General features: G+C 66.9%; 72 protein-coding genes and 1 tRNA gene (2 of these 73 running past the window's edge). 24 read left to right on the top strand and 49 right to left on the bottom strand.

The window, feature by feature from the left end; translation table 11 throughout:
* A protein-coding gene (locus ACNSN4_RS01165) for an MFS transporter (protein WP_418283935.1) crosses the window boundary here: on the bottom strand, positions 1-1,092 show its 5' portion. 102 nt of this gene lie to the left of the window's left edge; 1,092 of the gene's 1,194 nt are visible here — the first part of the coding sequence; the start codon lies at positions 1,090-1,092; its stop codon lies off the left edge, out of view.
* Between the two features lie 144 nt (positions 1,093-1,236).
* Between ACNSN4_RS01165 and ACNSN4_RS01160 the strand changes: the two genes are divergently transcribed.
* The gene (locus tag ACNSN4_RS01160; RefSeq protein ID WP_418283934.1) at positions 1,237-2,439 is read left to right on the top strand and encodes an acyl-CoA dehydrogenase family protein; all 1,203 of its coding nucleotides are present in this window, start codon (positions 1,237-1,239) and stop codon (positions 2,437-2,439) included.
* A gap of 386 nt (positions 2,440-2,825) precedes the next feature.
* Here the strand turns inward: ACNSN4_RS01160 and ACNSN4_RS01155 are convergent, their stop codons facing one another.
* The 5 genes from ACNSN4_RS01155 to ACNSN4_RS01135 all read right to left on the bottom strand — a co-directional run bounded on the left by ACNSN4_RS01155 (position 2,826) and on the right by ACNSN4_RS01135 (position 8,706).
* Positions 2,826-5,153 carry a TRAP transporter permease gene (locus ACNSN4_RS01155; protein ID WP_418283933.1) on the bottom strand — a complete coding sequence of 776 codons (2,328 nt, stop codon included), beginning with the start codon at positions 5,151-5,153 and terminating at the stop codon, positions 2,826-2,828.
* 41 nt (positions 5,154-5,194) lie between these two features.
* A complete protein-coding gene (locus ACNSN4_RS01150; RefSeq protein WP_418283932.1) occupies positions 5,195-6,241 on the bottom strand; it encodes a TAXI family TRAP transporter solute-binding subunit in 1,047 nt (348 codons plus the stop codon).
* 166 nt (positions 6,242-6,407) lie between these two features.
* The gene (locus tag ACNSN4_RS01145) at positions 6,408-7,910 is read right to left on the bottom strand and encodes an acetyl-CoA hydrolase/transferase C-terminal domain-containing protein (protein WP_418283931.1); all 1,503 of its coding nucleotides are present in this window, start codon (positions 7,908-7,910) and stop codon (positions 6,408-6,410) included.
* Entirely contained in the window at positions 7,907-8,512 is a 606-nt protein-coding gene (locus tag ACNSN4_RS01140; protein WP_418283930.1) for a MaoC family dehydratase, read from the bottom strand. The genes ACNSN4_RS01145 and ACNSN4_RS01140 overlap by 4 nt, the downstream gene beginning before the upstream one ends.
* A 59-nt stretch (positions 8,513-8,571) precedes the next feature.
* Positions 8,572-8,706, bottom strand: a complete 135-nt coding sequence (locus ACNSN4_RS01135; RefSeq protein WP_418283929.1) for a hypothetical protein — start codon at positions 8,704-8,706, stop codon at positions 8,572-8,574.
* A 299-nt stretch (positions 8,707-9,005) separates the two neighbouring features.
* On the opposite strand from ACNSN4_RS01135, the gene ACNSN4_RS01130 reads away from it, so the two are divergent.
* On the top strand, positions 9,006-9,488 hold the full coding sequence (locus ACNSN4_RS01130) for a type IV pilin domain-containing protein (protein WP_418283928.1): 483 nt from the start codon (positions 9,006-9,008) through the stop codon (positions 9,486-9,488).
* A 21-nt stretch (positions 9,489-9,509) separates the two neighbouring features.
* Here the strand turns inward: ACNSN4_RS01130 and ACNSN4_RS01125 are convergent, their stop codons facing one another.
* The 7 genes from ACNSN4_RS01125 to ACNSN4_RS01095 form a co-directional block, all read right to left on the bottom strand.
* Positions 9,510-10,646: a glutamate-cysteine ligase family protein gene (locus tag ACNSN4_RS01125; protein ID WP_418283927.1), complete on the bottom strand. Its 1,137-nt coding sequence runs from the start codon at positions 10,644-10,646 to the stop codon at positions 9,510-9,512.
* A gap of 292 nt (positions 10,647-10,938) precedes the next feature.
* On the bottom strand, positions 10,939-11,313 hold the full coding sequence (locus tag ACNSN4_RS01120; RefSeq protein ID WP_418283926.1) for a DUF7563 family protein: 375 nt from the start codon (positions 11,311-11,313) through the stop codon (positions 10,939-10,941).
* The gene (locus ACNSN4_RS01115) at positions 11,310-12,317 is read right to left on the bottom strand and encodes a tyrosine-type recombinase/integrase (protein ID WP_418283925.1); all 1,008 of its coding nucleotides are present in this window, start codon (positions 12,315-12,317) and stop codon (positions 11,310-11,312) included. Before ACNSN4_RS01115 ends, ACNSN4_RS01120 begins: the two co-directional genes overlap by 4 nt.
* A complete protein-coding gene (locus tag ACNSN4_RS01110; RefSeq protein ID WP_418283924.1) occupies positions 12,314-12,535 on the bottom strand; it encodes a DUF7389 domain-containing protein in 222 nt (73 codons plus the stop codon). Before ACNSN4_RS01110 ends, ACNSN4_RS01115 begins: the two co-directional genes overlap by 4 nt.
* Positions 12,532-12,672, bottom strand: coding sequence for a hypothetical protein (locus ACNSN4_RS01105; protein WP_418283923.1), 141 nt, complete (start codon positions 12,670-12,672; stop codon positions 12,532-12,534). Before ACNSN4_RS01105 ends, ACNSN4_RS01110 begins: the two co-directional genes overlap by 4 nt.
* Positions 12,669-12,830 carry a hypothetical protein gene (locus ACNSN4_RS01100; protein ID WP_418283922.1) on the bottom strand — a complete coding sequence of 54 codons (162 nt, stop codon included), beginning with the start codon at positions 12,828-12,830 and terminating at the stop codon, positions 12,669-12,671. Before ACNSN4_RS01100 ends, ACNSN4_RS01105 begins: the two co-directional genes overlap by 4 nt.
* Before the next feature lie 163 nt (positions 12,831-12,993).
* Entirely contained in the window at positions 12,994-13,248 is a 255-nt protein-coding gene (locus ACNSN4_RS01095; protein ID WP_418283921.1) for a hypothetical protein, read from the bottom strand.
* A 140-nt stretch (positions 13,249-13,388) separates the two neighbouring features.
* On the opposite strand from ACNSN4_RS01095, the gene ACNSN4_RS01090 reads away from it, so the two are divergent.
* Together ACNSN4_RS01090 and ACNSN4_RS01085 are read left to right on the top strand one after the other, a co-directional pair.
* On the top strand, positions 13,389-13,643 hold the full coding sequence (locus ACNSN4_RS01090) for a hypothetical protein (protein ID WP_418283920.1): 255 nt from the start codon (positions 13,389-13,391) through the stop codon (positions 13,641-13,643).
* On the top strand, positions 13,640-13,876 hold the full coding sequence (locus ACNSN4_RS01085; RefSeq protein ID WP_418283919.1) for a hypothetical protein: 237 nt from the start codon (positions 13,640-13,642) through the stop codon (positions 13,874-13,876). The genes ACNSN4_RS01090 and ACNSN4_RS01085 overlap by 4 nt, the downstream gene beginning before the upstream one ends.
* 32 nt (positions 13,877-13,908) lie before the next feature.
* On the opposite strand, the gene ACNSN4_RS01080 is transcribed toward ACNSN4_RS01085, so the two are convergent.
* From ACNSN4_RS01080 to ACNSN4_RS00975, 22 genes are all read right to left on the bottom strand, one after another.
* Positions 13,909-14,109, bottom strand: coding sequence for a hypothetical protein (locus tag ACNSN4_RS01080; protein WP_418283918.1), 201 nt, complete (start codon positions 14,107-14,109; stop codon positions 13,909-13,911).
* Positions 14,109-14,417: a hypothetical protein gene (locus tag ACNSN4_RS01075; protein ID WP_418283917.1), complete on the bottom strand. Its 309-nt coding sequence runs from the start codon at positions 14,415-14,417 to the stop codon at positions 14,109-14,111. The genes ACNSN4_RS01080 and ACNSN4_RS01075 overlap by 1 nt, the downstream gene beginning before the upstream one ends.
* Positions 14,414-14,599: a hypothetical protein gene (locus ACNSN4_RS01070; RefSeq protein ID WP_418283916.1), complete on the bottom strand. Its 186-nt coding sequence runs from the start codon at positions 14,597-14,599 to the stop codon at positions 14,414-14,416. Before ACNSN4_RS01070 ends, ACNSN4_RS01075 begins: the two co-directional genes overlap by 4 nt.
* A complete protein-coding gene (locus ACNSN4_RS01065; RefSeq protein ID WP_418283915.1) occupies positions 14,596-14,811 on the bottom strand; it encodes a hypothetical protein in 216 nt (71 codons plus the stop codon). The genes ACNSN4_RS01070 and ACNSN4_RS01065 overlap by 4 nt, the downstream gene beginning before the upstream one ends.
* Entirely contained in the window at positions 14,808-15,200 is a 393-nt protein-coding gene (locus ACNSN4_RS01060) for a hypothetical protein (RefSeq protein WP_418283914.1), read from the bottom strand. The genes ACNSN4_RS01065 and ACNSN4_RS01060 overlap by 4 nt, the downstream gene beginning before the upstream one ends.
* Positions 15,200-15,664 carry a hypothetical protein gene (locus tag ACNSN4_RS01055; protein ID WP_418283913.1) on the bottom strand — a complete coding sequence of 155 codons (465 nt, stop codon included), beginning with the start codon at positions 15,662-15,664 and terminating at the stop codon, positions 15,200-15,202. The genes ACNSN4_RS01060 and ACNSN4_RS01055 overlap by 1 nt, the downstream gene beginning before the upstream one ends.
* A gap of 329 nt (positions 15,665-15,993) precedes the next feature.
* Complete coding sequence (locus ACNSN4_RS01050; RefSeq protein WP_418283912.1) at positions 15,994-16,821, bottom strand: hypothetical protein; 828 nt, start codon at positions 16,819-16,821, stop codon at positions 15,994-15,996.
* Positions 16,818-17,210 (bottom strand): hypothetical protein, encoded by a 393-nt coding sequence (locus tag ACNSN4_RS01045; protein ID WP_418283911.1) that lies wholly within the window; start codon positions 17,208-17,210, stop codon positions 16,818-16,820. Before ACNSN4_RS01045 ends, ACNSN4_RS01050 begins: the two co-directional genes overlap by 4 nt.
* The gene (locus ACNSN4_RS01040) at positions 17,210-17,581 is read right to left on the bottom strand and encodes a hypothetical protein (RefSeq protein WP_418283910.1); all 372 of its coding nucleotides are present in this window, start codon (positions 17,579-17,581) and stop codon (positions 17,210-17,212) included. Before ACNSN4_RS01040 ends, ACNSN4_RS01045 begins: the two co-directional genes overlap by 1 nt.
* 87 nt (positions 17,582-17,668) lie before the next feature.
* Complete coding sequence (locus ACNSN4_RS01035; protein ID WP_418283909.1) at positions 17,669-17,935, bottom strand: hypothetical protein; 267 nt, start codon at positions 17,933-17,935, stop codon at positions 17,669-17,671.
* Between the two features lie 12 nt (positions 17,936-17,947).
* Positions 17,948-18,673 (bottom strand): hypothetical protein, encoded by a 726-nt coding sequence (locus ACNSN4_RS01030; RefSeq protein ID WP_418283908.1) that lies wholly within the window; start codon positions 18,671-18,673, stop codon positions 17,948-17,950.
* The gene (locus ACNSN4_RS01025; RefSeq protein ID WP_418283907.1) at positions 18,674-19,195 is read right to left on the bottom strand and encodes a hypothetical protein; all 522 of its coding nucleotides are present in this window, start codon (positions 19,193-19,195) and stop codon (positions 18,674-18,676) included.
* The gene (locus ACNSN4_RS01020; RefSeq protein WP_418283906.1) at positions 19,195-19,503 is read right to left on the bottom strand and encodes a hypothetical protein; all 309 of its coding nucleotides are present in this window, start codon (positions 19,501-19,503) and stop codon (positions 19,195-19,197) included. The genes ACNSN4_RS01025 and ACNSN4_RS01020 overlap by 1 nt, the downstream gene beginning before the upstream one ends.
* Positions 19,504-19,603: 100 nt before the next feature.
* Positions 19,604-19,783, bottom strand: coding sequence for a hypothetical protein (locus ACNSN4_RS01015; protein ID WP_418283905.1), 180 nt, complete (start codon positions 19,781-19,783; stop codon positions 19,604-19,606).
* Positions 19,780-20,604 carry an ATP-binding protein gene (locus tag ACNSN4_RS01010; protein WP_418283904.1) on the bottom strand — a complete coding sequence of 275 codons (825 nt, stop codon included), beginning with the start codon at positions 20,602-20,604 and terminating at the stop codon, positions 19,780-19,782. Before ACNSN4_RS01010 ends, ACNSN4_RS01015 begins: the two co-directional genes overlap by 4 nt.
* Positions 20,605-20,607: 3 nt before the next feature.
* On the bottom strand, positions 20,608-21,168 hold the full coding sequence (locus tag ACNSN4_RS01005) for a hypothetical protein (RefSeq protein ID WP_418283903.1): 561 nt from the start codon (positions 21,166-21,168) through the stop codon (positions 20,608-20,610).
* Positions 21,168-21,776 carry a hypothetical protein gene (locus ACNSN4_RS01000; protein WP_418283902.1) on the bottom strand — a complete coding sequence of 203 codons (609 nt, stop codon included), beginning with the start codon at positions 21,774-21,776 and terminating at the stop codon, positions 21,168-21,170. The genes ACNSN4_RS01005 and ACNSN4_RS01000 overlap by 1 nt, the downstream gene beginning before the upstream one ends.
* On the bottom strand, positions 21,773-22,474 hold the full coding sequence (locus ACNSN4_RS00995; protein ID WP_418283901.1) for a hypothetical protein: 702 nt from the start codon (positions 22,472-22,474) through the stop codon (positions 21,773-21,775). Before ACNSN4_RS00995 ends, ACNSN4_RS01000 begins: the two co-directional genes overlap by 4 nt.
* Entirely contained in the window at positions 22,467-23,687 is a 1,221-nt protein-coding gene (locus ACNSN4_RS00990) for a hypothetical protein (RefSeq protein ID WP_418283900.1), read from the bottom strand. The genes ACNSN4_RS00995 and ACNSN4_RS00990 overlap by 8 nt, the downstream gene beginning before the upstream one ends.
* Positions 23,684-24,004, bottom strand: a complete 321-nt coding sequence (locus ACNSN4_RS00985) for a hypothetical protein (protein WP_418283899.1) — start codon at positions 24,002-24,004, stop codon at positions 23,684-23,686. The genes ACNSN4_RS00990 and ACNSN4_RS00985 overlap by 4 nt, the downstream gene beginning before the upstream one ends.
* Positions 23,991-24,284, bottom strand: coding sequence for a hypothetical protein (locus tag ACNSN4_RS00980; protein WP_418283898.1), 294 nt, complete (start codon positions 24,282-24,284; stop codon positions 23,991-23,993). The genes ACNSN4_RS00985 and ACNSN4_RS00980 overlap by 14 nt, the downstream gene beginning before the upstream one ends.
* A gap of 75 nt (positions 24,285-24,359) precedes the next feature.
* Positions 24,360-24,971: a tyrosine-type recombinase/integrase gene (locus tag ACNSN4_RS00975; protein WP_418283897.1), complete on the bottom strand. Its 612-nt coding sequence runs from the start codon at positions 24,969-24,971 to the stop codon at positions 24,360-24,362.
* Positions 24,972-25,138: 167 nt separating this feature from the next.
* Between ACNSN4_RS00975 and ACNSN4_RS00970 the strand changes: the two genes are divergently transcribed.
* Complete coding sequence (locus ACNSN4_RS00970; RefSeq protein WP_418283896.1) at positions 25,139-25,345, top strand: hypothetical protein; 207 nt, start codon at positions 25,139-25,141, stop codon at positions 25,343-25,345.
* 21 nt (positions 25,346-25,366) lie between these two features.
* On the opposite strand, the gene ACNSN4_RS00965 is transcribed toward ACNSN4_RS00970, so the two are convergent.
* From ACNSN4_RS00965 to ACNSN4_RS00925, 9 genes are all read right to left on the bottom strand, one after another.
* A complete protein-coding gene (locus ACNSN4_RS00965) occupies positions 25,367-25,831 on the bottom strand; it encodes a hypothetical protein (protein WP_418283895.1) in 465 nt (154 codons plus the stop codon).
* On the bottom strand, positions 25,821-25,952 hold the full coding sequence (locus tag ACNSN4_RS00960; RefSeq protein WP_418283894.1) for a hypothetical protein: 132 nt from the start codon (positions 25,950-25,952) through the stop codon (positions 25,821-25,823). The genes ACNSN4_RS00965 and ACNSN4_RS00960 overlap by 11 nt, the downstream gene beginning before the upstream one ends.
* Positions 25,942-26,280 (bottom strand): hypothetical protein, encoded by a 339-nt coding sequence (locus ACNSN4_RS00955; RefSeq protein WP_418283893.1) that lies wholly within the window; start codon positions 26,278-26,280, stop codon positions 25,942-25,944. The genes ACNSN4_RS00960 and ACNSN4_RS00955 overlap by 11 nt, the downstream gene beginning before the upstream one ends.
* On the bottom strand, positions 26,277-26,504 hold the full coding sequence (locus tag ACNSN4_RS00950; protein WP_418283892.1) for a hypothetical protein: 228 nt from the start codon (positions 26,502-26,504) through the stop codon (positions 26,277-26,279). Before ACNSN4_RS00950 ends, ACNSN4_RS00955 begins: the two co-directional genes overlap by 4 nt.
* Positions 26,497-26,664, bottom strand: a complete 168-nt coding sequence (locus ACNSN4_RS00945; RefSeq protein WP_418283891.1) for a hypothetical protein — start codon at positions 26,662-26,664, stop codon at positions 26,497-26,499. Before ACNSN4_RS00945 ends, ACNSN4_RS00950 begins: the two co-directional genes overlap by 8 nt.
* Positions 26,657-27,262: a hypothetical protein gene (locus tag ACNSN4_RS00940; protein WP_418283890.1), complete on the bottom strand. Its 606-nt coding sequence runs from the start codon at positions 27,260-27,262 to the stop codon at positions 26,657-26,659. The genes ACNSN4_RS00945 and ACNSN4_RS00940 overlap by 8 nt, the downstream gene beginning before the upstream one ends.
* 232 nt (positions 27,263-27,494) lie before the next feature.
* Entirely contained in the window at positions 27,495-28,136 is a 642-nt protein-coding gene (locus ACNSN4_RS00935) for an SWIM zinc finger family protein (protein ID WP_418283889.1), read from the bottom strand.
* Positions 28,133-28,516 (bottom strand): hypothetical protein, encoded by a 384-nt coding sequence (locus tag ACNSN4_RS00930; RefSeq protein WP_418283888.1) that lies wholly within the window; start codon positions 28,514-28,516, stop codon positions 28,133-28,135. The genes ACNSN4_RS00935 and ACNSN4_RS00930 overlap by 4 nt, the downstream gene beginning before the upstream one ends.
* 166 nt (positions 28,517-28,682) lie before the next feature.
* Positions 28,683-28,754: transfer RNA gene (locus tag ACNSN4_RS00925), tRNA-Ala, on the bottom strand.
* Positions 28,755-29,067: 313 nt separating this feature from the next.
* Between ACNSN4_RS00925 and ACNSN4_RS00920 the strand changes: the two genes are divergently transcribed.
* The 3 genes from ACNSN4_RS00920 to ACNSN4_RS00910 all read left to right on the top strand — a co-directional run bounded on the left by ACNSN4_RS00920 (position 29,068) and on the right by ACNSN4_RS00910 (position 31,632).
* Positions 29,068-29,835 (top strand): DUF120 domain-containing protein, encoded by a 768-nt coding sequence (locus ACNSN4_RS00920; protein ID WP_418283887.1) that lies wholly within the window; start codon positions 29,068-29,070, stop codon positions 29,833-29,835.
* Positions 29,835-30,572 carry a 3,4-dihydroxy-2-butanone-4-phosphate synthase gene (ribB, locus tag ACNSN4_RS00915; protein ID WP_418283886.1) on the top strand — a complete coding sequence of 246 codons (738 nt, stop codon included), beginning with the start codon at positions 29,835-29,837 and terminating at the stop codon, positions 30,570-30,572. The genes ACNSN4_RS00920 and ribB overlap by 1 nt, the downstream gene beginning before the upstream one ends.
* Before the next feature lie 130 nt (positions 30,573-30,702).
* A complete protein-coding gene (locus tag ACNSN4_RS00910) occupies positions 30,703-31,632 on the top strand; it encodes a branched-chain amino acid transaminase (protein WP_418283885.1) in 930 nt (309 codons plus the stop codon).
* A gap of 73 nt (positions 31,633-31,705) precedes the next feature.
* On the opposite strand, the gene ACNSN4_RS00905 is transcribed toward ACNSN4_RS00910, so the two are convergent.
* Together ACNSN4_RS00905 and ACNSN4_RS00900 are read right to left on the bottom strand one after the other, a co-directional pair.
* Positions 31,706-32,518, bottom strand: a complete 813-nt coding sequence (locus tag ACNSN4_RS00905) for a DUF502 domain-containing protein (RefSeq protein ID WP_418283884.1) — start codon at positions 32,516-32,518, stop codon at positions 31,706-31,708.
* Positions 32,519-32,692: 174 nt separating this feature from the next.
* Complete coding sequence (locus ACNSN4_RS00900) at positions 32,693-33,532, bottom strand: proline dehydrogenase family protein (protein WP_418283883.1); 840 nt, start codon at positions 33,530-33,532, stop codon at positions 32,693-32,695.
* A 121-nt stretch (positions 33,533-33,653) separates the two neighbouring features.
* Here ACNSN4_RS00900 and ACNSN4_RS00895 point away from each other — a divergent pair, with 121 nt between their 5' ends.
* The 5 genes from ACNSN4_RS00895 to ACNSN4_RS00875 all read left to right on the top strand — a co-directional run bounded on the left by ACNSN4_RS00895 (position 33,654) and on the right by ACNSN4_RS00875 (position 38,293).
* A complete protein-coding gene (locus ACNSN4_RS00895; protein ID WP_418283882.1) occupies positions 33,654-34,196 on the top strand; it encodes a CDP-2,3-bis-(O-geranylgeranyl)-sn-glycerol synthase in 543 nt (180 codons plus the stop codon).
* Between the two features lie 134 nt (positions 34,197-34,330).
* Positions 34,331-34,516: an HVO_0416 family zinc finger protein gene (locus tag ACNSN4_RS00890; RefSeq protein WP_418283881.1), complete on the top strand. Its 186-nt coding sequence runs from the start codon at positions 34,331-34,333 to the stop codon at positions 34,514-34,516.
* Between the two features lie 124 nt (positions 34,517-34,640).
* Positions 34,641-34,799, top strand: a complete 159-nt coding sequence (locus ACNSN4_RS00885) for a DUF7563 family protein (RefSeq protein WP_418283880.1) — start codon at positions 34,641-34,643, stop codon at positions 34,797-34,799.
* A gap of 258 nt (positions 34,800-35,057) precedes the next feature.
* Positions 35,058-36,902 carry a UvrD-helicase domain-containing protein gene (locus ACNSN4_RS00880; protein ID WP_418283879.1) on the top strand — a complete coding sequence of 615 codons (1,845 nt, stop codon included), beginning with the start codon at positions 35,058-35,060 and terminating at the stop codon, positions 36,900-36,902.
* Between the two features lie 20 nt (positions 36,903-36,922).
* Entirely contained in the window at positions 36,923-38,293 is a 1,371-nt protein-coding gene (locus ACNSN4_RS00875; RefSeq protein ID WP_418284343.1) for a M24 family metallopeptidase, read from the top strand.
* A 135-nt stretch (positions 38,294-38,428) separates the two neighbouring features.
* Here ACNSN4_RS00875 and ACNSN4_RS00870 read toward each other — a convergent pair whose 3' ends face one another.
* The gene (locus ACNSN4_RS00870) at positions 38,429-38,743 is read right to left on the bottom strand and encodes a DUF7533 family protein (RefSeq protein WP_418283878.1); all 315 of its coding nucleotides are present in this window, start codon (positions 38,741-38,743) and stop codon (positions 38,429-38,431) included.
* A gap of 136 nt (positions 38,744-38,879) precedes the next feature.
* Here ACNSN4_RS00870 and ACNSN4_RS00865 point away from each other — a divergent pair, with 136 nt between their 5' ends.
* Positions 38,880-39,524, top strand: coding sequence for a riboflavin synthase (locus ACNSN4_RS00865; protein ID WP_418283877.1), 645 nt, complete (start codon positions 38,880-38,882; stop codon positions 39,522-39,524).
* Between the two features lie 34 nt (positions 39,525-39,558).
* Here ACNSN4_RS00865 and ACNSN4_RS00860 read toward each other — a convergent pair whose 3' ends face one another.
* Entirely contained in the window at positions 39,559-40,293 is a 735-nt protein-coding gene (locus tag ACNSN4_RS00860) for a phosphoglycerol geranylgeranyltransferase (RefSeq protein WP_418283876.1), read from the bottom strand.
* An 85-nt stretch (positions 40,294-40,378) separates the two neighbouring features.
* Positions 40,379-41,458 carry a tubulin/FtsZ family protein gene (locus ACNSN4_RS00855; RefSeq protein WP_418283875.1) on the bottom strand — a complete coding sequence of 360 codons (1,080 nt, stop codon included), beginning with the start codon at positions 41,456-41,458 and terminating at the stop codon, positions 40,379-40,381.
* A 73-nt stretch (positions 41,459-41,531) separates the two neighbouring features.
* Between ACNSN4_RS00855 and ACNSN4_RS00850 the strand changes: the two genes are divergently transcribed.
* The 10 genes in view from ACNSN4_RS00850 to ACNSN4_RS00805 are tightly spaced (at most 51 nt apart) and all read left to right on the top strand, a layout consistent with a single transcriptional unit that may run on beyond the window.
* Positions 41,532-42,170: a DUF7310 family coiled-coil domain-containing protein gene (locus ACNSN4_RS00850; RefSeq protein WP_418283874.1), complete on the top strand. Its 639-nt coding sequence runs from the start codon at positions 41,532-41,534 to the stop codon at positions 42,168-42,170.
* Between the two features lie 27 nt (positions 42,171-42,197).
* On the top strand, positions 42,198-42,698 hold the full coding sequence (locus ACNSN4_RS00845; RefSeq protein ID WP_418283873.1) for a DUF7311 family protein: 501 nt from the start codon (positions 42,198-42,200) through the stop codon (positions 42,696-42,698).
* Positions 42,699-42,749: 51 nt separating this feature from the next.
* Positions 42,750-44,696 carry an ATPase, T2SS/T4P/T4SS family gene (locus ACNSN4_RS00840; RefSeq protein ID WP_418283872.1) on the top strand — a complete coding sequence of 649 codons (1,947 nt, stop codon included), beginning with the start codon at positions 42,750-42,752 and terminating at the stop codon, positions 44,694-44,696.
* On the top strand, positions 44,693-46,522 hold the full coding sequence (locus ACNSN4_RS00835) for a type II secretion system protein (RefSeq protein ID WP_418283871.1): 1,830 nt from the start codon (positions 44,693-44,695) through the stop codon (positions 46,520-46,522). The genes ACNSN4_RS00840 and ACNSN4_RS00835 overlap by 4 nt, the downstream gene beginning before the upstream one ends.
* Positions 46,523-46,568: 46 nt before the next feature.
* Positions 46,569-47,063: a DUF7283 family protein gene (locus ACNSN4_RS00830; protein WP_418283870.1), complete on the top strand. Its 495-nt coding sequence runs from the start codon at positions 46,569-46,571 to the stop codon at positions 47,061-47,063.
* Positions 47,044-47,466 (top strand): DUF7285 family protein, encoded by a 423-nt coding sequence (locus ACNSN4_RS00825; RefSeq protein WP_418283869.1) that lies wholly within the window; start codon positions 47,044-47,046, stop codon positions 47,464-47,466. Before ACNSN4_RS00830 ends, ACNSN4_RS00825 begins: the two co-directional genes overlap by 20 nt.
* A complete protein-coding gene (locus ACNSN4_RS00820) occupies positions 47,463-48,326 on the top strand; it encodes a DUF7284 family protein (RefSeq protein ID WP_418283868.1) in 864 nt (287 codons plus the stop codon). The genes ACNSN4_RS00825 and ACNSN4_RS00820 overlap by 4 nt, the downstream gene beginning before the upstream one ends.
* On the top strand, positions 48,320-51,595 hold the full coding sequence (locus ACNSN4_RS00815; protein WP_418283867.1) for a DUF7286 family protein: 3,276 nt from the start codon (positions 48,320-48,322) through the stop codon (positions 51,593-51,595). Before ACNSN4_RS00820 ends, ACNSN4_RS00815 begins: the two co-directional genes overlap by 7 nt.
* Positions 51,596-51,646: 51 nt before the next feature.
* On the top strand, positions 51,647-52,117 hold the full coding sequence (locus ACNSN4_RS00810; RefSeq protein WP_418283866.1) for a DUF5791 family protein: 471 nt from the start codon (positions 51,647-51,649) through the stop codon (positions 52,115-52,117).
* A protein-coding gene (locus tag ACNSN4_RS00805; protein ID WP_418283865.1) for an NAD-dependent epimerase/dehydratase family protein crosses the window boundary here: on the top strand, positions 52,114-52,240 show its 5' portion. It continues 797 nt past the right edge of the window; 127 of the gene's 924 nt are visible here — the first part of the coding sequence; the start codon lies at positions 52,114-52,116; its stop codon lies beyond the right edge, outside the window. The genes ACNSN4_RS00810 and ACNSN4_RS00805 overlap by 4 nt, the downstream gene beginning before the upstream one ends.

Here is a 52,240-nt window from a genome sequence, read left to right as displayed (position 1 = left end):
CGCGCGGTAGTCGAGCGTGTCGGCGAGGTAGCCGAAGGCGGGCGGCGCGAACAGCGCCCCCGAGGTCAACGCGAGCTGGCATCCCGCGGTGGCGCTCCCCATCTGCTCGGCGGGGACGAGCGTCGCCATACACGAGTAGTAGACGCCGGTGAACCCGAGCACGAAGAAGCCGAGCACCGCGAACGCGATCCCGGCGTTCGCCGGCGTCGTCGTCCGGGCAACGACGAGGAACAGGGCCGCGCTCGCAAGCGTCTGTACCAGCAATATTCCGCCGATCCGGGTCTGCGGATCGCCCGGGAGCCGGTCGGAGAGCCACCCGCCGAGGAGCCGACCGCCGCTGCCGAACAGCTGCACGATAGCGAGCACGACGCCGCTGAACGCGACCGACGCTCCGATCGATTCCTCGACGTACAACACGGTGTAGCCGGTCGTGGTGAACAGCGCCGCGCCGAGGAACAACCCGGAGACGGCGAGCAGCATGTACGGTCGGTTACTCGCCAACCCCCGGAGATCGGGATAGCTGGTCGTCCCGCCGCCCTCGCCACGATAGAGAACGTAAAACCCGACCGCGACGACGATTCCGAGAGTTGCCGCGATGAGGAAGCCGATCTCCCAGAAGAAGTACCCGGCGAGCCCGGTGACGAGCAGCGCGCTGATACCGCTCCCCCCGGTGACACCGACTTGTTTTATGCCCATCGCCATGTTCTGTCGGCCCGGTTCGACGCTGTCGTACACGGCCTTGTTCGTCCCCGGCATCGCGGTGCTGTACACCGAGCCGAGCAGGAAGACCGCGGCGAGAAGCAGCGCGTACGTGGGCGCGCCGGCGACGAGAACCATTCCGGCCGAGAGCCCCACGAGCCCGAGAGAGAGCGTCCGCCGTTCGCCGAATCGGTCCGTGAGCGCACCCACCGGAAGGAGAAACATCGCGTAGCCGAGGGTGAGCGTCGTGACGACGATCCCGACCTCGAACCGCGAGAGCCCGAAGGCGTCGCGGAAAAAGGGCGTCGCCGCGAACACCGTGTAATAACAGATACTCGCCGACACCTGCCACAGCGTGACCAACGACACCGTCCGCCAGTAGGAACGGTCCATCCACCGTCAGGCACCACAGCCCGATTCATAAGCGGTCCGCTCTCGGCAACCCGGACCGTGGCGGAACTCGTGTCAGGCTGCCAATTCCGGGCACGGATCGCCACGACGCGAACCCTTATCAGACGAGGTGGTGCAGGTCATCGTATGCCACAAGACTGGCGCGATTCAGTCGCGCTCACCGAACAGCAGTCGTTGGTTCGGCGGAGCATTCGCGACCTCTGTTCGGAGTTCGACGACGAGTACTGGCGGGAGTGCGACCGCACGGCGACGTACCCACAGGAGTTCGTCGACCGGCTCGCCGCGGACGGCTGGCTCGGAATGCTGATCCCCGAAGAGTACGGCGGGGTCGGGATGTCGACGAGCGAGGCGGTCGTGATGATGGAAGAGATCGCGGCCAGCGGCGGCGGGTTCTCCGCGCCGCAGGCGATCCACGGCGGGATCTACAACTCGGTGCCGATCGTGAAGTACGCGAGCGAGGAGATCAAAGAAGAGCTGCTTCCGAAGGTCGCCGCGGGAGAGGAGACGATCCAAGCGTTCGGGTTGACCGAGCCGAACGCCGGCTCCGACTCGACGGCGATGACGACTCGGGCCCGACGCGACGGCGACGAGTACGTGATCAACGGCGAGAAGGTGTGGATCTCCCGCGTCGAGGACAGCGATTACCTCGTGTTGATGGCGCGGACGACCCCGCGCGAGGAGGTCGAGAAGCGAACGCGCGGCATCTCGATGATCCTCGTCGACCTAGAGGACGCGTACGCGGACGGACTGGAGATCGAGTCGATTCCGAAGACTGCGAGCCGAGCGGTCCACTCCTATCAGCTCTTCTTCGACGACGTCCGCGTTCCGGCGAAGAATCTCATCGGCGAGGAGGGACAGGGGTTCTACCAGGTACTCGACGGGCTCAACGAGGAGCGGCTGGTGATCGCCGCCGAGTGCTTGGGGCTCGGCGAGACCGCGCTCGAGAGCGGGATCGCGTACGCCAACGAGCGCGAGGTGTTCGGCGGGCCGATCGGGGCGAACCAAGCGATCCAACACCCGCTCGCGGAGGCGTACGCCGACCTGCTCGCGGCCAAGAAGGTGATCTACGACGCCGCCGACCGCCTCGACGACCTCGATCGAACCGAGGCGGGCGCAGAGGCGAACGTCGCGAAGTACCTCGCCGCCGAGGCGGCGTTCGACGCGGCCGACGCCGCGGTCCAGACCCACGGCGGCTTCGGCGTCGCCCGCGAGTACGACGTGGAACGCTACTTCCGCGAGGCGCGGCTGACGCGGCTCGTCCCCGTGACCCAGCAGCTCGCGCTCAACTACCTCGGCGAACGGGTGCTCGGACTGCCGCGGTCGTACTGATCCACCCAGTTCCGGCCAGTGCAGACAGAGCGACGATCGGTGGCGGGAGTGAGTGTTACAGATTGGTTGCGGCGATACGGCATTTAATTGACCGTGAGCGATGGCGGCGATCGTTTGTAAGCGAGCGGCTGGGCGTTGGAGGTGTGTACCGCAGAGTCGTCAAGTGCGTATAAACGGCCGCCAGCAGCACCGTTCGATCACAGATAAACAACCGCTCGATCCGTCCACGTCACTCACTCCAGCCGCCGATCAAGAGCGCCCTTCAGCGAGCGCTCGTGGCGCGCGAGAACACGCTCGAAGAACCGAATCGCGACGGAGCCGAACACTTCTCTGCTACCGAACGGGGACGAAAACGTCCGGTCGGGTGTCGCCCGCTACGACCTCCGTTATCGCTTGCGTCCGGAGATGACGCCCGCGGCCCCCCGGATCGCGCCGATCGGGTTCGGGCGACCGACGATGACCTGCAGCACGTACAGCGCGCCGACGGCGGCGAGCGCGCCGAACTGGACGAGCTGCATCGGGTGAACCATCGCCACGACACCGGCGGCGAAGAAGGCGATACGGAGCCCGTACGTCTGTCCGCGGCCGAAGACGAACCGGTAGTTGATCCCGTGGATGATCGCCAGCGATCCGAGCATGGCGATCGCGCCGGCGGAGAGGGACGCGTACGTGAACTCACCGGAGACCAGCTCCGGGTGGTAGACGAACGCGAACGGGAGGACGAAAAGCGGCGCGGAGATGCGCAGCGCCTCCTTACAGCTCCCCCAGAACCCGCCGCCGGAGATGCCGCAGGTGACCGCGACACACGTCGCGATGGGCGGCGTCAGGCCGGCGAGGATCGCGGCGTAGAACACGAAGAAGTGGGCGGCCAGGTCCGGCACGAAGAACTGACTGATGAGCGTCGGCGCGACGAGCAGCGCCACGACCGTGTACGCCGCGGTCGTCGGCATTCCGAGTCCGAGGATGATACAGATGATCATCGCGAGGATCACCGCGATGATCATCACGCCGCCCGACAGGTCGAGCAGCGTCAGCGAGATTGCGGTCGGAACGCCGGTCGCCATCAGGATGTCGACGACGCCGTTGATCGCCGCGAGGATGATCGTCACCGGCGCGACGACGATGACCCCCTCGCGGAAGCCGTCGACCGTCTGTTTCATCGTGTCGAAGAAGGCCTCTATTCGGCTCTCACCGTCGAGCGTGGCCTGAATTTGCGGGATCGTCACGCCGAAGACGATCATCGAGACCGCCGTGTACAACGCGGCGGTCATCACGGTGTACTGTAACACGCCGAGGATGTAGATCAGGATGAGCAGCGGAACCCCGTACTTCAGCGATTCGAGCAGGATCGCGCGCTGGCTCATCGGCTCCCCGATGACGCCTTTCATCTCCGGGTCGTCGATCTGCGGCGCCGCGACGTAGTGGACCGCGATGACGATCGAGACGACGAGGATCACCGCCGGGATCAGCCCGGCGATAATGACGTCGACGTAGGTGATCCCGGTGATGAGCGACGCCATGATGAACGCCCCCGCGCCCATCACGGGCGGGAGCACCTGCCCGGCGGTGGACGCGACGGCCTCGATGCCGCCCGCCGTCTCGGGCTTGACGCCGTTTTCTTTCATCAGCGGGATGGTGAACGATCCCGTCATACCGGCGTTCGCGGTCTGGCTTCCGTTGACGGAGCCGATGACCGCGCTGGCGATGACGGCCGTCTGGGCGATTCCGGAGTCGACGTACTTCGCCGACCGAACCGCGAGCCGGAGGATGAGATCGAACGCACCGTACGCCTTCAGGAGTCCGGCGTACAGCAGGAAGAGGGCGATCCACGCCGCCACGAGCCGGGTGAGGAACCCGAAGAACCCGTCGACGCTCACCACGAGGATCCGGAGGATCCGCGTGCCGGAGAGCCCGCCGTGGCTCAGCGCGCCGGGCATGTACGGGCCGGTGAGCCCGTAGCCGATCCCCGCGAGCACGACGATCAGGAAGGTCATTCCGAACGACCGCCACGTGAGGTAGATGATGGCGAGCGTGAACGCGAACGCCATTGCCAGCTCCGGCTGCGTGGCGCGCCCGACCGTGTCGATCGCGACCCGCTGGTAGTTGATGAACAGGTACGCGCTCGTGGCGAGCGAGACGAGTCCGGAACCGACGAGCAAGCCGATTTCGAGCCAGTTCCGTTCGATAATCGGGTCATCGAGCTCGGAGATCACGTACAGCCCGAGGATCCCGCCGAGGAACGCGACCGCGTACTGCCCTCGCGGCATCAGCTGGGTGTACGAGTACCACATCACGATCAGCCAGTACGGGATGGAAAACGAGACCAGCGCCATCCGAAGCCGCTCTTCGACGCCGGACCCGAGCCACAAGATGAGCAGCGAGACGACGATGACTCCCCCGACACCGGCGACGCCCAAGATAGTCGTCGAAACGGCCTCGGCAGCGTCCGCTAACGCGACCGGGTTATCGAACAGCAGCTCGGGGAGCGCCGCTCCGTACGCGCCCGAGAGGAAGTTCGGGACGATGAGCGTCGGCAGGAAGATGATGAGGAACCAGAACGGCATCGAGAGGAGGTACAGCCAGAGCTGTCGCTGTCCCCGCTCACCCGGAGCTAAGTCGAGTGATTCTTGATCGGCAAGGAGACTCTCGTCTGACGTATCGGACTGGTCAGGCGGATCGGTCGGATCGGTGGAATTGGTGGGTTGATTAGCCATCCGTCGTGAAAGTACGGGGTGTTCGAGGGGTTACGCGCCGGTTATTCCGCTTCGCCGCGGATCCAGGAGTCGTCCCAGACGCCGTTGTCATCGAAGAAGTCGGCGACGCCCTCGTGGATCTCGAGCTCGGGGATGACCGTCGCGGTCATCGCCTCCGGTGAGTACTCGAGCGTGGTCGGGTCGGACTCGCGGAGCGTGTCCTCGTGTTCGAGCGCCAGCCGGCAGACCTCCTCGGTCGCCCGAGCCGGGATCTCCGGACTGAACGCCCACTGTCCCGCGAGCGACCACGTGACGAGTTCGTCGGTGAACTCGGTGACCTCCTGTTCGTACCCGTACGGCTCGATCTCCTCGAGGATCGCACCGGGGTGGTCCTCGATGGTCTGCCGGAAGTCGTCGTCGACTTCGAGCAGGTTCAGCCGCCCGCCACTTCGCACGTCGACCTCCTGGCACCAGCCGGAGAGGTTGACGCCGTTGGCGCCGTACAGACAGAGCGCGTCGACGCGGTCCTCCTCCACGGCGCCCGGAATGTCGCCCGTGTCGACGTTGAGGATGTCGTTCTGCTCCCACATGTCCGCCTCCCGGATGATCTCCTCGGTGAGCAGCCGCGTCCCGAATCCGGGCTGGATCGGATAGATCGTGTAGCCGCCCTCGCGGAGGTCCTCCGTCGATTCGAGGCCACTCCCGTCGAGGCCGACCCAGTGGATCTGTAGCGACGTGAACAGGAACCCCTGGTGGGGAAGCGAGTCGACCGGATCGTCCGCGAACGGTCCTTCGTCGGCGATCGCCTTCGCCAGCGAGTTGTTGTCGACGCCCATCGCCGGAATCTGGCCAGCGTCGTACTCGTACAGGTTCGCCGTCCAACCGTCCGTCTCCTGGACGGAGATGTTGACGAAGTCGCTGTGCTGCTGTGCCGCGCGAGCGAGCGCCTGTCCGGCCGCCTGCGTGGAACTTCCCGTCGACGTCCCCCCAATGGTGATCGTTACTTCGTCCCCGTCGTCGTCGTCGGAACAACCCGCGAGCCCCACAACGCCGAGGGTCGCCGCACCTTTTACTACGTCGCGTCGAGTTGGCTTGTCACCATCTATCATGTGACTCAAGGCATTACGTCGATTGATAAAAGCGTGTCGTAGCCGGGCAGATTTCACGGCCGCGATACCCAACACTCGAAAACGCTCACTCTATCACGAGTTAGTCGTTCGGTTATTTCACGCACTCGGACACGAAACCCGACCGAACGCCCACGTTCGTGTCACGCTAATTCCACGAAAACGCGGTGTCGAGGTCGTGCGGCGTGTTCCCTCCCTCGGCCGCGGCTCGCTCGCGGTACGCGTCGAGCGGTTCGCGGAACGACGGATCGGCGACCTCGATGAGCGCGACGGCTCGCTCCCGTGGCGAGCATCCGCGGAGGTCCGCGACGCCGTGTTCGGTGATGACCACGCTCGCGTCGTGTTCGGTGTGGTCGGTGTGGGGAGTGAGCGGGACGATCCGCGAGACGTCGCCGCCGACTGCCGTCGACGGAAGCGCGATGACCCCGAGCCGACAGTTCCGAGCGAAGTCACCGCCGCCCCCGATCCCGTTAACGACGCGTGTGCCGCCGATGTGGGTGGCGTTCACGTTCCCGTAGAGATCAACCTCTACGGCGCTGTTGACGCCGACGACGCCGAAACGGTCGATGAGTTCGGGGGCGTTCGAGACGTCCGCCGGCCGCAACACCACGTCTTCGGCGTAGCGCTCGATGTCGTCGAAGAATCGCGCTTGGCCGTCGGTCGACAGCGCCAGCGACGTCGCGCTCGCGCCCTCGAGGTCGCCGGCGTCGAGCATGTCGAGGAGCCCGTCCTGGACGACCTCGCCGACGTACGACACGGGACGGTCGCCGAAGTCGACGTCCGCGAGCGCGCCCATCAGCGCGTTGCCGAGGCTCCCGACGCCGAATTGGAGGTTCGCCGCGTGGTCGAAGAGCGGGTTACGGTCGAGTTCGGTTTCGAGGAACGCCCCGAGGTTCTCGGCGATCGCCTCGTCGGTCGGGGACGCTTCCCGGAACTCGTAGGGGTCGTCCGGCCGATCGGTCTCGACGACGGCCGCGAGCTTCGCGGGGTCGAACCGGACCGCTGGCCCGTCGGTCTCGCCGAGCGGATCGTCGAGGGGGATCGGGGCGCGGTTCGGCGGATTCTCGCGGACGTGCACGTCGTGGACGCGAGCGAGTTCGACCGGCTGGGCGCGGTTCACCTCGACGATGACGCGATCGGCGGCACCCACGTATGCGGGCGTGTGACCGATGGACGTCGACGGGACGAGCCAGCCGGGACCGACCGCGACGGCCTCGACGACCGCGATCGTCTCCCCGCGCATTCCGGCGCGGATGCCGCCGAAGCGCACCTCGTCGGCCAGCCGCGAGATGTGGCGGTCGTGGAACGCGATCCGGCCGTCGTTGGCGGCCGCCCGAGAGGTCTCGTTCGGGACGAACGGGTACCGGCGGGCCATGTCGCCGGACTCGACGAGGGCGCGGTCGATCTCGTCGCCGACGCCGCCGCCGGAGACGACCGTGAGCTCGCGGGCGTCGCCCGCGGCGAGCGCCTCGGGGACGAGCTTCGGGTAGCCGACGCCGCCGAAACCGGAGACGAGCAGCGTCGCGGTCTCGGGCACGAGCGCGGCGGCCTCCTCGGGGGTCGCGATCGGGAGGTCGCCGCCGAGCCGGACGTCCGGAACGGGGTCGCTCGCGGTCGGGGCGTCGGGACCGCTAGAACCGGGGGAACTCACTCCAGATCCTCCGGTTGCGTGCCGATCCCCTCGGGCCAGCCCGTCGGCTGCGCGGGGCTCGGCTCGGCGTACGAGCGTTTCAGCACCATCGGCGTGCGCTCTAAGGAGAGCACGAGTTCGTCCTCCTGGTTGTACGCCCGCAGCTCCGTGGTGACGATGCCGACGTGGTCGCGCGAGGAGGACTCGCGCTTTTCGATGACCTCGGACTCGGCGAAGAGGGTGTCGCCGTGGAAGACGGGCGCGTGGTGGCGGATCTCGTCGTAGCCGAGGTTCGCGGTGGCGTTGGCGCTCACGTCGATAACGCTCATCCCGACCGCGAGCGCGATGACGAAAGTGCCGTCGACGAGGCGCTCGCCGAACTCCGTCTCGGCCGCGTACGCCTCGTTGAAATGCATCGGATTGAGGTTCATCGACAGGTTCGTGAACCAGACGTTGTCCGTCTCCGTGACGGTGCGCCCGTACGGGTGTTTGTACACGTCGCCGATCTCGAAGTCCTCGTAGTAGCGCCCCTCCCACCCGCCGACGAGCCGTCGGTCGGTTCCGCCGTCGGTCGATGTCGCTACGGCCTCCTCGCGGTCGTGTGAATCGCTGTCGGGTTCCATATCCGCATCGATGATGAACGACTAAAAGAGGGTTGTGTTCGCGGCCCCCGCCGCCGGGTTCAGACGATGTTGCTCGCGGTGTACAGCAGGAGCCCGACGGAGACGATCGTCACGAGCACCAGCCAGCCGATCATGATGGCACCCATCTGGCGATGCGTGAGGTTCTGTCCCTCGAGTATCTCGGAAACGCCCATAACGGAGGGGATTCACTGAGAGTATATAACTGTTGCAGGCTTCGGTCCCGTTCTCACGGAATTGCTGGAGGTCGAGATACATCCGATCGCTGTAGATGGGGCAAGCGCGCGAGCCGTTGAGCGTCGGCTACGGAAAATCTGCCACGTATCTGGAATGTAAACACGGCCGACTAATTTTCAGGGTTGATAGCTAGGTCGGTAAGTAATTAAGGAAGGTCTACCTCGTGTTAAGTAACCAGCAACCGGACGGGATCGGCGACTAGTCGATCCGTACCGGCGTACGGCTGGATTCAAAACCCATGAAAGCAACCAACTTGTTCAACTCGGACGACCGTGCGGTGAGCCCTGTTATCGGGGTCATCCTCATGGTCGCAATTACAGTGATCCTCGCGGCCGTCATCGGGACGTTCGTGCTCGGACTCGGCGACTCGCTCGGAGACAACCAGCCGTCGGCGCAGCTCAATGTTAACGTGGATTACGCTGCGAACAACACGACAATTGAGCACAACGGCGGAGACTCGATTGAATCCGATGAACTAACCGTCATCGTCTCGTTCGACGGGGATACTTACAGGTCGGCCAACGCATACGACAGCCGGTTCTCGGTTGGCGATCAGTTCGTTGCGGACCTCGACAACGGTGACAATACTGCTACCGCGTTAACATCCGGTAACGATATCCGCATCCGAGTGGTCCACGAATCCAGTGACTCGATCCTCCTAGATAGAAGCTTCGAGGCAACAGGAGACCTGACCGTTGACAACGACTTCCCGCTGAACTGATCGACAGTATCGATTGCATCACTAATTTATTTTAATAGTTCGAACGTCGTCCTCGAGTCGATCGGCGTACTCCAGCCGGATCCGTCGGGCTTCTTCGGTCGAAACCTCCGCTTTTCCTGCGATCTCGTGTGATATCGGCCGATAGGAATCCACGTCGAAGCCCATCCGTTCGAGGTAGCTCCTGACCATCGGTGACTGAAGCCCGTCGCGGATCGCGGCCTGAACGTAGTCCATGAGCGCGTCGAACTCGGGTAACACGATCGCGTCGGCCGTTACGCTCCCCTCGGTTCCTTCGATTCGAACCTCGGTGTTTTCGAGATGTTCGAGAATCGATGTCACGTCGTCCGCCAGGTTGATCACTTGGCTCGGGAGCGCCGTATCGGGGGAGCGCCACTCGACGGTCTCGACGGCGCTGCGTATCTGAACGGGCGTCCACAGCGACGTCTCGGGGTCGAAACTCGCCTCCAAGCGCTCTCGGGAGATTCCCACCGCGTTGGCCGCCGTCTCGAACGCGTCGTATCCGCTATCGACCCGTCGTTCCCAGTCGTCGAGGCTGTCGCAGTACGGCCACAGCTTGCCCTGATTCGGCACGCCATCGTACGCCATCGACCGGTACAGCTCCGAACGGGCGCCGGATGCGAGCGGCTTTCCCTCGAAGTACGGCGACGAGTTGACCAGCGCCATGGCCGGATCCAGCGCAGTGAGGGTGTTGAGCTGGTCTATTTCCCGTTTGAGTGACTGCTGGATATGAATGTGCGTTCCCGCACAGTGGCGGATATACTCGAAGCTGTCGCCGATGATTTCCTCCTGAATCCGCGTCCGGTCGCTCGGGACGTCCCGAATCTCCTCCGGACAGATCGGCGTCGCAAGCGGTACGAGCCGTAGGTCGATGGCTTCGGCACGGTCAAGGGCGCCCACGATTCTGTCGCAGAGTTCGTCCCGCGTCTGATCGGTCGAATCACACGGACTGGTTTTGATCTCCAGTATCGGTTCGATGAACTCCCGGTCGATCCCCTCCGATCCGTCCACGAGCGGTTCCGCGTCGGCCAGCCGACCCTCCTCGTCTACTACCCAATATTCGACCTCGATGCCACGTCGAAGTCCTTCGGATTTCTCCGTGAGCGTCGTATCGGATCCGTTGGACGTGTGTTCTTCCATGATTGGCCGTCCGAAACCCTACGCAGAGCGGTCTGTTCGTTATAACACTCGTATCCGACCAAAATTTCGGCTACGATCAACTTGTAGGCGGTGGCAAATCGGCAGACTCGGATTACTCTCCTGGGCTGCCGACTGGGTTGACGTTGTGCACAATACGCACTCCGACCGTCCCCCGCGATTCGTGAGACGGCCCTGCCGTGTGCGGTTCCACGATTAAGCGAGCAGTAACTCGTGAACTCACACGGTGTCCGATGATTAGGGAGCACACCGGACTGCTCCGCGGGTCGAGAACTCACATCGAGCCCGGCGGCCGAACCCCTGCAGATCCGAATCCCTGATCGCACACCGGGGAGCGGTGAGCCCGACCGTCGTCGCGGCCGTGAACGCGGGCGTATTCGCGTGGAAGTCGCTTATCACAGTCGAGACATCGACGCGGATCCGTCTCGGGCCCGAGACGAATCACCGTGCCTATTGTAGTCGGCCAACGTGTCGGCGACGAAGCGAACGGGGGCACGCGAGGGAACGACTGAACGAACGAAGTGAGTGAAGGAGCGGACTCACGATGTTGCTCGCGGCGCAGAAATATGGACTCGCGGGGAAGGTTATATCCGGGTTTGCTGTGTCTTCTCTGTAACTTATCGGCCGTTGTGTCGATGGTTGCATTCATGACTGACTGGGGATCTGGTCCTTGCGGACGCTCATCTTCTCGCGGTTCGTTCGAACGTCGTAATGGCGGTACAGCACCTTCAGCGAGACATTCATCCGCTCACTGACCACGTCGGGATCGGTTCCGAGGCGCAGGTGTTCGGAGATCGCGGACCGACGCCACGCGTGAGGGCCGCGTTTGACCGGACAGTGGCCGGGATGTCGGGTGCCCTCGCACTCCTCGATATCACGGCCGACCGGACACTCTCCGGTCATCTCGCAGGTCCGCGTGAGGCGATAGCAGTTGTCCGTGATCGTCGTTAGGTGCATCCGACCGTAGCGCGTCGTGAACAGCGGTTCACGTCCGTGCTGGTCGGTCTGGTCGATGCGGCGATCGGTGACGTAGTCCGCGACGATCTGGAACCACGTCGGGCCGAGATACACCCACCTCTCACCGTCGGTGCCGTTCTTGAGCTTCGTACCCTGCTCCGGGCGGTGACGGAGTACGATCGCGTCGTCGTTCGGCCGGAGATCGTCGACATCGAGGGAGTGCAGCGCGCCGCGGCGCATCCCGGACCGCCACAGGAGCGCGGCCATCGCGTGCTGTCGGCTCGCGTAGTCGTGACGGTCCAGATACGCGAGGATCTCCTTGACGCGCTCCGGTTCGATCACCACGTCCGACGACTCCGCACCGTCGGGCAGCTCCGGCGCTTGCAGCTTCTCGGCGAGGCCGTCGCGGACCGCGTCGGTGTTGGCCGCCCACCGGAGGAACACGCGGACCGTTGATAGCTGCTTTTGGAGCGTTATCGGAGCGATCTGGTCGCGGCGCCACGCGACGAAATCGGACAGGTCGCGGCCCGTGAGGTCGTTGAGGTCGCGAACACCCTGCTCGTCGCACCAGTCGAGCCAGACGCCCATTCGGTGGACAGCGTTGTCGTAGGTCGCATCTCGCCACTTCGGGGCGCGGTGCGCGAGGAACCGGTCGACGCCCTCCTCCGGGTCGAGCGGGATCAGGTCGTCGGTCACACCTCACCTCCGAGCTGACTCTGTCCGTCGTTGAGAGGGCGGTCCGGGTCGATAGCTCGGAAGTCGTCGGCCCAGTCCTCCATCTCGGCGCGAACATCGTCGACGCGCTCTTTCAGGGTCCGCATGTCCGGTGCCGTAACCGTGGTCGTGATCTTCTCCTTGTCGGTGGAGCCGGTACCGCGAGTGACGACGATCTTCGTCTCGAACGCGTCGCTCACAGTTCGATCAACCCGATTGCGATCGTGTGCCCGTCCTCCTTCGCCCGGTGCGCGTCGACGGCGCGGTGACCCGCCTCGACCGAGGGCGCGAGCCCCTCGAAAAGGCAATCGCGGCAGACGACGTGAGCGCGGCTCATGCGACCACCTCACCGTTCTTGAACTCGCTCCCCGAGATTCCAGCCTGCCGACGCGCCATGTCGATCAGAGCGGCGTCGGTCGCGAGCACGGTCGCCTCCACGATCTCGGTGTCCGTCCCGCGATCGGACCGGAGCGTGACCATGGCCGACCGGCTCACTGTCGATCCTCCACCGCCTGCGCGACGGTCGCGCCGTCGAGACGACCCGCCAGCACATCGCGAGCGTCGAAATGCGTCCGGGCTCTTCTGTCGCCGGATTTTTGACCCGCGGTGTCGTTAATCGATTCGGGGCTGCTGGGGATCTCGTCCTGACGGACAGACATTAGGCGGCCCCTTCGTCAAGTTCTATCTCAACACCGCCGAATCCGCCACGCTCGCGGGGTGAGCAGGCGTCCGGGTCAGTGTCGAACTGTTGAACGTAGAGTTCGATAGCCTCGCGGATCAGTTGCGAGACGTTCACCGGGTCGCCCGGTTCGGATAGCTGATACGCGATTTGGTTAAGCTCCATTTTACGCCGATCTGCGATTTGCGCCGTCACACGGGTTTTCGAGCCCGTGTTTTGGTTGGCTTGTGCCATGCAGTTATGCACAACATAACGTATTCACTTAAACATTTTCATGGCGCATAACAGTCGTTAGAAAACTTCTAATCCGCGATTTACCGCAAAATGCAGCCACGTAGCAACAGTATTACGTGCATACAATATGATGAACATACATGGCGAGGGCAACGATCAACTTGTCGGACGAGTTAGATGCAGAGATAGAGTCAGAGCTATCTTACGGTGACTCGAAAAGCGAGTGGATCCGACACGCGATCCAAATGCGCCAGCACGTCGATCCGATTCTCGACGAGGTCTATGAGAGCTACCAGCGCGAGGAACGGCTCGAACTCGTCGAGGCGGCCGTTCGGAAGGAAGTCGACCGCCGAAAGCGCGAAGTCAACGGAGGGAACGGGGGCGGCGGTCGATGACGCTGATCGACGCCTATCGCGACGATCTCCGCGAGCTGGTTGACCGTCTCGACGAGCGCGGCGTCTTCGCTCCCGGCGAGCGCGAAGCTTGGGACGAAGGGATCGACGAGGCCGACCACTACTCTACACTCAAGCACACGAACGAATCGCTGCTAGAGTCCATGAGCGGCCGTGACGGTGTCGATGAAGTGATCACCGAGCACACGAACCCAGAAACAAAGCAGTTTGTCTAGAACGCCGAGAGCGCCGCGTGAGCGGCGCGCGTTTACTCCGAGGCCTGAACCGCATCCGTGAGCGGCGCGACCGCGGTCGACGCCAGCCGGGCGCCTGTCTGTTGCTCTCGTAGTTCTTGTCCCTCTCGCCCGCCGGGCCGCTTCTCCATCGTCACCGCGTGGTCGCTCTCGACATCCGGCGGGTCGTCCGGCGCCGCGTTCCAAGTGTCCGGCAGATCGTCGTTCCAGCGCATCACTCGCCCCGCTCCTCGATCCGCCGGACGATCGGGTAGATGAAGCGCTTCCACAGCTCATCGAGCGGCGTCGGGAGTACCGTCGCGTGCTCGATCGCGTCGTCGATGGAGACCACCCAGCCGAGCCCAGCGACGCCCAGCGCCGCGAGCGTCGCGAGTGAGCCCACGACGGGATAGTACGGCCATATCGACGCAAACGCGAACAGCGCGCCAGCACCGCCGACCATCTGGATTATGAGCCCGAGATACATGTGGTGCGGCGCGAACACGGCGCCGTCCGGCTCGTCCTCCGGGTCGAACAGTCTCACGTCTGACCCTCCACGTCGGCGGGATCTCCGCCGTCGGTGTCGCCGTCGTCGTCGAGCACGCGCTTCCGGACCGTCCGGACCGCGGCGTCGGACCACACCTTCGGATGCGTCAGGAGCGCCAGCGCGAACAGCCAGTTCGGCGGGCCAGCCGCGACAGCCCACTCGGCGGCCGCGTTGATCACAGCGTGCCCTCCTCTTCGAGCGCCTCACGGTGCGTGGTGACCATCTGGATGAGCCCGTTCCACGCGTCGTTTTGCTGGCTGCCGTGCAGCGTGCGCTCGTGCTGCTTCACGAGCCGCCAGACCGCCAGCGCCGCCGCGAACGTCCCCGTCGTCGCGGCCGCCGTGACGATCGCCGCCGCAGCGACGATCCACTGCACAAACGGGGCGATCACGCGACCACCTCCGATCCGATGGTGAGCACCGGTCGCAGCAGCCACAACGCGGCGCCGACGCCGACCGCGCCGACCAGCAACCACGTCCACGTCGGGAGGATTTGATACATCGGAACGTTCCGATCGTTTAGCGCGTCACCGACATCGCTGATCCACGTCTCGCCGCCCACGTCGCCCGGATCCACATCGGGATCGTCCGTGAGCGGCTGGATGTCGTTCTCCGCCTGATACTCCATCATCTCGTCGCGCTCCTCTTTCAGCATCTCGATCGTCTCCGGCGGGTAGCCCTCCTCTTCGGCCGTTTCGATCGCCTCGTCGAGGTCGTCTTCGCTCCACATGCTAGCGCCGAGGACACTACCGATGTCGGTGCCGTCGTCGCTACCCCACATCAGTTTTCCCTCACGTAGAAGGCGCCACCGCCGATCGCCAGCAGCGCCACGAGGCCGACTGCGGGCGTCAGGCCGCCGCCGCCAGACGACCCGCCGAGCTGGTCGGGGATGGGTAGGCTCTCCATCAGCGCGGCTATCTGCGCCTCGTAGGCCGCGCGCTGTTCCGCGAGCAGCGCCTCGATGTCTCCGGCGGCTCCATCGACCGCCTCCTCTCCGGCTGCGAGGTTCTCCATCAGCGCCTCCTGCTGGTCGTCGTCGAGTTCGAATCCTTCCGGCGCCAGCAGCTGCTCGTTGCCGTCCTCGTCCTCCTCGATGTAGGCCTCGCCGTACTGGTCGATGGTGTAGGTTACCTCGCCGTCGACCCCTTCCATCCCGCCAGCGTCGAAGTCGCCGTAGCTGTCGCCCGTTACCTCCACGTCGGGATCATCCGCCCACGATCCGAGATTTGAGTCTGTGTCGCTCATGGTGTCGTTGTCGGTTGTGTCGTTGTCACTGCTCGAACTGCCGTCGTCGTCGTCATCATCGCTACTCGAACCACTTCCCGTGTCGTCGCCGTAGTCGTCGGCGACCTCGACCGGATCATCCGCCCACGATCCGAGATTCGAGTCGGTGTCACTGCTCGAACTGGACGACGAGCTGCTCGAACTGCTCGACCCGCCGGAACTAAACGACGTGCCGGAGGTGGGAACATACCCATCGGTTATGGACGTGCTCCCGTTGTCCGTTTGCCCACCGTCGTATTCGGAGCCTGTACCACCGCCTCCCGTCAACTCATTGTTTAGTGCCATTTTTATCAGATGTTGTGGGCATGTCCTCCCACGGGAGGGGAATACACCCTTATTTCAGTTACCTGTGCGTTGACCGAATAATTTGAACTCACGGTGATGTTTGTGTAGTGGTCGGACTGCCCCGTGCTGACGAAGGTTTTTGAACTATAATCAGGCACCGTCCCGCCTGCGCTCAAAGAGTGCGGGCCGTTCGATGTCATACTGCACGAAAAGTTCCGGGACCTATCCTCATCCTTGTAAATCGTGACCTCAAACGCATTTGCCGCCATATCTACGGAAAAGTCTGTCCCGCTCTCTGTGACACCCGACGACCCAGAGAAGATTGTCGTCCAGCCCCCAGAAGATGAGCCGGTGTTGGTTGACGTTGGGCGACTGTGTGTGTCTGCTTCCGGCTGGTAGTCTGTAGCGGGCAGCGCTCCAATCGTCCCCGGCGACAAATCCGAGATCCACGTCCCGCCGCTCAAGTCGTTGACGTAGGTGTCGGCCGTGACAATATCCGATCGATCGTTGCTCTTGTCGGTGAACTCGACATAACTGCCGCTACTGTCAAACCTGATCCGGTGACCGTTGACGCCATCCACTCGATCGAGGTCTCCCGCTTCAACGGCTGCCAGCACCTCTCCGTCCGTATATCGCGGGTGGTGCGTATCGCTGTCCACGCCGGAAAGCTGCGAGTGGTCGGTAACGGTCTTCTCTGTCCACTCTACACCGGTATAGACGTATGCGGCGTTGTTGTCGAGGTGATACAGCGACTCTCCTTCATCGGCGTCGTCGGGGAAACTCGCCTGAACGTAGTCGTAGCCGCCACCGCCGCCCGATACGATCCCGGTCATGCGTCCACCTCGAACATCACCACGACAGCATCACCGGCGGTCGGCGTGCGGACGTGGATCGTCGACGTGTCGGTCACGGGGAACAGGCGACCGTCCCCGACCTGCGTCAGAGCCGAGTGCTGCGTCGTGTCGTCGCCGATGTAAACGTTCCCGCTGTTGGTCTCCTTCCACTCAACGAGCACCGTAACCCCGTCAGGGACCGCGTGAGACGGCAGCGGTTCGGCGGTCGTCCCCGAGGTCTCGTGAACGAACTGCGTGAGGTCGTCATGGTTGCCGACCGAGTCCGCGATCTCCATCTGCTGCTGCTCTGTGGCCGGTGAGACCTGCTCGCCCTGCTCGTTCTGGACCTTCCGGATCTGTTCGACCTCCGTGTTAGTGTCAAGTGCCATTATTCACCGCCTCCTGTCTTCTCGAAGCCGATTGGCTGCACCGTATACCGGCGCCTTGCGTCGCTGAGGTTCGTTATCTCGCAAGTAAGCGAGCTGTCGAACGAGTAGGCCGGTGCGAACGTGACCGTCTTGTCGTCGACATCCGTCGGCGGGACGGCCGACTCGTTATAGATCGTCTCAGAGCCGTCAACAGTCGCCTTGTAGATACTATCTGGATGCTTCGTCATGCCGAGGATCGGCAGCACGAATCCCCCGCCGGTCCGCTGGTGCGCCTCGTAAGAAACCGTCGCTCGCTCACCTGGGTCGAGCGTGACCGTCTCGGGCTGGTTGAGCGGCCGGTCGTTCTCGTCCGGTGCGGGGATGCTATTCATCGCTATCCTCCCCCAGCACCTCACGCTTGAGCCGAGCGATCTCCGTCTCGTCGAGGTGCTCGACCTCCGTGTTGCAGGTCGATCCCATCAGGCGCCCACCCCGTTGAGCGCGAGGTAGAGGAACCCGAGCGTCCCGATCGCGCCGATGATGTCCGTCAGTAGGCGCAGATCCTCGCGTGACCACTTCGAATCCTCAAGCCACGCGGTGATCGGCGACTCGATGTTGATTACCTCCGTGCTGGTCTCCAGCGCTGTCGTTTGGGTCGTCGCGTTCCCCATCGTTGTCACCGGACCGTCGTCGATCGACGGGCTCTGCCACGGGTCGCCGTTGACTGTCGTCGAAAAATCGGACATGGTAGATCCCCGCTACTGACCCATGTCGGCGCTGATGGCCGACCCGAGTCCTTCGATCTCACGGTTGGCCTTCTGTGCCGGGACCTGGAGGAGCGCGTTCGTCGGCTCCGTGCCGTCCCCGTCAGGGTCAGACCACCGGACCTGATACGGCGCCTTGATTCGCGCCGAGAGTTCCATGTCGCTCGCGATGAACCGCTCTAGCGGCGACTCATTGAGACTGAGGAACTCCGGCTGTTCGGACTGATTCGCCTGATGCACCAGCCCGAGATTCGCCTCGTAGAGCTTCGCGTTCGCCGTCTGCTTCGCGCTCGGCGTCTTCTTGCGAATCTCGAACGTGGCCGCCTTCCCGCTGATGTAGTAGACGTGAGCCGTCTGCACGGAGTTGGGACCGTCGACCGTGATCTCGTTGGCGTCGTGATCGACCGCCTTCGGCGATCCCTGATACTCACCGTCGAACCAGACCACGACATCCTGCGTGTCCGGCGACTCGACGAGGTTGTGCGTGACGGTAAACGTCTGCTCGCTGCCGTCTCCGGCCGTCTGGAACGACTGATACGCCGGGATAGCGATCCGGAGCGGGTTGCTCCGACCGGTTCGGAGCGCGAGTGCCGTGTCCGCGATCAGCGTCGCGATCGCAGACGTCGATCCCTGCGAGTTCGTGGCCGTTTCGAACTGACGGGGAGACAGCGACGTGTTTCGCACGTCGGCCTCTGCCAGCCGGTCCATCACTCCAGACATCTACCGCGAACCCTCCTTCACCGCGGCGTTGTCGACGTAGAACTCGGACTGCGACCAGTCGATCGCTGCCGCCGACTCCGCCGAGACGTAGAGCGAGTCGATATCGCGAACGTCGTGGAACGGCGCAGCACCCGACTGAGATGCCGCCTCGGGGTACTCCAGCACGATCTTCGCGCTGTCGATGTTGTCCACGTCGCGCTGCGTGGTGAGGTCGTTCTGATTCCAGAACGCGATCTGTTCGACCTGCTCGCTGATCTTGTGCGAGTCGTCGCCTCCGGCGCGCTCCAGCTCGAACTTGAGCCGCGTGTTCGTCGGCAGCGGGTCGCCGTTCGAGTCGCGCAGCTTCATGTAGATCGGGATACCAGCCTCCGATCCGCGCTCGACACCGTTCAGGAACCGAACGAAGGTCCCGCGTTCCGGAGAGACTTCGAGGATCGGCGTCGCCCGAGCGATGCCGGGCGCGTTCTCGTGTACCTCGACTTCTTCCGAGGTAGAGCCCTCAGACGCGTAGATGTCCACCATTAGGCGAGCACCCCCGTCAGTGCCTCACGAACACCGAAGCGCTCCATCACCGATAGGAGGATCGCGACGCCACCGCCGACCTGCAGGTGTCGCTTCGTCCGACCCTCGATCATCGGGGCATACTCGGCCCCGGCGACGACGGCGACCCCACCGAGTTCGGCGGGCGTGTCGAATCCAAAGACGGTGTGACCGTCGATCACGTATCCGAGCGATTCACCAGCGAGAACGCCACCGGCGACTCCGCCAGCGTCCATCATGAACTGCTGATCAGCCAGCTTGTCAAAGCCAGCCGTTACATCAAGTGCCATTGCGACCGTGCCGAGACACGGTCCACTTGTGAGGGGCCGCCCCGCTGTATCCGTTCTTGACGGGCGTAGCTGGTCTTTGCTGGAGAAAGGTGGACAATCGTCAGCGTTCCCGCGGATCGTCGTAGGGGAGCCCGTGCTGCCTGTAGAGCAGTATCAAATCCTCCACAACTCTCGCACGGGCCACCTCGTGACCGCGGGCTTCCTCGATCTCGTCCTTCAGGTCCCGAAAGCAGTCGGCGGTATCGCCGTAGAGGCTCAGATCCTCACTCGGTCGGGTCATGGTTGTACCTCGATCCGCTTCCCTTCCGCTCCGACGTGTTCACACTCGGGCCCGTAGTCGCTCGACTGGATCCGATTGACATCTCCCGAGTCATCCGAGTAGATCCACTCGGAGTTTACCGTCTGTGTCTCGCCGTTCGGCAGTTCTTCGACCCACTTCCGGACCGAAACGGCGCCCTCGTCTTCCGCGTGTAGGCTCTCGGAAAGCCCGGTAACGGGCTGCCCTCCCGTGTTGTGGAGTTCTTTGGGGTACTCCAGCATGTCCTTTATCGAATTCAGCGTATTGGTGTCGCGATAGCCACCGAGCATGAACGCGGTGCAGTTGCCGGTGACGTTCTTATCTATCTGCGCGAGCCGCTGAGTCACCCAGATCGACGATGTCGCCGATCCCCCTTCCGATCGTCCATCCGTCGCTAGTTCCTTGATTTCCGTCGGGTAGCCTTCTGACTGCGGTGCGACTCCGTGCGCCTCGTCGATGACGATCAGCACGTCGTGGTCCGACTGTCGACACGCGAGGATCACGTCGCGAGCGACCTGCTGCCAGTCGTCCTTACTGACGTGGCGACCGACGACGAGCGCCTCGTTCCGGTCGATCATGTCGCCCCATGTGTCGGCGTCGAAGTGGTCCCTCTCGCGAGGTCCAGCGAACCAGTGCGCCGCGAGTCCCGGCCCGGTCTCCTTGCTCACCAGGCCCCGGAACTCGTCGGACGTGTCGAGCACGACGACGCGATCGTAGGTGTCGCCCTTGATGTTCTTCTCGGTGAGAGCGTGCGCCAGCCAGCCTTTTCCCCAGCCCGAAACGGCCGATACCAGCATGTGCATGGGTTACTCCTCCTGATCCGCGAGAGACCGGATCGCTTCGGTGTGCGTCTCGATCGGCCCGGCGACGAGCGACTGCAACAGCCGCGCCGGGTCGCGGTCGACCACCTCCGCCTCGAACTCATCGAGGCCGAGTCCGAACGTCTCGCGGGTGTACACGTCGGCGAGATCGCGGTCGGAGCGGTCGGCGACGCTGTCGCCAGCCCGGTCGCGGTACTTTGCTGCCCACCACTGGATCTGGTTGGCCCATGCATCTGCGTCGTGGTCGACGAACTCTTTCGCCCGGTCGGCGTTCTCCAGCTCCTCCGGCGCGACGTGGTCGAGGTAGAGCCCCCACAGGTCGCCGGTCTGCTGGGCTACGATCGCGTCGACGAGCTGGGAGACGCGCTCCTCGTCTTCCGGCGGCTCGTCGAGGTCGAGCGCGTCCGGGTCGGCGTCGGCTGCCTCAGCCAGCGTCCGCATCGCCTCCCGCTGGTCGCGTTCCATCGCCGCGAGCGTCGCGGCGTAGGCCGTGATCTCCTTCTGCATCATCTGTTTGAGCGCCTTCTCCTGCATCCCTGCGAGCATCAGGCGCTCACCCCCTCACGGACGGTGCCGACGAGTTCTCCGGCGACATCACCCTCCTTGAGCAGTACCGTGCCGCACACGATCGCCGTCGAGAGGAGGAGCGCCTGTTTGTCGCTCATCTCGTCCATCCCGCCCATGTCCTCAACCACCGCGTCGAACTTCGCATCCAGTTCGACCGGTTGCTGCGTCGCGAGTTCGGCGACATCCTCGGAGGTCATCTCGGAGGGCTCGCCGCTCATCTCCTCGGTGATCTCGGGGAGCAGCACGGCGAGGATCTCGACATACATCTCACCCCACGAGTTGCCGTCTGAGGGGGTCGGCGAGGGGGTATCGCCCCCATCTTCGGACCCTTCGTTTTGGGTATCGCCGTCCTTGGTCTCGTCGGGCGATTCGGACCCCTCTTCGGTGGGGGTATCTTCGGCCTCCTCGGCGTTGATCTCTTCAGTGACCGCCGAGAGGTCCACCTCGGCCCGCTCGTCGTCGTCGATCGGGGGCCGTTCGTCCCCCTCGTCGCCCCCTTCAGCGGGGGTATCGTCAGCATCGGTGGGCGTCTCGTCGTCGGGCGATTCGTCCGGGTCGGCGGCGTCGTTGGTAGGGTCGTCAGTCATGTTTCAGTCGGCGTGTATTCGAGATCGTCCGTGTCGGTGCCTCCGAAGGGGTCCGATCCCCTATCTTGGTCCCATCCCGAGCCCCCTTCGCCGCCCTCGTCGAGGGTATCGTCGGGGTTGGTCGCGTCGGGCGATTCGGTGGGGTCTGACCCCCGACCGCGGAGTAGCACCGCGACGGCGAGGGCGCCGGTACCCAGCACGAGGGCCGTACCGAGCCCCCCGCTACCCCCATCAGAGGTACCCTCAGAGGGGTCCGTAGAGGGGGTATCGTCGCCCTCTCCGCCCGTACCCCCCTCAGAAGGGTCCGGATCGGCGCCTTCGGAGGGATCCTCATCGGGGGTATCTGCACCCTCCCACTGCGCGGCGTATTCGTCCTCTTCGTCGGGCGATTCGGTACCCCCGTCTGAGGGGTCCGTTTCGAGGGTATTCGCGCCCTCTTCGTCGGTACCCTCCTCAGAGGGGTCCAGATTGGCCCCTTCGGAGGGGGTCTCGGTGGGGGGCTCGTCCCCCTCGTCGCCCTCTTCGTCGTCGGTACCCTCTTCGTCGAGGCCGTAGTCCGACGGGTACCAGTCGTGGTGTCGCCGGTCGGCCGCGGCGGTGACGTGCTCGTCGTCCTTCCGTCCGTGGAGGTGCGACCGGAGCCCCTGCGGGCTCCCCGAGTAGTCGCACCCGTCGATCTTGCAGTGTAGGTCAGGCATCGGTCTCCTCGTAGTTGTCTAGCGTCTCCTCGCCGCCCGTCGCGGCGAACTGCCCGAGCCCGTCTCGGGCGCTGGCATCGGCTGAGAAGCCACGCGAACCGCTCCGTACGTATCCGTTGTTCTGCGCCCGGCGGTGCTCCTCGGATGCACCAGCGCGGCCCTCGTCGGCCTCGACGCCGAAGCGACCGAGCCCGTCGTCGGGATCGGGGTCGTCGACGTGGCGATCGTCGCGGAGCAGCTGCTCGCTCGTGTCGTCGGCGCCGCCGGAGCTGCCGAGCGCGGCCGGTCGCTCCGGAACCGCTGGCCGGTCCGGCGCACGTTCGGCGAGATCGGCGTCGGTCGGGTCGCGACCGTGGCCCGGCTGGCCGTGGAGTCGGTCGTCGTGGCTCCCGTAAAGGTTCAGCAGCGTCCGGTGGTGCCCTTCGAGCGCGTTGAACCGCTCCGTGTTGGCGTCGCTGATCCCCTCTTCGATCGCGTCGATCGCTGCGGCGGCGCGCTCGGCGTTTCGGAACTCCGCCTCTACCTCTTCGAGCAGGCTCGCGAGCCGCTTCACGCTCACCTTGTAGCCGCTCCACGATCGCGACAGGGCGCCCTTCGTCTCGCCGTCGAGGTGGTCGTAGGGGACCGCCTCGGCGAAGTCCAGCAACGATGATACCTCGGTCTCGTCGGCGCCGCAGTCGTCCACGAGGTGCTCGCAGGCGTCCGGGTTGCCGTGCTGACACATGTTCCGGGCGTGGTCGCACCCTTCGCCGTCGACGCGCTGCGCGGCGTTCGCCTCTTTCGCGAGCCGCTCCTGTTCAGTCGGGCCGTCGCTCACGTCGGCGCCGGTCTGCTGCTGTCGCACCTCTTCGATCCGGCCGGTGTTCTCGTCGACCGTGATCTCCGGGTCGTAGTGCGCTTCCCAATCGTCGATCCCCGCGTCGAGAAACGCGGCCTTGACCGCGGTCGCCTTCCGGTAGACGTTGTCGCCCGTGAACGGGCCAACGCGGCGCTTCTCGCCGTCCGTCAGTTCGACGTGTCCGGCGCCGCCTTCGCGATCGGCGCGGCCGTCGGCGGCGATTCCACGGATCTCTGACTCGACGTCTTCGGGAGCGTCGTCGGCGAGCTCGACCTTCGCGAACCGGCGATCGAACCGGCCGGTTAGGTGCTCGGCGTGGTCGTCGCGGACCGCGTTGGCGTCGGCTCGGGTGCCGAGTTCGACGATATCGGTCACGTGCTTCCCTCCGCGATGTCGACGCTTAGCGGATCGAACTCCAAACACGGGTGAACCGGAACCTCGCCCTCGATGTGACCCCCTTCACCGGCGCCTTCGTCGACGGTGTCGGCGCCCATCCCGTCGCGGAGCACCAGGGCGTCCTCACCAGTCGGATTGAGGTCGCAGTAGCGCCCCGGTTCATCGTCCCAGTACGGCGCCGGGAGGCGGTACTGGGTCGCCCGGCGGTAGATGTCGCGGAGCCGCGAGAGCGCCGTCTTCTCGCCCTCGTTCTCCGGCTGGAGCGCGAGGGCGGCACCGGCTTCAGAAGCGTGCATCGCCCATCACCGCCTCGACGAGTGCCACGGCGCCGATACCGAGCAGCAGTCCCTTCGCGGCGCTCTCGTAGTTGTTCAGCGTCGACTCGGCCGCGGAGGCCGACCGCGCGCTCCGGGATGCTTCCACGGCTGCGATGAAGGCCATGAACCCGCCGTAGCTGTCGAACTCCTCGACGCGATGCCAGTAGTCGAAGTGAGGCGCCAGCTCCGGCTCGTCGCTCTCGATCGCTTCCTGTGCTTCTGCGAACTGTTCCGGCGTCGGTAGGTCAGTTGAGACCATACCGACACATCACCCGGCTACAGTATGGTATTTATTATTGAGTGAATAACTGAATAAAATGAGAACGTGAGACGATCAGACGCGGTCGATGTGGTCGTAAACTCGTTCGGTAGTCTGGATCGTCGCGTGCCGGAGCCGGTTTCGCACGTCGTAGAAGGAGTGACCCTCCTCGACGTTGAGCATCCGGTAGGCGACGCTGTGCCGGAGCGTGTGCGGCGTCACCTGCTCGGCGTCGCCTCGGCCGTGCAGCGTCATCGGCTCCACGTCGGCGGCGACTGCGGCCGCGCTGACGACGTTTCGAACTGATTCGGTGGTCATGCGGTCGGACTGTCGCGACGGCCAGAGCGCGTCAGTGTCCTTCCAGCGACCGGCTAGGTACGTCCGAAGCGTTCGGACGGTCTCGTCGGCCAGCTCGATCTCGGTGTAGCTCGGCGTTCGGTCGGTCGGGTAGTCCTTCTGGATGTCGGCCGGGAGCGCGAGCACGCCGTCATCGAGGTCGACGTGGTCGGCCACGTTGAGCGCGACGCACTCGGCGACCCGCAGGCCGGAGTCGTAGAGCGTCGCGATCAGCGCGTCGTTTCGAGCGGCGAGGTACGGCGCGCTCGCTTCGACGGTCGCGGATCGCATCTTGTCGACCTGATCGGGCTTGAGCCAGACGGTCGCTTTTTCTTGAGTTTGGGTTTCCATTGTTTGGGGTGTTTCGAGGTAGGTAGTTTATAAACGGTTCAGGGTGGGAGGGTTGCGAGTTTGGGTTTCTGTATAGAGAATCCCAAACTGGTCTTAGACGTTGTCATGGTATTGTGTGACGGGCCGCGAATGATGCGTTTATCCCAAAAGCATCCGAGATAGTGGATATGGCTCTCATACCATTCGGCATGTCGCTGTTCGGAATATCGGCTATTTCAGTAACGGCCCTGGCGATCAAACTGGAGGTGAATATTCGGTACACCTCTGGTTCGGAAGCAGATTCGGACGAGTCTGACTTTGATCCGACGTATATTACGGGATTCGGGGCTACAACTGCTGAAGAGTACGAGAGAATATATTCCTCCGAGCCCTGAATAGTAGCCTCAGTGACTTCCTCACGCGCCATCGGCGCCCTCCATGTAGGCGATCGCGTCGTCGAGGGCGGAGGCTGGGGTGTCGTATCCGGCGCCGTCCATCACGAAGCCGCTCATGTCCCAGCCGCTCACCGTGCTATCGGCTCTCCACCGCGTGATGCCGAGCGTCCAGTCGTGGAGGTGGGGCCCGCGAGGGAACAGCGAGAGACGCGCCTCGTCCCCGTTCTCCCACTCGCGGCGCCAGCTCGCGCTCGCCTCCTCCCGGCGGCGGTGTCCGTCACGCTCCCACCCGCCGACTAACTCGGGGAGGTCCGCGCGGACCGGGTCGAAGCGGTCCGCGAGCACGTCGATCGTGGCGTTGAGGCTATACTCACCGTCGACGTAGACCGCGCCGTGATCGTGGTGCTCCGCGAGGTCTCCCGTCTCATCAACGACCCGCCCATCCGGGCGTGACGCTTCCGTAAGCGACGGTTGATTAGTTTCCATCGCTTCCCTCCGGCGTCGGCGGGACGCCCGGCGGGACCGGGCGGATGTGGTCGGCGCCGTCCCAGCTCTCGCCCTCGCCCGGCTCGCGATCGGGTTCGTCTCCGAATTTATCAGAACTCAAGGCCTTCCACCTCGAAAACGGTAGCCTCCTCGCCCTGCGGCTTCAGCGAAACACGGTTCGGCCGTAGGTGCGGGTTCTGGTTTGGATTCCCGACCGGGTCGAGGCGAGTCGAAACCTCTCCGAAGTGAGAAGCGTCGACCATGCCGTAGTAGGCGTCCATCGGACCGGATCCGAAGTGTTGGATCGTCGCCCGCGGGGTCCTGATTACGAGTTGCTGATCGAACTCGCGGAACTCCGGCGGGATCCACAGGCCAAGATCGGCGTCGACGTGAACAACTTCTCCGTCGCGTTGATCGTCGCCGTCGCGGTCGCGGACGGCGTCGCTCATCGGCCCACCTCGTGGTACTCGACGTAGTGTGAGGCGTTCGTCTCGTCGTGGTCGACGTAGCGATCCTCGCCCGGCTCGACGTGAACCCGCTCGCGGTGGTCGCACGACAGGCACGTCACCTCGTAGATCCGGTGTCGGTTGCGGTCCGCCGCGTTCTCGACGTCTTTCTTTCCGCGAAGATCGACGTTCGGCGCCGCGCCGACGACGGTCATGCCGTTACGCATCGGCCACCTCGTCGCCGTCGCCGTCGTCGACGACGAACCCGCACGTCATCTCGCAGCGCGGACAGGTCGCCACTCGCGTCTGTATCTTGAGGTCGCCGATCTCGGTGACCGTCGTCGGTACCCACTCGTGGCCGAACAGCCAGCACCGCACGTTAGGCATCGAGGTCACCCCCGGCGTCGTCGGCGATGCCGTGGCACGAGGCGCAGGCCGCGTAGTTCCGCCCGGCGGGGTGGTCGCGTTCGGTCAGAAACACCGTGCAGTCTTCGGCTCCGCAGAGCGCGCAGTCGGCGTCGTCGCTCGGAGCCGGTGCGAGGGGCCGGACAGTCACCCACGTCTTGTCATGGCCGCGATCGACGTTGACGAACCCCTGAAGCATCAGCGGCTCTATCAGCGTCCGAAACACCTCTTTTTTCGGCGTCCGACTTGTGTAGAGCGCGTCTCGGGCTTCTTCTCGGCGGACTCGGAGCCCGGCGCCAGCGATCGGGATCCCTGCTGTCTCTGCCAGCGTTCGGTACGCTTCTCGGAGCCGTCGACGGTCGGGCATGTGGAGGTGCCGCCCCGTCGACGGCGCCTCACCGTCGTTCAGCAGCGCCATGCGGAGCGAGTCGCGGATCACTGCCGACAGCGTCGAATCCGCTTCAGCTTCTTCGATCGCCTTCAGCAGTTCCGGATCCTTCACCCGCGACTTCACCACCCGCGGATCCGGATCGGCGTCGGCAGCCGCACCGTTCTCTTCCGCGTCGTTCGCGAGGCTCATCGGCGGCCCCCCGCGGACGCAGACCGGCGGCCGTGCGTCGCTTCGCGCCGCTGCGCGCGCGCCGCCTCATGTTGGGCGCGTATAGCGCTCGCACACGAGGCGGACCTTCGGACACTGCCCCCCACCCTTGTGACACAAGTGGACCGAAACGCGGTAGAGGCGTTCTGCTCTGCGATTTCGGCGCGCTCGTCTGTGACACAGAGATCGCCGTTTGTGACACAAATCGCGGCGATCATCGGTCCACCCCCTCGCCGAGGAGACGACGATCGTCGGTCACCCCATCGCGACGGGCGGCGGTACCACCGTCGGCGCGGAGCTGCTGTTCGTGCTCGGCGACCTTCTCGCGAGCGACCCGGAGCCGATTCGAGACCGTGCCCGGGCTGCTGTAGCCCTTCTTTCGCTGGTACTCACGAACGCCCATGTCGCCGAGGTCGCAGTTGAGGTAGGCGTCGCGCTGCTTGTCCGTGAGGTACGGGTAGCGGCGCTCGGCGGGGTCGACGGCGTCGAGGTCGCAGATCCGGATCACTCGGCCGTTGATGTCGCGCTCCGGCGTCACGCCCTTCCACGCAGCCTTACGGACGGCGCAGAGATGGACGCAGGGACCGTCGTTGTACTCCCAGCCCTTGCAGTCGCAGAGACCGACGTGCTGGCCTCCTTCGCGGGCTAGGACGACATGATGCCACTCCTCACCGTTCGGGCTCTTGACCTTGAACGCGAGTCGGCTGATCGTCTTGATGTCCGATTCGTAGGGGACCGCCTTTTTCCAGCTCGTATCGTCCGTTCCGGCGAGTCGCTCGAAGTTGATCGACTCGCCGATCTCGGTGTCGACGCGCCCGAACTCTTCGAGGCCACCGGTCGCGGTCGTTTGGCTCATCGCTGACCCCCGTCAGCGTAGTAGTTTCGCACCACTTCCGTCGGCTCACACTTGTCCAACGGCGGATTCGCGCCGCGGATGAACGTGCCGACGGACCCGGCGGCCGGGTCATCGATATGGTCGCGGATCGACTGCTTCACGTCCGACGCCGGTACCTCCTCTTTATCGATGATCTCGCCGTCGTCGAGCACGTTGACGCGGTAGAACGCGCCGTCTTCGCGAAGGTAGCCGGACCACCCGCCGGTGTCCTGCCAGAACGGCAGCTCGCCGTCCTCGTCGAACAGGTCCGAAAACGTGTGCCGCGTCGTCTGGACGACCTCGATGGTCTCCTCTGTGAGGTCTACGTCGACCTCGGTCGTCCGGTCGCCGTCTCTTCTCACGCCTGACCACCCCGCATTTCCTTCGCCAGACGGCGCGGGGATGAGTCGGCGACCTGTTTAATTCGATTCGCCGATCCTCTTCTTTCCGGTCTTCTTCTCTGTGAAACGACAGCGAAGATTCTTCTTCTTGTCGTTCTGTTACCTTCGCAGAAGCGAGGGACTGCTATGGACTCGCGGGGATTTGAACCCCGGGCCTCTTCCTTGCGAAGGAAGCGATCTGCCGCTGATCTACGAGCCCGCATCCGGAACCAATCACCGTTCGTATTTGTACCTTACCTTTCGACGACCCGCACGCGGGTGGTTCGCATTCGTCGGCACCCACACGGGCTCCGAAACCGATAGCGAACGACCGGACACCCGGTCCGTCACAGCTCGCGTCAGTGACCGCCGATACCGACGGGATTAGGTGGGTGCCCGTCCGAGATACCGTCCACGAAGCACCGGCCGCGGAACCGCGCCACAGCGCGTGACCGACTCACAACACCGGTAACGTTTTTGAGATCCATTCCACATTCGTTACTCTTTTGCGTGCGGGAGACTGAGCACCGAGTATGGCAGAAGCGACGGTGTCGACGGATCCCGACCCGGCCGCGATCGCGGCCCTCAAACACGTCGGGCTCGTCGGCGGCCTGACCGAGACGAAGGTGTCGTGTGCGGCGCTCGGCGACCGGCTCGACGCCTCGACACAGACCGCCTCCCGGCGGCTCCAGACCCTCGAAGCCGCGGGCTACATCGAGCGCGACGTGGTCGGCGACGGCCAGTGGGTCCGGGTCACCGACGCGGGCGAGGCGGCGCTCCGCGCCGAGTACGCGGACTACCGCCGGCTGTTCGAATCCGACGTCGAGCTCACGCTGCGCGGTGCCGTCACCGGGGGCATGGGCGAGGGTCGACACTATATCACCCTCCCCGGCTACGCCGAGCAGTTCCGCGAGCGTCTCGGCTACGAGCCGTTCCCCGGCACGCTCAACGTCGACCTGAGCGAGGAGAGCGTTCGCCGCCGCAGCGAGATGGCCGGGATCGACGCCGTCCCGATCGACGCGTGGGAGGACGACGACCGCACCTACGGCGCGGCCTCCTGTTACGCGGTCACCCTCGTCGCGGGCGAGGACCAATACGAGGAGGACCAATACGAGGAAGTCCACGCGATCGTCCCCGAACGCACCCACCACGACGACGACCAGCTTGAGCTGATCGCCCCCGAACGCCTCCGCGACGCCCTCGACCTCGACGACGGCGACGCGGTCGAGATCCGGGTCGAAGCGACCACGCGGGCGGACGCGCCGGCCGACGCGCCCGAGACGGAGACGGAGGTGGCCTGATGCGCGCCGACGCGGAGGTCGACGGCGACGCGACCACGGGTGCTGACCCCGACGGTAGCGCCGACGGTAACCCCGACGCGGCCGTCGAACGCGCGCTCGACGCCTTCCGGGCCGGAGATCCGGTCTGCGTCCACGACTTCGCCGACCGCGAGGGCGAGACGGACATCGTCTACCCCGCGTCCGCGGTCGACGAGGCGGCCGTGGCCCACATGCGCAACGACGCCGGCGGACTGATCTGCGTCGCCGTCTCGGACCTCGTGGCGGACGCGTTCGGGCTCCCGTTTCTCGCAGACGCCCTCGATCATCCCGCCGTCAACGACGACCCGGAGTACGACGACCGGTCGTCGTTCTCGCTGCCCGTGAACCACCGCGAGACGTTCACCGGGATCACCGACGAGGACCGATCTCGGACGATCCTCGAACTCGCGAACGCGGCCGCCGACGTCGACGCCGACCCGGCGGGGTACACGCCGGAGGACTTCGCCGCGGCGTTCCGCGCGCCCGGCCACGTCCACGTGCTCCGGGGGGCACACGGCGGGCTCGGCGACCGGACCGGCCACACGGAACTCGGCCTCGCGATGGCCGAAGCGGTCGGTGCCGCCCCCGCCGCCGTGGTCTGTGAGATGCTCGACGACGAGACGGGGATGGCCCTGACTCCGGAGGACGCGGCGGAGTACGCCCGCCGCCGCGAGATTCCGTACGTCGAGGGCGCGGACCTGGTCGCGGCGTTGCGGTGAGAGCGTCTCCGAAGAGACGACGAATCGTGGCGAACGCGTCGGCCTCAGCGTCGGGGAGCCGCATCAGAGATATTCCGGCAACGCCCCGCGTATGTCATAATTTTAAGCCCGACCACCGCAACCTCCGAGCATGGGATTTGACGAGATGGACGTCGACACGATTTGGAAGAACGGGGAGTTCCTCGACTGGGAGGACGCGACGACCCACGTTCTGACCCACGCGCTCCACTACGGGAGCGGCGTGTTCGAGGGCGTCCGCTGCTACGACACGGAGCGGGGCCCGGCGATCTTCCGCTGGGAGGAGCACCTCGACCGGCTGTTCGACTCCGCGAAGATGTACGACATGGAGATCGGTCACTCCCGCGAGGAGATCACCGAGGCGACGCTCGAACTGCTCGACCGACAGGACCTCGAGTCGTGTTACATCCGGCCGATCGCCTACTACGGCTACGACTCGCTCGGCGTCTCACCGAAGGACTGCCCGACCGACCTCGTGCTCGCCGCGTGGCCGTGGGGGGCGTACCTCGGCGAGGAGGCCCTCAACGACGGCGTCGACGTGATGGTCTCCTCGTGGCGGAAACACGCCTCCTCGCAGGTCCCGACGAACGTGAAAACCACCGGGCTCTACGTCAACTCCATGCTCGCGGGCGAGGAGGCTCGCCGGAACGGCTACGTCGAGGCCATCGTCCTGAACAAGGAGGGCAACGTCGCCGAGGGACCGGGCGAGAACATCTTCATGGTGAACGACGGCGAGATATACACGACCGGCCCCGCGCAGTCCATCTTGGAGGGGATCACCCGCGACACCGTCATCGCGCTCGCCGAGGAGCGCGGGTACGAAGTCCACGACGAGGCGGTCGTCTCGCGCGGCCAGCTGTACACCGCCGACGAGCTGTTCTTCACCGGCTCGGCCGCCGAAGTGACGCCGATCCGCTCCGTCGACGACACGGAGATCGGCTCTGGCACCCGCGGCCCGGTCACGGAGGAGCTGCAGACGGCCTTCTTCGATCTGGTCGAGCGCCGGACGGACGACCACGACGAGTGGTTCGCGTACCTCTAAGTTCGACAGCTGGTCGCTCGACACGCAACTGAGCCGCGCGGCGATGGCGGCTGTTTTACGTCGAGTCGTCGAGCTAGGTCGACGTCGAGTCGGCCGGTTCGGTCGATCCGTGACCGGTGGTGGCGGACGACCCGTGACCGTCGGTGGCGGACGACTCGCCGACAGACGAGGACCCGTCGGCAGACGACGACCCGCCGGTCGCCGATCGATCGGTTGCACCCGGCGTCCCGTCGGTCCGGACGCCGCCGCCGACACCGCCCGGCTTTGTCGAGCCGCCCTCCGGGGGCCGTTCCTCTTGAACGGGAACCTGGTGGGCCGACTCCGCGAAGCCGGCCGAGAGGACGCGCGTCATCCCCTCTTCGACGGTTTCGCCCGTCTCCTCGATGCGCTCGGGTTCGACCTCGATGACGAAGCCGGTGGTGATGTTCGGGGCCGTCGGCATGAACAGGACGATCTTCCCGTCGCGGGTCTTCTTCCCGGTCCGGAAAGCGGTCATCCGGATTCCGGGCCACGTCTCGAGGTACACCGGACTCTGGAGTTCGTCGGTGCCGGAAACGGCCGTTTCGATGGCGAGCTTCGAGGCGTTGTACACCACTCGCAGCGCGGGGATCCGGTTTATCGCGCCGTCGACGGTCGACTCGGCGACCCGGCCGAACGTCGTCCGCATGAAGTACCCGACCGCGAGGACGATCGTCGCGAACACGGCGAACGCGATGATCACGCGGGAGATCGGCTCCAGCGGGGCGGGGATGATCGCCGGCTGGAGTCCGTCGATGAGCGGGATAGACGCGATGTAACGGTAGATCCACTGGATGACGAGAAGGAGGACCAATAGGGGCGCCAGGACGATGAGACCGCTGGCGAAGTCGCGTTTCCACGTGGACATCTATTGAGTTGGTATGTGGCGTCAACCCTTAAGAGGGCTTCTACGTGTTGGCGATCGAATGACTCGTGGCGATTCGAACGACCCGCCTGGTCCGGCTGGTCCATTCAGTCCGTCCAATCCATTCGGGCTCACTTCACACGGCCTCGCCGACATTCGAGCTCACTCCGCACGGCCTCACCGACCGACGATCGCCCGCGCGGCGAACGCGACGTTCTCTTTCCGCTCGCGGATCCGCCGGTAGAAGTACGACAGCCACTTGTCGCCGTACGGCGCGTACTGGACCACGTCGACGCCTTGCGCCGCGAGGTCACGTTGGGCGTCCTCGCGAACGCCCATCAGCATCTGGATCTCGTAACCGGTGCCGTGCTCCCGGGCGAGCCGGTCGGCGAGCGATATCATCGCCGGATCGTGGCTGCCGACGGCGACGCCGCGATCTCGGCGCTCGAACAGGAACGCGAGGTCCTCGCGAAACGCCTCGTTCACCCGCGACTTATTCGCGTACGCGATCGCGTCCGGCTCATCGTACGCGCCCTTGACGAGGCGGATCTTCCCGGGGACGTCGACGAGGCGGTCGAGGTCGTCGTGGGTCCGCTTCAGGTTCGATTGGAGACACTGGCCGACGCTCCACGGGTACGTCTCGGCGATCGACTCGAAGGCGTCGAGCGTCGCGTCGGTGGTGTCGGCGTCCTCCATGTCACACCAGACGAACGCGTCGAGCTCGTGGGCGCGAGCGACGATCTCGCGGTAGTGCTCCTCGAACAGGTCGGCCGAGATGTCGAGGCCGATCTGGGAGGGTTTCACCGAGATACAGGCGCCGAGCCCGCTGTCGGCGATGTCGTCGAGCAGCGCGAGGTACGCGTCGACGTCGGCGCGGGCCGCCGCCGGGTCGTCGTAGTGTTCGCCGAGCAGATTGAGAATGACCGAGACGCCGTCCTCGTTGCAGGCGCGCGCGTGTTCGAGGGCTTCCGGAACGGTCTCGCCCGCGACGAACCGTCGCGCGATCGGGAGGATCATACGTGAGAGTGGGTTCGGTACCGACTTCATTGTTGGTGAGTATGCGGGTCGTCTGCCGCGGAGATACGGGGTCGTCACGCGGATCCGTGGTTTATAAAACCCGGACGGGCGTGGAGCGGGTATGATCGGTTCGCTCGTCGCGACCGCGTTCTGGGCGATGGTGCCCGCGTACGTGCCGAATAACGCCGCGGTGCTCGCCGGCGGCGGCCGCCCCATCGACGGCGGCCGCGAGTGGCGCGGCGCTCGCGTGCTCGGCGACGGGAAGACGTGGCGCGGGACCGCGGTCGGAACCCTCACCGGCGTCGCGCTCGCGCTCGCGCTCAACGCCGTCAACGGTCCGGCGAGCGCGGCGGTCGGCGTCGACCTCCCGACGTTCAGCCTGCCCGCCGCGTTCGCGCTGGCGTTCGGGGCGATGTGCGGCGACATCGGGGCCTCCTTTATCAAGCGGCGGTCCGGCCGGGAGCGCGGCGCGGCGTTCCCCGGCTTGGACCAGCTCGATTTCGTCGCCGGCGCGTTGCTGCTCGCCGTCGTCGTCGACACCGCGTGGACGCTCGACACCTTCACGCTCCCCGTCCTCGCGGTGGTGCTCGTGATGACTCCCGTCCTCCACGTCGTCACGAACGTCGGCGCGTACGCGCTCGGAGTGAAAAACGAGCCGTGGTAAGTCGCCACCGCTGAGAACGTCGACCGAGTATGCGCCCAGTTCGAGCCACGGCAACCGGTCGTTTGCCAGAGTTTGATCAGGGCGCAGGGAGCCGCGACAAGATATAAATACTCGCGTGTCATTATCTCTCATGCATGTCTAGTAGTGCACCCAGCTCGGACGACGGTGACGTGTTCGACGAGTTTCTGTCCGATCGCGGCCACGAGACAGAGATCGTACGCTGGGACCGATCCTATAACAAGCTCCAATGTCCGGAGTGCGGTGCACTCCACCCCGAAGGAACGATGAAGTGCGGCGTCTGCGACTGGCGGCCGACCTAACGAGGAGCGGCCGGCTCGACGGCGGCAACCAACCGACGGTAACGGCGACGCGCAACCGATCAGTGGTTTTCTTTCGACGAAACTGGGCGGCAGTATTATATGTCATCAATCGATAGTGACGGATATGCCGACCTGCCAAAACTGCGGTTCGTTCGTCACGACCGACTACGTTCGGGTGTTTACGCCGAACGAGGTCAACCGTCCCCGCGTCTGTCCCGCCTGTGAGGACCTCGTTCGCGACGGCGCCGACGTCCGCGAGGCGCGCGCGACGCGGAGCAACTGACCGCGGCGATCGGCGTTCTGCGTTCCCCTAGCGCCGCATTCGTCCGCGGTCCGAACCGACCTCCAAGCCGACTTCCGAGCCGGTGCCCGAACCGACCTCCAAGCCGACTTCCGAGCCGGTGCCCGAACCGACCTCCAACGCGACCGACGACCGGCCTGCCGAGACCGGTACCCTCCAACGCGACCGACGACCGAGGACCGAAACCGACCGACGAGCCGAGCCACGGCGTTTAAGAAGAACGGGAGTCAGGGATAGGTAATGACCGATCCCACGGTGACGCGACTGTTCGGTGGTCCGGGCAGCGGAAAGACCACGGCGCTCCTGGATCGCGTCGAGGGGATCCTCGACGACGGGGACGCCGAGGTCCGAGACGTGCTCGTCGTCTCGTACACGCGCGCAGCGGCCGCCGAAATCCGGGAACGACTCGCCGAGCGACTCGATATCTCTCCCCGCAGCCTCCAAGGGAACGTCTCTACCATGCACGCGAAGGCGTACGAGCTGCTCGACCTCTCGCGGGGCGACGTCGTCGGCGAGGACGACAAAGAGGAGTTCTGTGCCGAGTACGGCATCGAGTTCGAGGACCAACACGGCGGCGCGGGTCGTCGAACCGCCCGGTCGACGACCATCGGCAACAAGATCATCGCCACCTCGCAGTGGCTCCAGCGCACCGAGCGCGACGTCGCCGACTGGTACGACGTTCCCTTCCAGTGGAACGTCGAGGAGGTTCGTCTGCCGCCGGAAGAGGACCCCAACGCGCAGGAGGGGAACAAGTACACGCCGACGTGGCCGTCCGACGACGACCGGATCGACATCCCCGAGACGATCCGCGCGTGGCGAGGCTACAAGGGCGACAACAATCTCGTCGGCTTCGCGGACATGCTCGAACGCGTCGCCCAGCGCTCGCTCGTCCCCAACGTCGACTACCTGATCATCGACGAGTTTCAGGACATCACGACGCTGCAGTACAACGTCTTCGAGGAGTGGAAACCGCACATGCGGAAGGTGCTCATCGCCGGCGACGACGACCAGGTCGTCTACGCGTGGCAGGGCGCCGACCCCGACCTCCTCTTGGATACCGAGGTCGACGAGGACGTCGTCCTCCCGAACTCCTACCGGCTCCCGTCGGAGATCCTCAACGTCGTCAACGCGGAGATCCGCCACATCGACAAGCGCCAGGAGAAGGACCTCCACCCGCGAAAGGAGGGCGGCACCGTCGAGGCGATCCAGTCGCCGTCGATGCTCGAACTCGTCCGGAACGTCCGGTACACCGTCGACGACGACGAGGGCGACGTGATGTGTCTGTTCCGCGCGCGCTACCAGATGTTCGATTTCATCGACGAGTTCATCGACCACGGGATCCCCTTCACGATGCTGACCGACGGACGGATGTGGACCGATCGGGTGCAAGACTACGTCAGCGCCATCGAGAAGGTCGACGAGGGCGATCCCGTCACGGGTCTCGAAGCGCGGCGACTCGCGGACATGCTACAGGACTCCGCGTTCGGGACCCACGATCGCGACGAGTTCTACGACTTCCTCGACGACCGCGAGGAGGAGGCCGACGCCGACGACATCTCGCTCATCGAGGTGACGACCGACGAGCTCGACGCCCACATCCCGTTCATGCCGGACGCGGCGAGCGCCGACGACATGGTCCGGAAGGTGACGAGCTTCCAGCGGAAGTCGATGGGCGCGTACTTCGGCGGCGACTACGAGGGAGCGGACCCGACCCGCGTCCGCGTCGGCACCATCCACTCCGCGAAGGGCCGCGAGGCCGACCACGTGTTCGTCGCGACCGACCTCACGGAGAAAGTCGTCGAGCAGATGGCCGCCTCCATCGACGACCCGACCGACGTCGACGGCGTCGAGGAGTTCACGAAGGCGACGAGCCCGGTCCCGATCCTCACCGACAACGAGCGCCGCGTCTTCTACGTCGGGATGTCCCGCGCCCGCGAGCGGCTGGTGATCATGGAGAGTCTCGTCAGCGGCGCACCGACCCTCCCGATCAGCGTCCTCCTGTTCAACGAGCTCCGCGACGAGCCGCCACAGGAGCTGATCGAGGAGGTCCAGGCCGAGCTGGCGGTCCCCGAACCGGAGCCGTGAGCGACGAGGGCGACGACGCGATGGAGTTCGATTCGACCGCAGCCGACGCGCTCAGCCCCCTCCGAACCGACCTGAATCCCGTCGTCGAGGCAGTTACAGAGACGGATGTGAGTGCGGGCGCGGGTGCAGAGACAGACGCGGGCACAGAGGCGGACGCGTTCGTCGCGATCGGCGACGGCTTCGACGACGATATCCGGTATCTCACGCGCTTTTCCGGTCCCGATCGAGCGTACGCGCTCGTCGTCGTCCCCGCCAGCACGGGCGCCGGTGAGGAGACGGGACCGCGAGCCGTGCTCTGTGCCCCGTCGCTGTTCGCCGGACAGGCCGAACGGGAGTTCGTCGCGGCCGCCGGGACCGACGAGCGCGCGGCGGGACCGGCGGCGTTCCGCGACGGGGTCGTCCGCGAGGTGCGAACGGGGAACGTCGGCGACCACGCCGGCGAGCGCGCGGCCGCGGTCGTCAACGACCTGCTCGGCGGCGATGACACGAACCGGCTCGGCGACGACGACACCGACCGAACCGTTCTCGTTCCGGCGTCGATCCCGCACGACGCCGCCGTCTACCTCGAACGCGCCGGCAACAGCCTCGTCTCGACGGACGCGGTTGCGAGGGCCAGGTCTCGCAAGACCGACGCCGAGGTCGATCGACTGCGACGGGTTCAGCGCGCGACCGTCGCGGGGATGCGCCGGGCCGAGGCCGTGCTGGCGAAGGGCGAGAGCGGGGACGACACCGAATCGGACGAGGCGGGCGATCGCCCGCCCCTCCGCCGGAACGGCGAGGCGTTGACGACCGAACGACTCCGTCGCGAGGTGAACGCGGTGCTGGCCCGCGAGGGCGTCCGTGACGCCGGTAACACGGTGATCGGGACCGGACCGTCGGCGGCCGACCTCCACTGCGTCGGCGACGACCCGATCCGACCGGGTGAGACCGTACTGATCGATATCTCGCCGCGCGGGCCGGACGGGTACTACGGCGACATGACCCGGACCTTCGTCGTCGACGGCGACGGCGGCTGGGAGCGCCGGGCGTACGTCGCCGTCGAGGCGGCCCGCGAGGCCGCGCTCGAGGAGATCGAGCCGGGCGTCACGGCCGCGACCGTCCACGGCGAGGCGGCGGCCGAACTGGCCGCGTACGGGTTCGACCCGAACGCCGAAGAAGGAGAGGCGGGGTTCACCCACGGTACCGGTCACGGCGTGGGCGTGAGCCTCCACGAGTCGCCGTCGCTGTCGAGCGGGACCGAGCTCCGACCCGGCCACGTCGTCACGGTCGAACCCGGGGTCTACGATCCCGAGATAGGCGGCGTGCGGCTGGAGGACCTGGTCGTGGTCACCGACGACGGGTACGACATTCTCGCGACGTATCCCTTCGAGATCGTGCCGCGCGAGCGGTGAAGGGTAGTGTCGGATTCATCCGTAGTGTCGGATTCGTCCCCGGGCTAAAGCGCGAGGCGTTCTCCTCGACTCTCCGTGACCCGGAGACGCGACAGCGAGACGGACGGACGACGCTGAACCGGGCGTGCGAGGCAGTTACTTATCAGGCGCGTCGTCCGCCGACGCGACGGCAGACGGCTCGGCGGCAGACGACTCAGTCGTAGACGACTCGCCCTCCGAGGGGTCGCCGCGAAGCTGCCGCGGGAGCAGCCCGGAGAGCAGTCCGCGGACGATCCGACCGGGGTCGAGGAAGTACTGCGGGAGGATCACCATCGCGGCCGCGACGACGAGCAGCCCGACGCCGAGTGCGACCTCGCCAGCGAGGAGCCTGATGAGGGCGAAGTTCCCGAGCGGGATGGCGAAGATCAGCGACGCCGCCAACCCGATCATGTCCGTCAGCCCGAGTCTCATACGAGACGCGTACGAGCCCGTCGCGGATAAGGGTACAGGAACGGACGGGCACGGGCCCGCGTTGTCGTACCGGGAATCGCTCGGGCCGACCGTCAGAACCCAGAACGGCTATCCGTCGCCCGTCCCCAGTCCGAGTATGTTCACCGGCATCGTCGAGGGAACCGGCGCGGTCCGGTCGCGGACCGAGACCGAGGACGGCCTCCGGCTGCGGGTCGGAGCCGACGGGGTCGAGGGATTCGACGACCTCCACCACGGGCAGTCGATAAGCGTCAGCGGCGTCTGTCTGACCGTCGAGGCGTACGGGACCGAGGACGCGCACGGAGCCGCGGGAGGATCAGCGCCGGAGGCGAGCGGCGACTGGTTCGAAGTGTTCCTCGCGAGCGAGACGGTCGCGAAGACGTACCTCGGTGACCTCCGCGAGGGCGACGCGGTCAACCTCGAACGCGCGATGCCCGCCGACGGCCGGTTCGACGGCCACGTCGTGCAGGGACACGTCGACACCGTCGCCGAGGTGACGGAGATAACGCAAGTCGGCGAGGACTGGCGGTTCGGCTTCGCCATCCCGGAAGGTCACGGCCAATATCTCGTCGACAAGGGCTCCGTGACCCTCGACGGCGTCTCGCTGACCGTCGCCGAGAAGGGCGACGGGGCCTTCGACGTCGCCATCATCCCGACGACCTACGAGCTGACGACGCTCTCGGAGAAGGCGGTCGGCGACCCGGTCCACCTAGAGGTCGACGTGATCGCGAAGTACGTCGAAAACATGGTCGACGGGTACTGAGCCCGGAGTCAGACGCGCGCCGTAGACGTCCGACTCAGGCGTCTTTTGCGTCTTTTACGTCATTCGCGTCATTCGCGTCCTTCGCGCCCCGGACCGTCTCTCGCACGGCATCGACGCCCTCGTCGTGGAGGAGGTCGCCGACGACGATCACGTCGCTGTGGGCGGCCATCTCGTTCGCCGACTCGTAGTCGTGGATACCGCCGCCGTAAAAGAGGGTGGCGTCGTCGAGCGCGTCGTGCGCGGCCGCGACCTTCTCCGTGTCTCCGAACATGCCCGAGTACTCGATATACACGATCTCCTGGCCGAACATCCGCTCGGCGACCTTCGCGTACGCCTCGACGTCGTCCGCGGCGAGGTCGCAGTTCGCGTCCGTCAGCTCCGCGACCGCGGCGTCCGGGTTTAACACGATGTACGCCTCGGTGTGCGTGCGGTCCCAGTCGAGGTCGTCGATACGGACCCACTCCTTGTGCGCGCCGGTGATCCAGAAGGGGCCGCCGGCGTTGAACACGGTCGGGATCAGGTAGCCGTCGAGCGACGGCGAGTCGATGACGACGCCGGGGTTCGACGGCTCCTGATACAGGGGCACGTCGTACTCGGCCGCGGCGTCGATCACGCGCGTCATCTTCTCCGCGGTGATGTCGAGGGTCCCGCCGATTTCGATCGCGTCGGTCCCGGTCCGGCACACGTCCTCGAAGGTCTCGCCGTCCAACAGCTCCTTGTCGGGATCGACCTTCAGCACGTGGTCCCAGTCGTCCCACGGGTTACTCATCGGAAACGACTCCACCGGCGGGAACCAAAAAGGTGCGGAACCTGTCTCGCGAGCAGACGACGCGGCTCACCCACACCAACGGGCCTCAGAGCAGGTCTTCGAGCTCGTCGTTCCGGAACGCCGACGCGGGGTCCGTCCGTTCCTCCGGTTCGTCACGGACCGCCTGCCGTGCGCGTTCGAGGAACTCCTCCACCCGCCGAGAGCGTTCGACGCCCACGAGGATGACGAGCGCGGCGAGCCGGTCCGAGTCGAGCGGGAAGTCTCCGCCGCGGACCTGCATCGAGCCCGTCTCCTCTTGGAGCCACGTCCGCGCCTTCTCCGCGCCCTTCCGAGAAATTCGCTCGGGGTCGCCGGCGACCGCGACGAGCGCGGCGTCGGCGTCGGTCGCGTTCGGCAGCGACATGCCCGTCATCACCGCGCTTCGGACGGTGCTCATCACCGTCGTGACGTTCTCTTCGGGGTTCTCGGCGGCGGGAGCGGACGCGAAACCGACCGCGGCCATTCCGCCAGCGCGCAGCGTGTTGATGACCTCGCTCGTGTCGACGACCGACTCGGCGACGCCCCCTACCGACTCGCCGGCGGCCAGGAGGAGCCCGACCCGCTTCGCCATCGACTCGTTGATCGCGGCGTAACCCCCCTCGACTGACTCGCCCGAGGAGCGCCACGCGTCGTTGTCGAGCAGGATCGTCGCGTCGGCCTCGCGGACCAGCGTCTTCAGCGACCGTCCGGCGTTCACCTGGTACATCGCTCCCTCGTCGCGGCCGGGGAGCACGCCGAGCGCGTACACGGGGATGTCGTACACGCGACTCAGTTCCCGGACGAGCACGGGGCCGCCGCCGGAGCCGGTGCCGCCGCCGAGACCGGCGACGACGAACAGCGCCTCGACGTCGGCGGTCACCTTCGACGCGAGCGCGTCCAACACCTCGATCGCGTCTTCGTCCATCACTTCGGCCCCGAGTTCGTTGTCGCCGCCGACACCGTGGCCGTTCACCCGCGACTGACCGACGAGGACCGCGTCGAGCGGGAGCGGGTCGAGATCGGTCGACGCCGTGTTCACCGCGAGCGCGTCGAGCACCGCACCGTAGCCGGCGTCGGCGTCGAATTCGGCGAGCGCGGTCGTCAGCTTCCCGCCCGCCTGTCCGACGCCGAGGAGGACCGCCTTCATAGTTGTACACCGTCGGATCGGATGATAATACCTTCCCCCGAGGTTTAAGTACGGAACCGCGGCCAGTCGGCGCATGTCGAACGACATCGACCACGCCGAGCCGTCGAGTCACGGCGGTACAATCGGTACAACCGGTGCAACCGATGCAACCGGCTCGGCCGGGACGGGAGAGTCGTCGCGCGGAGCACGCCAGTTCGAGGAACGGCTGTCGGCGGTCGAACGCGCGCTCACCGGATCCGACGCAACCGTCGCCGACATCGGCGACGAAGCGGCGGCGGCGGCGGCCGAGCGCGACGCCCTCGCCGAGCGGCTCGACGACCTCGAATCGCGGGTCGAGGAGCTGGAGGCGGCGACGCAGGCGTTGCGCGGATACGCGGGATCGATCAGAGCGGTCAACCGCGAGGTCGAGCGCCGGGCGGATCTCGCGCTCGCTCGGGCGAGCGGCGGCGGAGACGGGAGAGCCGCAGGTCGGGAAGAGGTCGACGACCGGATAGCGGCGGGCCACGACGACCACGGCAGTCACGACCGACACGACGATCGCAACCGCGGGGACGCTACTGACGGCGGCGCCGTACCGAGCGAATCCGCTCTCGACGCCGCCGTACCGTCCAGTTCTGTCGATGCAGACAGCGACAGTGTCGGGTGCGAGGAGGACGGAGGCGGCGAATCGTGGGGGACCGACGCGCTCGATCGACTCCGTGAATCGCTGTAAGCGCCGTCAAATCGCGGTGGCGACGCCGTGATCCGCGTCGTTCTCACCGTCCTCGTGGCCGTCGCGCTGCTCGCCGCGTCGATGCCCGCACTGGAGAGCGCTCGGACCGCCACCACCGCGGAGCAACTGGATGCGGAGGCCGACCGCGTCGAACGGGCGATCGCCGGGGTCGTCTCGGGCTCCGTCGCCGTGAGGGATCGAGCGCTCGCCGCGCGGACGACGGCGACCGTGCGGGCGCCGCGAGGGGTCACCGCGGCGCGGATCGATCGGCTCGCGCTCGCAGACAGCGACCGCGGCGGCGAAGAAGAGTTCGTCGACGAAGGCGGCGAACCCGGAGACGGCGTCGTTCTTCGGTACCGGATCGACGGTGGCCCGGAACGGTCCGTTTCCGTCGTCCCGAGGACGCTCGGCGCGAGCGTCGACGTCGACGGCGGCCCGCTCGAACTCCGAACGAGCGGGGAGAGCCGGGTGGCGTTCCGCTTCGTCGACGACGGCGACCCGACCGTGAAGATCGCGCGTGTCGGATGAGCGCAGCAGGTGTAGTGAGAGTTTATAAGTGATACCGCGGCCACGGTCGCCATGAGCTTCGATCTCCCCTCGTTCGTCGCGGTCGGCGGCGACGAGGTCTCGCTGCGGTCGCTCCCGTGGGTCGGCGGCGAGGAGGGCGGCTGTGACTGCGAGCCGTCGTTCGAAGAGCCCGTCGGGACCGGCGTCGACGACCGCGTCGTGCTCGCGGTCGACGCGGACGGCTGTCCCGGACGCGGCGACCTCGCGACGAGTCCGGACTGTCTCGAAACCGTCGTCACGGCGCTCGCGGAGCGCGACGCGGACGTGATCCGAACCCGGCACCGCGGGCGAGAGCGGGCGTACTCCGGTCGAGCGGCGGCGTGTCTGGTCGCTGCCGGACGGTTCCGCGAGCGCGTCGGATTCCACGAGGCGCGGCTCGCGGATCGGGTCGCCCGAGAGCCGGTCGCGGCGGCGCGCGAGGCGATCGGTCGCGCCGGAGCACCGAGTCGACTCGCCGCGGAGACCGGGCTGGCAGCGGCCGCGGAGGGAGCGGCGGCGGTCGAGGAGGTCGTTCGGGCGCACGCTGGCCCCACGATCGCGGCCGCGCGGATCGCGTCAGAGCCCCCGTCCGGGGCGGCGCTCGCCGATCGGTGGGAGACCGACACGGGCGCGGCGGTGCGGCTGTACGACGGCGACGACCCGCTCCGGACGTATCACCTCACTCCGCCCGCCGCCCGACTCGACGACGACGCGATCGAACGGCTCGCCGCCGCCAAGGACCGGCTCCTCGACGACCCGACCGGCGGCGACCGCGCGCCCGGTCGAGCCGTGCGCCAAGTGGCCGCCGAGGGTGATCCGGTTTCCACGCTGATCGACATTCTCCGGCGACACACGCACGGCTACGGCGCGTTCGAGCACGTGTTCGCCGACGACCGCGTGAGCGACGCCACGCTGTCCGCGCCGGTCACGGCGAACCCGCTCCGAGTGGTCGTCGACGGCGAGCGCTGCCGCACGAACGTCAGGCTGCCACCGGCGGGCGCGGCGACGCTGGCCTCGCGGCTGCGCCGGACGAGCGGTCGGGGTTTCTCCCGGGCGAGCCCGACCCTCGACGCGAGCCTCGACGCGGAGGCGGGTCGCGTCCGGGTCGCCGCGACGACCGACCCGGCCAGCGACGGCCTCTCCTTTAGCTTCCGCCGCGGCGATCCGGACGCGTGGACGCTCGCGCGACTCGTCGACAGCGGGACGCTCACCCCGTCGGCCGCCGGGCTCCTCTCGGTCGCCGTCGAGCGAGGCGTGACCGGGCTCGTCGCCGGCGGGCGCGGTGCCGGGAAGACGACCGCCCTCGGCTCGCTCCTCTGGGAGCTGCCGGCCGAGGTGCGATCCATTCTGATCGAAGACACTCCGGAGCTACCCGCCGACGCGCTCGCCGAGGCCGGTCGCGACACGCAACGACTCCGGGTTGGGACGGGTGCCGAACTCGCCCCGAGCGAGGCCGTCCGAACCGCGCTCCGACTCGGCGGCGGCGCGATCGTCGTCGGCGAGGTGCGCGGAGAGGAGGCGCAGGCCCTCTACGAGGCGATGCGCGTGGGAGCGACGGGCGAGACCGTGCTGGGGACCATCCACGGCGAGAGCCCGACCGCGGTGCGCGAGCGGGTCGTCACCGATCTCGGCGTCTCCCCGTCGGCGTTCGCCGCGACCGACCTGATCGTCGTGCTCGACGACCACCGCGTGGACACGATCGCGGAGGTCACGGGACGCGGAGACGTAGTAACGTTCGACCCGCTGTACGAGCGGACGGGCGACGGGCTGGTCGCAACTGGGCGGATCGATCGGGGCGAAAGCAGGCTCGTCGGCTCCCTCGCAGCCCCCGACGAGTCGTACGCCGCGGTCAGGAGCGTTATCGGGACGCGGGCGGAGCAAATTCGCGACGCGGCGGAGAGCGGACGAATCGATCCCGAGCGATACGTGGGTGCCGAGCGTCCGGACCGGGTAGTCGTTGACGGCGAGGCGCAGCGATGACGGCGTCCACCGGTGGCTCGCCGGATCGTGGCGGCCATTCGGCCGACGGCGACACGCACGGGTCCGCGGAGCTCCGTCGGGCGATCGCGTTTCTCGGCTGGGAATCGTCCGCCGACCGCGTGATCGAGGTCGGCAACCGGGCCGGGATCGGTGTGGGGCTGGTCGCCGCCGTCGGTCTCGCACTTCTCGTCGGTCCGGTTCCGGGATTGTTGAGCGGGCTTGCAGCCGGACTGGTCGCCACCCACGCGATCCACCGAGGACCGGTGTGGCTCGCCGCGCTCCGGCGGACCCGGGCGCTCGGCGCCGCCCCCGGACTGGTCGGGCGGCTCGTGTTGCGAATGCGGCTCGACCCCTCGACGGAGCGCGCCGTCCAGTTCGCCGCGCGGACCGGAAACGGTCCCCTCGCGGAGGGGCTCGCACGCCACGAGCGGGGCAGCGCCGACGCGCCGACGAGCGGGCTTCGGTCGTTCGCCCGCGAGTGGCAGCCGTGGTTCCCCGCGATCGACCGGGCCGCCGCCCTCGTTCGAACCGCGGCGGCCGCGCCGCCGGAGCGCCGCGGGCGCTGTCTCGATCGCGCGCTCGACACGACGATCGCCGGAACGACCGAGCGCCTCGCGGCGTTCGTCGGCGAGGTTCGCGCCCCCGTTTCCGCGCTGTACGCGTTCGGAGTGCTCCTGCCGCTCGCGTTGATCGCGCTGCTGCCGGCGGCCGCCGCTTCAGGCGTTCCGATCGGGCCGGGGATCGTTACGGCGCTGTACCTCGTCGTCCTACCGATTGGATTGCTCGCGGCGTCGGCGTGGCTGCTCTCGCGCCGCCCGGTCGCGTTCGCGCCGCCGTCGATCGACAGCGACCATCGGGACGTACCGAATCGGAAGTGGCACGCGCCCGGCCTTGGTCTCGTCGCCGGATTGCTCGCCGCTATCCTCGCCGGGCGGGTCGTGGCGGGGTGGGCCGCGCCGGTGGCCTGCGTCGGCGTCGGGTCGGGGGTAGCACTGTTCGTGGCGGCTCGACCGCGGCGCGCGGTCCTCTCGCGGGTCCGGTCGGTCGAACGGGGACTTCCGGACGCGATGACCGTGATCGGCGGCGACGTAGCGGAGGGCGTCGCCGTCGAAACCGCCGTCGCAAACGCGGGGGATCGCCTCGACGACGCGACGGGGGAGGTGTTTGAGCGCGCCGGCCGCCGGAGCGACACGCTGCGCGTCGGCGTTCGCGAGGCGTTTCTCGGACGAGGCGGTCCCGCCGTCCCCGTGCCGTCACCGCGGGTTCGCGGCGCGGTCGCCCTGCTCTCGGTCGCCGCTCGGGAGGGACGCCCCGCCGGCGACGTGCTCCTCGAACTCGCGGACCAGCTCGAGGAACTCCGAGAGCTCGAAAGCGACGCCCGACGACAGCTCGCGACGGTGACGGGGACGCTGAGCAACACCGCGGCCGTGTTCGCTCCGCTGGTCGGCGGCGCGACCGTCGCGCTGGCGACGGGAATCGATACCGTCGGGGCCGGTGACGTCGGTGCGGGTGCAACGGCCGGTGCCGACGCGTTCGGCTTCGGCGGGGGCGGTGGGAGCGCGACGGGTGAAACGGGGAGCGGAGCGGCGGGAGCGACGGGCCGGGACACGGGCGGGTCCGGCGCGGGCGGTCCGCTTTCGGTGCCGGTGCTCGGGCGTATCGTGGGCGCGTACGTGGTGATCCTCGCGGCGCTTCTCACCGCGTTGGCGACCGGACTGGAGCGCGGATTCGACGGGACGCTCGTCGCCTACTGCGTCGGTATTGCACTCCCGACAGCGACCGTGACGTACCTCGTGGCGTTCGTCGGCGCGGGTCTGTTCCTGTAGGGAGCGACGCCGATCGTTTATATATGAAGCCGCGGCCAGCCGCCCTATGTTCGAGACTCACCTCGACGCCACGTACGCCTGGCTCGGGCTCGCGTTGGTGAGCGTCGCGACCGCGGGCGTCGCCGCCACGCTTCCGGCTTCGCCGCCGCCGGACGCCGCAGGCGTCGCACACACGATCGACACCGTCGCCGACGGGGATCATCCCGCGACCGCAGAGCACGGCCTCGCGGCGGACCGAATTCGCCTCACCGGCGGGTCAGTCGCGCTGGACGGAGGCGGCGGGACCGCGAGCGCGGCGCTTCACGCGCCGCGGATCACGCCGATCCCCTCGGAGCGTGCCGGTGACGGCACCCGCCGCGACGTCCGGCTCCGCCGTGTGTTAGACGGTGTCCCGCCAGCCGCCGCGTTCGATGACCCCGACGCGCTCGCCACAGCGGCAGGGGAGGCCAGAGCGGTCGAGCAGGGCTGGCGACCGGCACCGGACCGACTCACCGTCCGACAGGTCCACTACGGAGGCGTTCGTGTCACCCTCGTCGGCTGAGGGCGTCGGTGCGGACGACCGCGCAGCCGTCGAGCCGGTCGCGGCGCTCGTCGCTGTGTTAGCGGTCGGCGCGGCCCTCGGACTGTACACGGTCGCCCTCGACGACGCGGCCCCGGAGTCCGAGCGACCGACCGCGGAAGCAACTCTCGAACGGATCGAGCCGACTGTGACGGCAGGCGGCGTCGTCGAGCCGACGCTACTGAGCGACGTCGAGTTTCGCACCGGCGCCGCTGTCGAGGTGCGGGCGGACGGCGAGGGGTGGCGAGTCGATTCCGGCGAGACCGCGCCCGCGGGAGACTCCCTGACGTCCGGATCCGTCGCAGTCGCAGAACGGCCCGTGACGGTTCGTGTCGGCCCGGGACGGAACGTCCGGGGAACGCTGCGCGTGGTGGTCCGTCGATGACGAGCACCGTACTGGACGTGACCGTGCTGTTGCTTTGCGTCTCCGCGAGCGTCGTCGCGCTCGGAGCGACCGGCGGAGGCGTCGGGAGCGGCGGGATGACCGCCGCCGATGCGGCCGATCGCATCGCGACCGAGACCGTGACAGTCACCTACGACGCTCCGGAGTCGACGGCCGACACGCAGACCGTTCACGCCACTCGGGCCGAGCTGCTGGCGATGCTCGTCGACACGACCGAACCGGGGGCGGGCGACGGCGAAGCGACGGCGGCGTTCGGCTCGCGAGCGCGGTCTGCGATCATCGAGGGACTCGGACCGCGGACGCGGCTGGACGTGCTGACGATCGGCGCACCAAACGGCGCCAACTCGACTGGGACGAGCGCGTCGGAAGGTGCCGGAAGAGTCGAACTGTTCGACGGACAGCGCTCGGACGAATCGGGAGCATCGTCAGCGGCGGACGAGGCGGTCGACTACGACGGGGCCGACGACCCCGACGACACGGATGGTGCGGACGGTCGGACCGATGTGTCGAGAGCGGTGGGCTCGACCGGTACGGGGGGCGAGACGGGAGGTCCGTGGAAGCTGTCGAGTGATACCGAGACGCCGTCGTGGCCGACCACGGCGACCGGACGCTCGTGGGGCGCGGAGCTGCGACCGGCGCTCGCGACGGGCGAAACGCGCGAGAGCGGGACTGTCGACGACGAGTACGACGACGCAACGGAGGACGAGGCCAGGCAGACCGAACTCGGTCTCGGAGGGAGCCCGCCGCGAAACGCCGACACCACGACGGCCGTGCTCACCCATCCGATACCGAGCGGATCGGGGTCAGTGGAGGCCATGCGCGTCGTCGTCAGGAGGTGGTGATCGTGGGGAGTCGTTCGCGGAGATCGAAGGGTGCGAACAGACCGACAACGGAACGGAGCGATCGCCGCAGGAACTTCGTCGGTGACGATCGGGCGCGAATCCCCTTCGCGCTGATCGGCGTCCTACTGCTCGTGACCAGCTCCGCCTACGCCGCCGGAATCGCACAGCAGGGGCTCGTGAGCGAGGATCGGAGCGTCGAGCGGGCCGTCGATCGCGTCGACGCGGACGCAACGGCGGCGCTCCGGAGCGCCGCTCGCGAGGCGGCGTACGACGCCGCGGCGGAGCCGGTGACGACGGCCCCGCGAGGGAGTGGCCCCGAGGCCGACGCGGTCCGGGACGGCTCCGCCTTCGAGGACGCGCTTCGGATTCGGCTCGCGATCGCCGGCGCCGAGGCGCTGGGTCCGATCGAGACGGAGGTCGGCGACGTCTCCGCGAGGGCGTCGCTTCCGCCGGTCGAGAACGCGAGCGCCCTGCGGCCCGCCCGCGAACGCGTACACGTCGAACCGGCCGCAAACGGGACGGCGACGCGAGTGACCTTCGAGGACGTCGAGACGACCGCGACCCGCAACGGCCGAGTCGTCACCGAACGGACCGAGAGCCGAACCGTGGTGGTCGCCGTCCCGACGCTCGCGGCTCACGAGCGGACGGAGCGGTTCGAGACGCGACTCGATCGGGGACCGACCGAGGGCGCGGGGTTGGGGCGGCAGATCACGGCGAGTCTCTATCCGATGACGTGGGCGCGCGGGTACGCGCAGTACGCGGGCGCGCCGGTCGAGAACGTCCTCGCGAACCGGCACGTCGAGCTGTCGACGAACGCGGGGATCGTCCGCACCCAGCGGGACGTGTTCGGAACGAGCGACCCGGACGCCCGCGGCGGCATTGCGCGCGCGACGGCCCGAACCGGGATCACCGACCTCCTCGAACCGACCGGGGTCGACGAGTCGTCGTGGACCGATACCGTTCTCGACGCGCCGACGCCGACCGAGGGCCAACCTCACGGCGGGGAAGCGAGCGCGACCGATCGCGACGCCGAAAGCGACGCCGAAAGCGACGAGAGCGGCGCGTTCGAGCCCGAAACCGACCGGACGGACGAGGAAACCACGGTTCCGATCGGTCACGCCGCCGACGTCGGTGCCGCGCGGATTCACGACGACCTCACGGCGATCGTGGAGGGTGCGTATCGGGTCGAGGCGACCGTCCGTACGTCGACGGCCACGGTCCGGGACGGCGGGCGCCTCAGCCCGCCGGTTCCCGGCTCCGCATCGAGTGCAGCTTGGGAGCGAGCCGACGTCTCGCGCGCGGAGCGGATCACGGCGGTTTCCGGGAGCGACGTCCCGACAGGGGTACCCACCGGAACCGTCTCGCCCGGCGAACGCGTCTCGTTCGGAGACGCGGTGCGAGCGGTGACGGTGCGGCGATCCGTGACCGCGGAGTGGAGGCGGGAGGTCGTCGAACGGGACGAGAACGGGACCGTGGTCAACACCACCGTCCATCGGACGACGACGCGCGACAGGACGACCGATCGCTACCGCGTCCGAGTCGCCGTCAACGGGCATCACGCCCCGACCGACCGCGCACCGGATCGTCCCGCGGCGACGTTCGGGGCTGGAAGCACGGCTGACGGGCCGGACCTCCGAGACACGCCGGCGGTGGCTCGGTCCGATCTCGGCGTCGACACGCGAACCGAGGTCGATCGGCTCGCTCGCGACGCGGTCCGGGGCGGCGACGTCAGTCGGTCGACGACCGTGAACGGCGACCGCTCCGACACCGAGACGGATCGTATCGCCGCCGACGTCGCCGCGCTCGCGGCGGACGTGCGCGAGATCGAGACCGACGAGCCGATGGCGGACGCCGCCGTCGGCGACGCGACGCCGTACGCCGACCTCGCAGATACCCTCCGCGACCGACAGGAAGAACTCGTCGGCGCGCCGCGGACCTACGACGGTGCCACGGACCGGGCCCGGGTCGCTGCGCGCGACGCGTACGTGAGCGCCGTCATCGATGAGCTGGAGGCCGCCGCGGGCGACAGAGACACGGCGACGGACGAGTTTCTCGACCGAGTGAACGACGCCTTCGACGGCCCGTCCGTCGGCGACGCGATCGCCAGCAGAGAGGCCGCTCGTGACCCCGGAACCCACACCGTCGCCCCCGATGGCCCGGGGGGTGCAGTGACGTTCGCGCCGAGGGGCTCACCCGGGTACCTCCCGCGGACGGCCGTCGACGGGGCTGCCGTCGAGGGCGTGAACGGAACCACGACCCGCCCGCTCGCGGTTCGCAACGTGAACTACGTCACCGTGCCGTACGGCGAGGTGTCGAGCGGGATCGCCGATCGGATTTTGGGGACCGAAGACACCGTCCGCGTCGGCACGGCCGGGCGGGCGCTCCTGCTGGTCGACGATGCGCTGGCGGCGGACGACGACCCCGATCTGCGGGCGGACCGAGACGTGCTCGCGGCGCAGGTCGACCGGTCGCTACGAGCCGTCGATCGCGACCTCGAAGCAGCCATCGCCGATCGAACGTCGCTCTCGGGCGATCAGCGGCGTCGGGCGCTCGGCGCGGCGGCCGCGGGCTACAGTTCGCCCGGGGAGCGTGCGGTCGCCGTCGGCGACGGCTCCTATCCCGAGCGCGTCGCCGCCGAGGCCGCCGCCGTCGGATCGCTATCGACGGCGGAAGAGGCGTCGCTCGCCGCCCACCTTCGCGTCGCGACGCGAAGCGCGGCCGGTCGCGACGCGGTGCGCGTGCCGACTCGGTTCGTCGACGCACCGACGAGCGGGGCGCGGATGTTACTCAGAGATCGCATGGAGGGCGCCGTCGAGGACGGCGCCGCCGAGGTGAGCGGCGCGGCGGCGAAGCGGTGGGCGCCGAAGCCGGTCCGGGCGGTCGGTGCCGGACTGCCGGTCGCGCCAGTCCCCGGCTACTGGGTGGCAACGGTGAACGCGTGGCGCGTGCAGGTCCGCGGCGAGTATCCGCGGTTTTCGCTGACCGCTGACGTCGGCCCGCCCGGCGAGGAGTTCGAGTACGTCCGGCAAACGGGGACGGTGACCGTCGACGTCGGCGGTGACGGACCCGACGGGGAGAGGGTACGGCTCGGAACGACGGATCCCGTTCAGTTCGAGACCGAGACGGTGGTGGTCGTCGCCGTGCCCGCCGGACCGCCGGGCGTCGGGGACGTGGACGGGACTCGCGACGAGACCTCTCCCGGGTGGCCGTGTCCGGGCGCGCTATCGACGAGCGGGTCGGTAGGTGATTGTTTCGCGGAGACGGAGTGAGGGGTCCGAATCGACCGCAGCCGTTTTGCGGTGCGACGACCGAGGACGACCATGTTTCACGAGGTCGTCGACGACAGAAACGACGACGGACGCGGCGACGAGACCGCCACCGAAGAGACGGACGACGCGGTGACCGCGGCGGCCTTGCTCGCGTCCTTCGAGGCGATGGTGCGAGAGGCGGCGAGCGACGCCGGACGCGACCGCATCACCGAGGAGACGAGCCTGAGCGAGAGAGACGTGAAAGCCGCGGTGAACGGCGGCATGGCGGAGTTGACTGTCACGGACGGAGCGGCGGTGCTCGCGCTGACGGCGGACCGCGACCCGGACGGCGTCGTCGCCGAGCTCCGCGATCACCTCCTCATCGGCATGGCGACCGCGGTCCTCGACGTCGATACGATCGCGGCGTCGATCGACGCGGACCTCACCGGTCAGGAAGTTCAGCAGGCGCTTGAGGGCCGCACGGCGATGACGCTCGGACAGCTCGCCGAGATCATGGCGGTTATCGAACGACGGAAGCGATGAACGTCGTTATCGTCGGCTGCGGCTACGTCGGCCTCGAACTCGCCGCCCAGCTCGCTGAACGCGGTCACGAGGTGACCGGAGTCAGGCGATCGGACGGTGGACTCGATGCGATCGAGGCGGTCG

The sequence above is a fragment of the Halorubrum marinum genome (assembly GCF_048381195.1).
Taxonomy (GTDB): domain Archaea; phylum Halobacteriota; class Halobacteria; order Halobacteriales; family Haloferacaceae; genus Halorubrum.
This window is presented reverse-complemented; position numbering and strand designations above follow the sequence as displayed.

Coding starts and splice junctions, on each gene's coding strand:
- ACNSN4_RS00820 (WP_418283868.1), top strand. CDS start 47,463: ATGACGAGCACCGTACTGGACGTGACCGTGCTGTTGCTTTGCGTCTCC.
- ACNSN4_RS00955 (WP_418283893.1), bottom strand. CDS start 26,280: ATGAGCGACGCCGTCCGCGACCGCGACGGCGACGATCAACGCGACGGA.
- ACNSN4_RS01125 (WP_418283927.1), bottom strand. CDS start 10,646: ATGGAAGAACACACGTCCAACGGATCCGATACGACGCTCACGGAGAAA.
- ACNSN4_RS00830 (WP_418283870.1), top strand. CDS start 46,569: ATGTTCGAGACTCACCTCGACGCCACGTACGCCTGGCTCGGGCTCGCG.
- ACNSN4_RS01030 (WP_418283908.1), bottom strand. CDS start 18,673: ATGTCTGGAGTGATGGACCGGCTGGCAGAGGCCGACGTGCGAAACACG.
- ACNSN4_RS00870 (WP_418283878.1), bottom strand. CDS start 38,743: ATGAGACTCGGGCTGACGGACATGATCGGGTTGGCGGCGTCGCTGATC.
- ACNSN4_RS00890 (WP_418283881.1), top strand. CDS start 34,331: ATGTCTAGTAGTGCACCCAGCTCGGACGACGGTGACGTGTTCGACGAG.
- ACNSN4_RS00835 (WP_418283871.1), top strand. CDS start 44,693: ATGACGGCGTCCACCGGTGGCTCGCCGGATCGTGGCGGCCATTCGGCC.
- ACNSN4_RS01055 (WP_418283913.1), bottom strand. CDS start 15,664: ATGAGCGACACAGACTCAAATCTCGGATCGTGGGCGGATGATCCCGAC.
- ACNSN4_RS00855 (WP_418283875.1), bottom strand. CDS start 41,458: ATGAAGGCGGTCCTCCTCGGCGTCGGACAGGCGGGCGGGAAGCTGACG.
- ACNSN4_RS01060 (WP_418283914.1), bottom strand. CDS start 15,200: ATGTGGGGTAGCGACGACGGCACCGACATCGGTAGTGTCCTCGGCGCT.
- ACNSN4_RS01040 (WP_418283910.1), bottom strand. CDS start 17,581: ATGAATAGCATCCCCGCACCGGACGAGAACGACCGGCCGCTCAACCAG.
- ACNSN4_RS00970 (WP_418283896.1), top strand. CDS start 25,139: ATGGCTCTCATACCATTCGGCATGTCGCTGTTCGGAATATCGGCTATT.
- ACNSN4_RS00950 (WP_418283892.1), bottom strand. CDS start 26,504: ATGCGTAACGGCATGACCGTCGTCGGCGCGGCGCCGAACGTCGATCTT.
- ACNSN4_RS01105 (WP_418283923.1), bottom strand. CDS start 12,672: ATGAGCCGCGCTCACGTCGTCTGCCGCGATTGCCTTTTCGAGGGGCTC.
- ACNSN4_RS00920 (WP_418283887.1), top strand. CDS start 29,068: ATGGCAGAAGCGACGGTGTCGACGGATCCCGACCCGGCCGCGATCGCG.
- ACNSN4_RS01015 (WP_418283905.1), bottom strand. CDS start 19,783: ATGACCCGACCGAGTGAGGATCTGAGCCTCTACGGCGATACCGCCGAC.
- ACNSN4_RS01010 (WP_418283904.1), bottom strand. CDS start 20,604: ATGCACATGCTGGTATCGGCCGTTTCGGGCTGGGGAAAAGGCTGGCTG.
- ACNSN4_RS00865 (WP_418283877.1), top strand. CDS start 38,880: ATGTTCACCGGCATCGTCGAGGGAACCGGCGCGGTCCGGTCGCGGACC.
- ACNSN4_RS01095 (WP_418283921.1), bottom strand. CDS start 13,248: ATGGCACAAGCCAACCAAAACACGGGCTCGAAAACCCGTGTGACGGCG.
- ACNSN4_RS00880 (WP_418283879.1), top strand. CDS start 35,058: ATGACCGATCCCACGGTGACGCGACTGTTCGGTGGTCCGGGCAGCGGA.
- ACNSN4_RS00905 (WP_418283884.1), bottom strand. CDS start 32,518: ATGTCCACGTGGAAACGCGACTTCGCCAGCGGTCTCATCGTCCTGGCG.
- ACNSN4_RS00975 (WP_418283897.1), bottom strand. CDS start 24,971: ATGGAAACCCAAACTCAAGAAAAAGCGACCGTCTGGCTCAAGCCCGAT.
- ACNSN4_RS01035 (WP_418283909.1), bottom strand. CDS start 17,935: ATGTCCGATTTTTCGACGACAGTCAACGGCGACCCGTGGCAGAGCCCG.
- ACNSN4_RS00965 (WP_418283895.1), bottom strand. CDS start 25,831: ATGGAAACTAATCAACCGTCGCTTACGGAAGCGTCACGCCCGGATGGG.
- ACNSN4_RS01000 (WP_418283902.1), bottom strand. CDS start 21,776: ATGACTGACGACCCTACCAACGACGCCGCCGACCCGGACGAATCGCCC.
- ACNSN4_RS00860 (WP_418283876.1), bottom strand. CDS start 40,293: ATGAGTAACCCGTGGGACGACTGGGACCACGTGCTGAAGGTCGATCCC.
- ACNSN4_RS00940 (WP_418283890.1), bottom strand. CDS start 27,262: ATGAGCCTCGCGAACGACGCGGAAGAGAACGGTGCGGCTGCCGACGCC.
- ACNSN4_RS00945 (WP_418283891.1), bottom strand. CDS start 26,664: ATGCCTAACGTGCGGTGCTGGCTGTTCGGCCACGAGTGGGTACCGACG.
- ACNSN4_RS01080 (WP_418283918.1), bottom strand. CDS start 14,109: ATGCGCTGGAACGACGATCTGCCGGACACTTGGAACGCGGCGCCGGAC.
- ACNSN4_RS01025 (WP_418283907.1), bottom strand. CDS start 19,195: ATGGTGGACATCTACGCGTCTGAGGGCTCTACCTCGGAAGAAGTCGAG.
- ACNSN4_RS01130 (WP_418283928.1), top strand. CDS start 9,006: ATGAAAGCAACCAACTTGTTCAACTCGGACGACCGTGCGGTGAGCCCT.
- ACNSN4_RS00985 (WP_418283899.1), bottom strand. CDS start 24,004: ATGCACGCTTCTGAAGCCGGTGCCGCCCTCGCGCTCCAGCCGGAGAAC.
- ACNSN4_RS01120 (WP_418283926.1), bottom strand. CDS start 11,313: ATGAATGCAACCATCGACACAACGGCCGATAAGTTACAGAGAAGACAC.
- ACNSN4_RS00995 (WP_418283901.1), bottom strand. CDS start 22,474: ATGCCTGACCTACACTGCAAGATCGACGGGTGCGACTACTCGGGGAGC.
- ACNSN4_RS00900 (WP_418283883.1), bottom strand. CDS start 33,532: ATGATCCTCCCGATCGCGCGACGGTTCGTCGCGGGCGAGACCGTTCCG.
- ACNSN4_RS01005 (WP_418283903.1), bottom strand. CDS start 21,168: ATGCTCGCAGGGATGCAGGAGAAGGCGCTCAAACAGATGATGCAGAAG.
- ACNSN4_RS01085 (WP_418283919.1), top strand. CDS start 13,640: ATGACGCTGATCGACGCCTATCGCGACGATCTCCGCGAGCTGGTTGAC.
- ACNSN4_RS01155 (WP_418283933.1), bottom strand. CDS start 5,153: ATGGCTAATCAACCCACCAATTCCACCGATCCGACCGATCCGCCTGAC.
- ACNSN4_RS00875 (WP_418284343.1), top strand. CDS start 36,923: ATGGAGTTCGATTCGACCGCAGCCGACGCGCTCAGCCCCCTCCGAACC.
- ACNSN4_RS01160 (WP_418283934.1), top strand. CDS start 1,237: ATGCCACAAGACTGGCGCGATTCAGTCGCGCTCACCGAACAGCAGTCG.
- ACNSN4_RS01090 (WP_418283920.1), top strand. CDS start 13,389: ATGGCGAGGGCAACGATCAACTTGTCGGACGAGTTAGATGCAGAGATA.
- ACNSN4_RS00885 (WP_418283880.1), top strand. CDS start 34,641: ATGCCGACCTGCCAAAACTGCGGTTCGTTCGTCACGACCGACTACGTT.
- ACNSN4_RS01020 (WP_418283906.1), bottom strand. CDS start 19,503: ATGGCACTTGATGTAACGGCTGGCTTTGACAAGCTGGCTGATCAGCAG.
- ACNSN4_RS00810 (WP_418283866.1), top strand. CDS start 51,647: ATGTTTCACGAGGTCGTCGACGACAGAAACGACGACGGACGCGGCGAC.
- ribB (WP_418283886.1), top strand. CDS start 29,835: ATGCGCGCCGACGCGGAGGTCGACGGCGACGCGACCACGGGTGCTGAC.
- ACNSN4_RS01045 (WP_418283911.1), bottom strand. CDS start 17,210: ATGGCACTTGACACTAACACGGAGGTCGAACAGATCCGGAAGGTCCAG.
- ACNSN4_RS00895 (WP_418283882.1), top strand. CDS start 33,654: ATGATCGGTTCGCTCGTCGCGACCGCGTTCTGGGCGATGGTGCCCGCG.
- ACNSN4_RS01050 (WP_418283912.1), bottom strand. CDS start 16,821: ATGACCGGGATCGTATCGGGCGGCGGTGGCGGCTACGACTACGTTCAG.
- ACNSN4_RS00840 (WP_418283872.1), top strand. CDS start 42,750: ATGAGCTTCGATCTCCCCTCGTTCGTCGCGGTCGGCGGCGACGAGGTC.
- ACNSN4_RS01140 (WP_418283930.1), bottom strand. CDS start 8,512: ATGGAACCCGACAGCGATTCACACGACCGCGAGGAGGCCGTAGCGACA.
- ACNSN4_RS00910 (WP_418283885.1), top strand. CDS start 30,703: ATGGGATTTGACGAGATGGACGTCGACACGATTTGGAAGAACGGGGAG.
- ACNSN4_RS00980 (WP_418283898.1), bottom strand. CDS start 24,284: ATGGTCTCAACTGACCTACCGACGCCGGAACAGTTCGCAGAAGCACAG.
- ACNSN4_RS01150 (WP_418283932.1), bottom strand. CDS start 6,241: ATGATAGATGGTGACAAGCCAACTCGACGCGACGTAGTAAAAGGTGCG.
- ACNSN4_RS00850 (WP_418283874.1), top strand. CDS start 41,532: ATGTCGAACGACATCGACCACGCCGAGCCGTCGAGTCACGGCGGTACA.
- ACNSN4_RS01135 (WP_418283929.1), bottom strand. CDS start 8,706: ATGGGCGTTTCCGAGATACTCGAGGGACAGAACCTCACGCATCGCCAG.
- ACNSN4_RS00935 (WP_418283889.1), bottom strand. CDS start 28,136: ATGAGCCAAACGACCGCGACCGGTGGCCTCGAAGAGTTCGGGCGCGTC.